Source organism: Rhodococcus sp. 27YEA6 (assembly GCF_044908235.1).
Lineage (GTDB): Bacteria > Actinomycetota > Actinomycetes > Mycobacteriales > Mycobacteriaceae > Rhodococcus_F > Rhodococcus_F qingshengii.
The window spans coordinates 115,344-168,734 of sequence record NZ_JBIYCY010000013.1 but is presented as its reverse complement, the minus strand read 5'-3'; the positions used below and the strand labels follow the sequence as shown (position 1 = coordinate 168,734).

Sequence of the window (53,391 nt, the reverse complement as noted above, 5' to 3'; positions counted from 1 at the left end):
CCCAAGAGGCGGTTGATCATTCGCGGATGTGAAGTACCAAAAAAATTTTGGCACTGACATTCATCGACACACTGTTGAGTTCTCAAAGAACACGCGCACACCATCACTACGACCCTATGGCCGCCGCTCCGGGGCAACTTTCCCAGCCTATCCCAACCTGGCCACCGGCGCAAACCGGAACCCCGTGAAGAAAAACTGGATTGTGTTCGCCAGGCACTTCGTACAACCTCGTGTCACTCGCCGTAAAGGCGGGAGTCGGTGTCCGTGTCGCTCTGACTTGGAATAAGTTACGCGAACCTTCAATCAATTCACAAATCGCCTGGTCACTACAGCGATTGGCCGGCTAAGGCCAGGTCAGACTGTTGCGCCTATCTGCCAATCGCGAATAGACCCGAGTGTGACGCCGAGCACCGAACCTATTCGGAGCCCACCCGCTCGATCACTCCCCCAAGTCCACGGAGATTCTCGACGAATCGCGGGTACCCACGGTCGATGTGGAAGATGTCGTGAACTTCGGTGGTTCCGTCCGCAACCAACCCCGCAAGCACGAGCCCGGCGCCGGCCCGAATGTCCGAAGACCACACCGGTGCACTCGACAACACCGGAACTCCGCGGATCACCGCATGGTGACCGTCAGTACGAGCGTCGGCGCCGAGTCGGATCATTTCCTCGACAAATCGGAAACGCGATTCGAATACGTTCTCGGTGATCATCGACGTGCCTTCGGCAACCGCAGCCAAACCGATTGCCATCGGCTGCAGGTCGGTCGGGAATCCGGGGTACGGCAATGTTGCGAAATTGACCGCTTTAGGCCGTTCACGCTGAATGACGCGGAAACCGTCAACCTCGGGAGTCACCTCCGCGCCGGCCGTCCGAAGCTTGTCGAGGACCAGTCCGAGATGCTTGTGGTTCACCCCACGAACGCGGACGTCACCCCTGGTCATGGATGCCGCGACACCCCACGTTGCAGCGACGATCCGATCGCCGATGACACGGTGCGTAGTCGGTTCCAACTTGCGGACGCCTTGAATGGTGAGCGTCGAACTTCCGCCGCCAGATACCTTGGCGCCCATCTCGTTGAGCATGTTGCACAGATCCACGATCTCGGGCTCACGTGCAGCGTTGTCGATCACTGTCTCACCACGGGCGAGGACCGCTGCCATCAAGATGTTCTCGGTTGCACCCACAGACGGGAAGACCAGGCGGATGTTCGCTCCATGCAGGTCGTCTGCCTCGGCCACTACACATCCGTGTTCGATCTCGCTGCGCGCACCCAACAGGCGGAGCCCGGATTGGTGCATGTCGAGGGGCCTCGAACCGATGGCGTCACCGCCAGGCAAGGCAACAACAGCGCGTCTACAACGCGCGACCAGCGGACCGAGAACACACACTGACGCTCGGAACTGTTTCACCGCATCGAAGTCAGCGTGATACTTCGGCTCGGCCGGCGTCGTGATCCGCACTTCGGAATCTTCGAGTTCGACTTCGCAGCCCAGACCTCGCAGAACGTCCGCCATCAGCGGTACGTCGAGAATGTCCGGGCAGTTGGTCACGACAGTGGTGCCTTCGGCCAACAGCGCCGCGGCCATCAGCTTCAGCACACTGTTCTTGGCCCCTCCCACCAGTACTTCACCTTCGAGGCGGTTACCCCCGGTCACAAGAAAGTGCTCACTCACGGTTCACAGCCTAGAGCCACAACCTCGTCGGCACCGCGCCGGTACCGTAGCCCTATGTCTGTTCACCTGACGAAGATCTACACCCGGACCGGCGACGACGGGACCACGGGCCTCAGCGATTTTTCCCGCGTGTCCAAGAACGATCCGCGTCTGATCGCCTACGCGGATTGCGACGAGACCAATGCAGCGATCGGTGTGGCCGTTGCCCTCGGCACTCCCCCGGAGAATCTCCTCGCAATGCTGCGCCAGATCCAGAACGACCTTTTCGACGCAGGGGCCGACTTGTCCACCCCCGTGGTCGAGAACCCGAAGTACCCGCCGCTACGAGTGACTCAGTCCTACATCGATCGACTCGAAGGATGGTGCGATGAACTCAATGAGCAACTGGCACCGTTGAATTCGTTCATTCTGCCGGGCGGAACCGCCTTGGGAGCCCTGCTTCACGTAGCAAGAACCGTCTCGCGGCGTGCTGAGCGTGCGGCTTGGTCCGCCATCAATGCGAACCCGGAGGACACGAGCGTGCTCCCCGCGAAATACCTCAACAGATTGTCGGATCTGCTCTTCATCATGGGAAGAGTGGCAAATCCTGAAGGCGATGTGCTCTGGAAGCCCGGCGCCGGGGCTTGAGCGGGACCGGTCAGGCGGTGCGTCGCCTACGGGCGCGCCCGTCCGGCCGCGATTCCACCCAGGACAGGAACGCTGTCAATGCTCCACTGTCCAAAGCGATTTCGTAGGCCGACGAGCCGTCATTGACCTTGACCACGACGATGTCGTCGCTCATGATGTCGAATTCGGTACCCGAGGGAGAACGACGGCTCTCGACCTCGATACCTTGACGATCGATCCTGGAGTCCGGGCCCGGCCGCAGACTCGACAGTTTGAAAAAGACAAAGGTGCTTTCGCCGTAGCGAATGATTCCGTGACGCCACCCGCTGTCCCCCGGAGATGGCAGAACACGAAGCAGTGCAGCGGTACCGCCGCGACGCAGAACCAGCAGACGATACAGAAAAGCCGCGACGAGAACCGCGAGCAGCACAACCAGAATGATCAACACAGTCATTCCGAATGTCACTGTTCGTCGGCTCCCGTCGCGGCTTTACTCGAGTAACTTACGCGCGCTCGACGGCCCGGAGCTGACCCTTGGCGACCGCAATCGCTTCGAGGTCGCCCGAGTTCTCGGCCAAGACAGCCTTGGCTGCCTCGACGTCGATGTCCTGTGCCATGTCCGCGGACTCGGCAAGGATCGTCACCGTCGTCGCAGTGACGGAGAGAAATCCTCCGTGTACCGCAGCAACGATACGCTCGCCGTCGACCGAGGTGATCGACACGGTTCCGCCCTCGATCAGCTGGCCGAGGACCGGCTCATGCCCAGGCATGATTCCGATTTCACCCTCGGTGGTCTGAGCGCTGACCAGCGTCGCCGAACCAGACCACAAGCGCTGCTCGACGGCAACGAGTTCTACGGTCATCTCAGCCATCGTGGACTACTTCCCGGCCATCTTCTTGGCTGCAGCCTCGACGTCGTCGAGTCCACCGCAGCTGTTGAATGCCTGCTCGGGCAGGTGATCGAACTCGCCCTTGCAGACGCGGTCGAAGGCTTCGATCGTGTCGCGGAGCGGCACGACGGAGCCGGGCTCACCGGTGAACTTCTCGGCAACGATGAAGTTCTGGCCGAGGAACTTCTGGATACGACGGGCGCGGCCGACGAGGACCTTGTCCTCTTCCTGAAGCTCGTCCATACCGAGGATGGCGATGATGTCCTGCAGTTCCTTGTACTTCTGCAGGATGCGCTTGACCTCGTTGGCAACGCGGAAGTGCTCGGCACCGACGATGCCGGGCTCCAGGATGCGGGAGGTCGAGCTCAGCGGATCCACAGCGGGGTAGATACCCATCTGCGAAATCGGGCGCGAAAGCTCGGTGGTGGCATCGAGGTGCGCGAACGTCGTAGCCGGCGCGGGGTCGGTGTAGTCGTCGGCGGGCACGTAAATAGCCTGCAGCGAGGTGATCGAGCGACCACGGGTCGAGGTGATGCGCTCCTGGAGCTCACCCATCTCGTCCGCCAGCGTGGGCTGGTAGCCCACTGCCGAAGGCATACGGCCGAGGAGGGTGGAAACCTCGGAGCCTGCCTGCGTGAAGCGGAAGATGTTGTCGATGAACAGCAGAACGTCCTGGCCCTGAACGTCGCGGAAGTACTCCGCCATCGTCAGTGCGGACAGGGCGACGCGCATACGCGTTCCGGGCGGCTCGTCCATCTGGCCGAAGACAAGGGCGGTGTCCTGGAGGACGCCCATCTCTTCCATTTCCAGGTGGAGGTCGGTGCCCTCACGGGTACGCTCACCGACGCCTGCGAACACCGAGGTGCCCGAGAACTCGCGAGCGATACGCGTGATCATTTCCTGGATCAGAACGGTCTTGCCGACGCCGGCGCCACCGAACAGGCCGATCTTTCCACCCTTGACGTACGGGGTGAGGAGGTCGATGACCTTGATGCCGGTCTCGAGGATCTCGGTCTTACCTTCGAGCTGATCGAAGGCTGGTGGCTTGCGGTGGATTCCCCACTGCTCGCCGTCGCGGCCGAGGCCCGGGGTGTCGAGGCAATCGCCCAGTGCGTTGAACACGTGGCCCTTGACGACGTCACCGACGGGAACCGAGATCGGCTTGCCCGAGTCGGTCACTGCAGTGCCGCGGACGAGGCCGTCGGTGGGCTGCATGGAGACGGTGCGGACCAGGTTGTCACCGAGGTGCTGTGCAACCTCGAGCGTCAGCGTCTTGGCGACCGAGGGAAGCGTGATCTCGGCGTTCAGGGCGTTGAACAGTTCAGGAACAGCGCCACGCGGGAATTCAACGTCCACGACGGGACCGATGACCCGCACGACGCGGCCGGCTACGGCCGAAGCCGAACCTGCCCCGTTGTTTTCGGTTACTGCTGCGGTCATGTGCTAGTCACTTCCTGCGCTCGAGGCGAGCGCGTTGGCGCCGCCGACGATCTCGCTGATTTCCTGGGTGATCTGGGCCTGGCGAGCCTGGTTGGCCTGACGGCTCAACGTGTTCACCAGTTCGTTTGCGTTGTCCGTCGCGGCCTTCATGGCAGTACGACGGGCTGCCGACTCCGATGCCGCAGCATCGAGAAGCGACGAGAAGATACGAGTGCTGACGTACTTCGGGAGAAGAGCACCGAGAAGCTTCTCGGGCTCGGGCTCGAAGCTGAAGTCCGCGACGGGGCCATTGTCATGGTCGTCGTCGTGGCCGTTGGTCAGCATGTCGTCACCGAGTTCGATGCGCTCTTCCGACACGAAGACCTCGAGAGGAGCCATACGGCGAACCTCGGGAGTCTGCGTCAGCATCGACACGAAGCGGGTGTAGACGATATGGAGTTCGTCGACGCCCTCGATCGTGCCTTCACCGTTCGGAGCGGCAACCTGGTTACCCGAACCAGCCATGAACAGCTCCACCAGGTGGCGGCTGGCCTTCGCTGCATCCGAGTAACCCGGATCCTGCGAGAAGCCCGTCCACGCAGCACCGATGTCGCGGCCGCGGAACGTGTAGTAGCCGAGCCCCTTGGAACCGAGCACGTACACGACCGGCTCCTTGCCCTCGCTGCGGAGGAGAGCCATGAGCTCTTCTGCCTGCTTGAGGACGTTGGAGTTGTAGCCACCACACATGCCGCGGTCACTGGTGACAACGAGGACCGCTGCCCGCTTGGGCTCCGGACGCTCGTTGAGCAACGGGTGATCGAGCGAAGCAGACGCACTCGCCAATTCGGTGAGTACCTTCGTGATCTCCTCGGCATACGGCTTGGACGCGGCGACGCGAATCTGAGCCTTGGTGATACGCGAAGTCGCGATCAGTTCCTGTGCCTTGGTGATCTTCTTGGTCGAGTTGACCGACTTGATACGAGACCGCAATTCGAGAATGCTCGCCATCGATCAATCACTCTCCCTTCGGAATTCGCAGTGTCATGGGCGCGTACGTCACTTGCTGACGGTCTTGCGCTTGACGTTGATCTGCTCGTTCGCGACCTCGTCGGCGCCCAAAGCGTCAGCCTCGGCTTCGTTCACGACCCGGCTTCCGTCGGATGCGATGAAGCCTTCCTTGAACTTGTTCGTCGCGGCGATCAGCTCAGCAGCGTTGTCGGCATCGAGTGCCTTACCGCCGTTGATGCTGGAGTAGACGCCAGCAGCCGAGTGCTTGAGGTCTTCGAGCAGTTCCTTCTCGAAGCGACGGACGTCGCCGATCGGAACGCTGTCGAAGATGCCTTCGCCGGCCAGGTAGATCGAGACGATCTGGTCCTCGACGGGGATCGGGCTGTACTGATCCTGCTTGAGCAGCTCGACCAGACGGGCGCCGCGCTCGAGCTGAGCCTTGGAGGCAGCGTCGAGGTCGGAAGCGAAGGCGGAGAACGCTTCGAGCTCACGGAACTGAGCCAGTTCCAGACGCAGCGAACCGGAAACCTTCTTCATGCCCTTGGTCTGTGCAGCGCCACCGACGCGGGAGACCGAGATACCGACGTTGATCGCGGGGCGAACGCCCTTGTTGAACAGGTCGGACTCGAGGAACACCTGACCGTCGGTGATGGAGATGACGTTGGTCGGGATGTAAGCCGAGACGTCGTTCGCCTTGGTCTCGATGATCGGCAGAGCCGTCAGCGAGCCACCGCCGAGTGCGTCGGACAGCTTCGCCGAACGCTCCAGCAGACGGGAGTGCAAGTAGAAGACGTCACCGGGGTAAGCCTCGCGTCCCGGCGGGCGACGCAGCAGCAGCGAGATGGCGCGGTACGCCTCTGCCTGCTTGGTCAGGTCGTCGAACACGACCAGAACGTGCTTGCCCTGGTACATCCAGTGCTGGCCGATGGCCGAGCCGGTGTACGGTGCGAGCCACTTGAAGCCTGCGGAATCAGATGCCGGAGCAGCAACGATGGTGGTGTATTCCATCGCGCCCTTCTCCTCGAGGGCAGCCTTGACGCCCGCGATGGTGGAACCCTTCTGACCGATGGCAACGTAGATGCAGCGCACCTGCTTGTTGACATCGCCGGAATCCCAGTTGGCCTTCTGGTTCAGGATGGCGTCGATGCAGACCGCGGTCTTGCCGGTCTTGCGGTCGCCGATGATGAGCTGGCGCTGGCCGCGGCCGATCGGGGTCATGGCGTCGATAGCCTTGATACCGGTCTGGAGCGGCTCTTCGACCGGCTGGCGCTCGAGCACCGAAGCGGCCTGGAGCTCGAGTGCACGGTTCTCGGTGCTCTCGATCTCGCCGAGGCCGTCGATGGGCGCACCCAGCGGGTCGATGACGCGGCCGAGGAAAGCATCGCCGACGGGAACCGACAGAACGTCGCCCGTGCGCTTTACTTCCTGGCCTTCTTGAATGTTCTGGTAATCGCCAAGGATGACGGCACCGATTTCGGTGGCATCCAGGTTGAGCGCGACGCCGACGATTCCACCGGGGAACTCCAACAGCTCGTTGGACATAGCCGAAGGCAGGCCAGAGACGTGCGCAATGCCGTCACTGGTGTCGGTCACTGTGCCGACCTCCTCACGGGAGGCCTCCGGGGAGTAGCTCGCGGTGTAGTTGTCGATCGCGCTACGGATCTCGTCGGAGGAGATCGTCAGCTCCGCCATGTTTTTCCTGCTCTCGGTGTCTGGTCTTCGAAAAGATCTGGAGTATGTGTTCGGCTGAAGGACTACTTGAGGTTCTTCCGCAGTGCTGCGAGTCGACCCGCTGCGCTGCCGTCGATAACCTCGTCGCCCACCCGGACGACCAAGCCGCTGAGGAGTTCTGGATCAACCTCGACGTGTACTGCTACCGGCTTCCCGTAGGTGCGGGTAAGAGTGCTGGCCAAGCGATCCGACTGCTCCGAGCTCAACGCCGAGGCGCTGCGAACGTGAGCAACGGTGGTATCGCGCTGCGCTGCGGCAAGATTCGACAGCTGATCGAAAGTGTCTGCGGGTGCAGACTTCAACCGGCCGACGGCCTGTCCGGCGAGTGCCTCGGTGACCGCGGTGACCTTGCCGTAGAGCAAGCGGGAGAGGAACTCACGCTTGCGGGCTGCGGGAACCGACAGATCCGAGAGCGTCTGCTCCAGGCTGGGATCCCCTGCCACGATGCGACCGAGACGGAAGAGCTCGTCCTCAACGGTGTCCAACTGGCTCTGATCGGCTGCGGCGCGGAGCAGAGCTTCGCGTCCGAGCAGTTCGAGCGAGTTGACCAAGTCGCGGGCCGCAGACCAGTCCTGGCCTGCAGCTGCCTTCACGGTGGCGAGCGCCTCGGCGCCGACCTTTCCGGAGAACAACTGCTCTGCCAAAGCCTGGCGACCAGCGGCCGGTGCCGAAGCGTCAGCCAGCGCGCTGCGAAGAGCGCGCTGGCCGTCGAGTACCTCGACCACCGAGAAGAGCTCGGACCCAGCCTGAGCAGAAGCAGCAGTTGCGGCTCCTGCAGAGACGGCGCCCAGGGCACTGCTCAGCGCAGAACGAGTCTGCGCCAAGGCTTCACGGCTCGCTGCGTACATGTTGCTCACTTCCTGGCTGAATCAGCGCTGACGGTGTCGAGCTCGTTGAGGAAACGATCAACCGTTCCGGCGCGCTTCACGTCGTCGGCGAGGGACTCCCCGATGACCTTCTCGGCCAGGTCTACAGCGGTCTTGCCGAGATCCGAGCGGAGCTCAGCGACGATCTGCTGACGCTGGGCGACGAGCTGGCTGTGGCCTGCGGCCACGATACGGTCGCTCTCGTCCTGCGCCTGAACCTTCATGTCAGCGATGATCTGCTGACCCTGGGTACGCGCTTCCTCACGGATCTGCGCTGCCTCGGTACGAGCTTCGGCGAGCTGCGCGCGGTACTGCTCGAGCGCGGCCGCTGCCTCTGCCTGTGCGTCTTCGGCCTTCTTGATGCCGCCCTCGATCTGCTCGGTGCGTTCGGCCAAGACCTTCTGGAACTTCGGAAGAACGAGCTTCCAGAAGACAAAACCGACTACGACGAGCGCAACCGCGGACCACACGATGTCGTATGTCTCGGGCAAGAGAGGATTGTGTGTCTCCTCTGTTGCCGCGAGCACTGCGAAGGTGGCTCCCATGTCTGTCTTAGAAAATGAAACCGGCGACAAGGCCGATCAATGCGAGGGCCTCGGTGAATGCAATACCGAGGAACATGGTGGTACGAACCTGGCCGGCCATCTCGGGCTGGCGGACCATGCCTTCGATTGCCTTGCCCACAACGATGCCCACGCCGATGCCGGGGCCGATTGCTGCGAGGCCGTAGCCGATGGCTCCGTAGCCGCGCGACTTGGTCTCGACAACTTCCTGAGCGAGGTAAGCGATGCTCATGGTGTTCCATTCCCTTTCTGTTGACCTCTGCCGGATTCGGCAAGAGGCTCAGTTCTTGGTGTAGCTGGTGAGGAGGTAAAAGGTCAGTGCTCGTCGGCGTGGAGCGCCAGTTCGATGTACACCGCGGTCAGCAACGCGAACACGTAAGCCTGCAGGAAGATGACCAGCAGCTCGAAGAACGTGAATGCGATACCGGCGATGATCGACGGAACGCCGAAGATCGCCTGGAATCCGCCGGACACGAAGAAGAAGTAGTTCGTCGCGCTGAAGAACAGCACCAGCAGGATGTGGCCGGCCAACATGTTGGCCATGAGACGAACCATCAGCGTGAACGGGCGCAGGATGAAGGTCGAGATGAACTCGATGGGCACCAACAAGAAGTGCAGGGGCAGCGGGACGCCGGGAACGACGATGCTGCTCTTGACGTACTTGAAGAAGCCGTACTTCTTGATTCCGACGTAGTTGAACACGATGTAGGCGAGCGCCGCGAGTACCAGGGGCATACCGATTCGTGCGTTCGGCGAGATGTTCAGGAAAGGAATGATGCTGGCCAGGTTGCTGGCGACCACGATGAAGAAGATCGTCGTGATGACCGGCAGGAAGCGCTTGCCCTGTTCCTTGCCCAGGATCTCCTCGGCGATGTTGATACGAACGAAGTCGAGCGCAAGCTCGGCGGCGTTCTGCATCCCACGGGGAACCAATCGAGGACTGCGCATCGCGATCACGAAGAAGGCTGCGACCAGCACCGACATCAGCAGACGAATCAGCATCAGACGGTCGAGCTCGAAGGGGCCCGCGTGAATCAACACGGAGGGCGGGAAAAAATCGTCTAGTGACGGCGCATGGAATTCATCCGCGGCCAGGGTGGTGACGCTCAGCGTTCTCTCCCGTAGTCGGTCCGCAGCCATCATTGACTGCGGTTCGATCGGACATTGACGATCTACAAGTCGACAAGTTCGACTCGCGCATTCGTCAGCAGCTGGAGAACCCTAGAGGGGCCTGGCGTCTGTCGGTGTCGGCGACTCTCGTCGACTCAGTGGTCAGAATTTCGACCACCTGCGAGCACATGGCATCGTCGGCTGAGTGTTACTCGGCCCACCATTGCTCTCGCTTGAACCGAACCTTATCAAGTCATCTACGACATTGTGTAGATGGGGTACCTGGAAGTCCGATTAGTTACCTCTTGTAGTACTACTCGTCGTCGTCGACGTTGCTGCTGGGAGTGGGATCGACGTACGGAGTTTTGGTTCCCAGGACGCCGTAAGTCTCCGCACCGAGCACCACGACCAGCGACATGATGATGACCAGGACGAGGGCGGTCTTGTTGTAGAAATCCATGTCCGAGAGGACAAAGAGAACCACCATCGCGAGAATCATCTTCAGCAGCCAGGTACCGAGCAGAACGGCACCGGCCGTGAGCGCAGGCAGCTTCGCTGTGAGCAGCACGCCCAACGCCGTGAACAAGATGAACCCGCCGCCGACGGCTGCGCCGATCAAAGCGCCGTAGACGCCTTCCTTACCGGCGAAGAGCCCGCCCAGGAGCGCGCCGACCACGGCCAGCGCGATCAGCCCCATCACACCCCACTTCACGGCCGACTTCATGGCGGCGGTCGAATCAGGGATGGGTTGCGAGGCAGGTACAGGCTGCGGCGTGTTCGTCACGATGCCCAAGGGTAATGGATCGGAAAACTTGGCTAGCGACGCTGCTGCTTGCGATCGATCAGCGAAGGCACCGCAGTGAAGAACAACGCAAGAACCAAACCGGCCGCGACGAGTACAACAACCAGCTGACGATTGAGCAGCGAGGATCCGACGGCACCGAACGCCAGGACGCTGACCCACAGGTAGATGACCAGCACAACTCGTCGGTGCGTGTGTCCGATCTGCAAGAGGCGATGATGCAGGTGCATCTTGTCCGGACTGAACGGACTGACGCCCGCTTTCGTCCGGCGGATCACGGCCAGGAGCATGTCCAGCATCGGGATGAACATCACAGCCCCGACCAGCAACAACGGCGCGAGGAGGCCGACGAGGTCGCGGGTTCCGTAGGCAGTGAGCGGAATACGACCGGATGCACTGGTGGAGATCGCGGCCAGCATGAGACCAATCAACATCGACCCGGAATCGCCCATGAAAATGCGCGCTGGATTGAAGTTGTGTGGAAGAAAACCGAGACAAGCGCCTGCCAAAGCCGCCGCGATCATCGCCGGCGGGTAGACACTCGCGTCGCCGCCCTGATCGTGGAGAAGACCGATCGAGAAGATGAGGATGGCGAGCGCCGCGATCAGACCCAACCCGGCGGCCAATCCGTCGAGACCGTCGACAAAATTCATGGCGTTGATGGTCGCGACGGCAACAGCAACGGTGAACAGTCCGGATTGAATCTGATCGAGGATGATGGTGGACCCACCGTCACCGCCGAACGGGTTGTAGATGATGAACCAGCTGACGCCCATCACCACGAGAACGCCGGCAGCAGTCACCTGACCGACAAATTTGGTGAGGGCGTCGAGGCCCCACCTGTCGTCGATCACACCCACGAGGACGATGACGGCGCCAGCTACGAGCGCAGCGTGTACGTCAGGACTGCCGAAGCCGAAACCTCTTGTGAGCGCGGGTAATTGCTGCGCGAACAGCAGACCGACAGCCATGCCGACATACATTCCGACGCCACCGAGGCGCGGAATCGGCTCGACGTGAACGTCCCGATCACGAGGAATCGCGACAGCGCCGAACCTCAGCGCCAACAACCGGACTGCGCCAGTCGCCAGGTAGGTCACCACCGCCGCCGTACACAGCACGAGCAAAAGTTCACGGATGGGAACACCCGCTCCCCCGCCACCCTGTGCCAGATACGTGGTCGCCTCGTAGGAAGTGATCACTGCTCGAGATCACCCGTCTGGCGGGCATAGGCAGGCTTTGCCCGGACCAGTTCGCGAACGCCGTCGGCAACTGCTGCCAACTCGGCCTCTCCTGACGTGGTGGCGGGGTCCGCGACAACTGCGCGCGCGATCAACTCCCCCACCACGCTCATGTCGGAGCGGTTGAAACCCTGGGTCGTCACGGCCGCGGACCCGACGCGGATTCCGGACGTGACGGCGGGCGACTGCGGATCGAACGGAATCGCGTTCTTGTTGAGCGTGATCGAAGCCAGTCCGCACCTACGCTCGGCGTCGACGCCGGTGACACCGCTTGCGCGCAGGTCGAGAAGCGCCAGATGTGTGTCGGTTCCACCGGACACGGTGCGCAGACCGCGAGCTTCCAACGACAGCGCGAGTGCCGATGCGTTGGCAACCACTTCCTGTGCATACCAACGATATTCCGGCGTCGACGCCTCTTTGAACGCAACCGCTTTCCCGGCGATCGCATGCATCATCGGGCCGCCTTGAATGAAGGGGAACACCGCGCGATCTACAGCCGAGGCATGCTCGCTGCGGCACAGGATCATTCCGCCGCGCGGGCCTCTGAGGACTTTGTGCGTCGTCGCGGAGACGACGTCGGCGTACGGAACGCACGAAGGTATCGCCCGGCCTGCCACGAGTCCGATGAAGTGGGCGGCGTCGACCCACAGGATCGCACCGACCTCGTCTGCGATCGAGCGGAAGGCTGCGAAGTCGATGGTGCGGGAGTACGCGGTCGCGCCGGCGACGATGATTTTCGGCTTGTGCGCCAGAGCCAGGGTGCGAACCTCGTCGTAGTCGATCAATTCGGTGGCCGAATCGACGTGATAGGGAACGGTGGTGAACCACTGCCCAGAAAAGCTGACGCGAGACCCGTGAGTCAGATGCCCACCGTGCGGCAGACTCATCGCCAATACGGTGTCGCCGGGCTTGGCGAATGCGGCGTACACCGCGAGATTCGCAGTGGCCCCCGAATGCGGTTGGACGTTGACGTGCTCGGCGCCGAACAGCGCCTTTGCCCGATCGATCGCCAGATTCTCGGCTACGTCGACGTACTCGCACCCGCCGTAGTAACGCCGACCCGGATAGCCCTCGGCGTACTTGTTGCTCAGGGTCGAACCCAAGGCAGCCAGTACGGCAGGGCTGGTGAAGTTCTCGCTCGCGATGAGTTGAAGTCCGTCGCGCTGACGCTCGAGTTCGGCCAGCGCAACAGCCGCGATCTCGGGGTCTGCCGTGGCAAGCTCACCGAAATCCGGTCCCCAATACGTGGATTCCCCCGCGCGCTCGCCGCCGGCGCCGACCATCGTTACGAAACTCCCTCTACGAGACTTTCCGGACTGGTGCCCAATACCTCGGCGATGGATTCTGCCGAGACGGCACCCACTCGCAAGATACGCGGTGAATTGCCGGTCAGGTCGACGATCGTGGAAGCAACGGCGTGTTCGGCCTTGCCCCCGTCGAGATACACGCTGGCAGATCCGCCGAGCTGATCTCGGGCTTCCTCGACGGTAGTTGCCGGCGGACGCCCCGAAATGTTGGCGCTCGAGACGGCAAGCGGTCCGACATCGCGCAACAGTTCGAGGGCAACCGGATGCAAGGGCATGCGGAGCATGACGGTTCCGCGGGTATCACCGAGGTCCCAGGCAAGTGAAGGCGCCTGCTCGACGACCAGGCTCAGTCCGCCGGGCCAGAATGCGCGGATCAGATCCCGTGCCTGCGGGCGCACGCTGTAGACGAGCCCGTCGATGGTGTTCCACGATCCGACCAGAACCGGGACGGGCATGTCTCGCCCGCGTCCCTTGGCGCGCAAAAGACTCGTGACAGCTTCGCTGTCGAACGCCTCGGCGGCGAGTCCGTAAAGGGTGTCGGTAGGGAGAACTACGAGTCGGCCGGCCTTGAGCGCGTTCTTCGCGGCGGCCAAGCCTGCGGTTCGGGAATCTGTCTGACTGCAGTCGTACACGGTGCTCACTCAGCCATCCTTTCACTCTGCGCTTCGGGCGTTCGATTCCGCTGTGCTTCGACGTCGGTGGCGACACGTCTGGCGACGACGAATCGCGGACGACCGGCAAGATCTGGATGCTGCGCGACCTCGCCGAATACCCGGCGCGCCGAGAACAGCGCAGCGACGCCGTCCCCGTTGGTGTCGTCGTGCTCGATGCCTGCCGCGCCGCCGATTCGAAGCCACCGTGCGATGTTGCTGATCATGGGTTTGATGACGGACAGACCGTCGGTACCGCCGAACAGTGCGGTGTGTGGGTCGTAATCCATGACCTCAGGCTGCAATTGCGCGCCTTCGGGGATGTACGGCGGATTGGACACGACCAGATCGACGCCGCCCTCGAGCCCTGGCAACAGGTTCCGATCGGTGACATCACCCTGATGCAGATGGATCGGTGTATCACCGGCGGCCTCGCGGTCGGCAGCATTACGACGCGCCCACGCCAGGGCGGCGGGCTCCTTCTCCACGGCGTGAACGACGGCGTCCGGACGGGCCTCGGCGATGGACAGCGCGAGTACACCCGATCCCGTACACAGGTCCAGAACTACCGGCGGCTTGCTTCCGCAACCTTCGAGGAACGAGAGTGCCCAACCCATGAGCAGTTCGGTTTCCGGCCGCGGAATGAAGACACCCGGCCCGACAGCGACGTCGATGTTGCCCATCGACGCGACTCCGATGATGTGCTGCAACGGAATCCGCTTCACCCGTTGGGCAACTAACTCGTCGAACGCCGCGATGACCTCGGGATCGACCAACGGAATCAGTCCGAGACGCGTGCGTTCGACCCCGAGCAGGTGGGATGCCAACAACTCGGCGTCGGTGCGTGGGCTGGGCACACCTGCGGCGTCGAGCTGTTTTGCAGCTTCGATCAGCGCCAAACGAAGTGGAAGTCGACTCACGGGTACAGCCTGCCACGCTCGACCGACACGCGGTTCACCGAGTTCCCGGCGGGATGGAGGTCAGTCATGGTCTGCATCTACTCGGCCGCGAGACGCGCCTCTCGGTCCGCCTTGCCCAATGCATCGAGAAGTGCGTCGAGCTCACCGTCGAGCACCGCGTCGAGGTTGTGCGACTTGAATCCGATGCGGTGATCGGTGATGCGGTTCTCGGGGAAGTTGTAGGTGCGGATGCGCTCCGAACGGTCCACCGTCCGAACCTGACTCTGGCGACCTGCCGACGCTTCAGCGTCCGCGGCTTCCTCGGCGACTACCTGCAAACGGGCTGCAAGGACCTGCATGGCGCGCGCCTTGTTCTGGAGCTGCGAACGCTCGTTCTGGCAGGTGACGACGATGCCGGTCGGAAGGTGCGTGATTCGGACAGCAGAGTCGGTCGTGTTGACGCCCTGACCGCCCTTGCCGGACGAACGGTAGACGTCGATACGCAGGTCACTTTCGTCGATCTGGACCTGCTCGACCTCTTCGGGCTCCGGGTAGACCAGAACGCCGGCAGCCGAAGTGTGAACGCGTCCCTGGGATTCGGTGACAGGCACTCGCTGGACGCGGTGAACGCCGCCCTCGAACTTCAGCCGCGCCCACACTCCGTCCGGGGTGTCCGACTTGCTCTTGATCGACAGCGTGGCTTCCTTGTATCCGCCGAGATCGGAGACCGTCGCGTCGAGAATCTCGACGCGCCAGCCATGCCGTTCCGCGTAGCGGACGTACATGCGGGCCAGGTCCGAGGCGAAGAGCGCGGATTCTTCGCCGCCCTCACCGGACTTCACTTCGAGGACGATGTCGTCGCCGTCATGCGGATCACGCGGCGCCAACTGATCGGTAAGCGTCTGCTCGAGCTGCGCGACCTCGGCTTCGAGATCGGGGATCTCGGCGGCGAAGCTGGAATCGTCGGCGGCTAGTTCGCGCGCGGCTTCCAGATCGTCCTGCGCAGCGGTGAGCTTGTTGTACGTCGACATGATCGGCGAGAGCTCGGAGAACCGCTTACCGACGCGCCTGGCAGCGGCAGGGTCGTTGTGCAGCGCCGGATCGGACATCTGTGCTTCGAGACCGGCGTGCTCCGCCAAGATGTCGTCGATGGCCGAGGGCTGGGTTGCGCCTGCCATGGTTCGCTCCGCTCTGAGTTTCGATTCCTACGGTGCGCGCTTGAAGGTATTTCGACGCCGGGACCCGGGAAACGCGCAAACCGAGTGCAGGCACAAAAAAGCCGACGCCCGATCTGCGCATGGCAGATCGGGCGTCGGCGGAACAGCTAGGACTCGGTGGCCGGGACCTTGCTGTCTGCGCGCTTGCCGTAGCGAGCCTCGAAGCGAGCGACGCGTCCACCGGTGTCGAGAATCTTCTGCTTGCCCGTGTAGAACGGGTGGCACTGCGAGCAAACCTCGACGTTGATGCGTCCGGACTCCTTGGTGCTGTGGGTCTCGAACGTGTTACCGCAACCGCAGACGACGGTGGTCGCTACGTAGGTTGGGTGGATTCCTGCCTTCATGGTGTCCCTTTCAATGGTCGCCGGGTCGACGTCGCCAATCGACATCGTGAACCGGAACCGGACTCGGCCGTTCAGTATGCCAGATGCGGTACCTCACCGGATAATCCGCGTCTCGCACGCCTCGGGGTGGCTGTACGAAGTTGTCAACGCACTGTCGCTCGGTTTTGTTCCGCCCACGCAAAAGGCCCACAACCAGCTGGTTGTGGGCCTTTTGACGTCGAATCGATCAGTCGTCGATCGCACCCGGTGCGGTCTTGGAGACCTGCATCAGGAACTCGAGGTTGTTCTTGCTCTTCTTCAGTCGATCGATCAGCAGATCGATGGCCTGATGCGAGTCCAGACCGGACAGGACGCGACGGAGCTTGTGCAGCACCGCAGCTTCGTCCGGGCTCAGGAGCAACTCGTCCTTACGCGTGCTGGACGGGTTGACGTCCACGGCCGGGAACACGCGGCGTTCGGCGATCTTGCGATCGAGCTTGAGCTCGGCGTTGCCGGTGCCCTTGAACTCTTCGAAGATCACGGTGTCGCCGGTGGATCCGGTCTCGACCATTGCGGTAGCGATGATGGTGAGCGATCCACCGTTCTCGATGTTGCGGGCAGCACCGAGGAAACGCTTCGGCGGGTAGAGCGCCGTCGAGTCGACACCACCGGAGAGGATGCGTCCCGACGCCGGCGAGGAGTTGTTGTACGCACGACCCAGACGCGTGATGGAGTCGAGCAGTACGACGACGTCCTTACCCATCTCGACCAGGCGCTTCGCACGCTCGATTGCCAGCTCGGCAACTGCGGTGTGATCTCCCGGCGGGCGGTCGAAGGTGGAGGAAATGACCTCACCCTTCACGCTGCGCTGCATGTCGGTCACTTCCTCGGGACGCTCGTCCACGAGGATGACCATCAGGTAGCACTCAGGATTGTTGGTGGCGACGGCATTCGCGATCGCCTGCAACACGCTGGTCTTACCAGCCTTGGGCGGGCTGACGATGAGGGCACGCTGGCCCTTACCGATGGGCATCACCAGGTCGATGACACGCGTCGTGAGAATGTGCTGCTCGGTCTCGAGGCGCAGACGCTGGTTCGGGTACAGCGGCGTGAGCTTGTTGAACTCGGGGCGCTTCTTCGCGGCCTCGACGTCGCCGCCGTTGACCGTGTCGATGCGAACCAGCGGGTTGAACTTCTGGCGCTGGCTGCCCTGCTCACCGTCACGCGAGACGCGGACGGCACCGGTGATGGCGTCGCCACGGCGAAGGCCGTTCTTGCGGATCAGGTTCATGGAGACGTAGACGTCGTTGGGACCGGCGAGGTACCCGGACGTACGCACGAAGGCGTAATTGTCGAGGACGTCGAGGATGCCGGCGACCGGCTGCAGGACGTCGTCCTCACGAATCTCGGTCTCGCGTGAATCGTTGGGTGCGCCACCCTCACCGCGATCGCGACCACGGCCACGGCGCTCGCGGAAACGGCGTCCGCGGCGTCCGCGTCCACCCTCTTCGTCGTCGTCCGGCCCGTTGTTGCGGTTGTCCGTGCGAGGACCGGCGTTGTTCTGGCCGGCGTTGTTCTGATTGCCGCGGTCCTGGCGGTCCTGGCGATCCCGGTTGCCCTGGTTCTCCCGCTGGCCCTGGTTCTCCCGCTGGCCCTGGTTGTCCCGCTGGCCCTGGTTGTCCCGCTGGCCCTGGTTGTCGCGCTGGCCCTGGTTGTCGCGGTTGCGCTCGCGGCGGGGACGCTCGTTGCCCTGCTCGGCGGGAGCCTGATCAGCGTCGGACTTGCCCTCGGTGCGCGCAGGACGCTCGGCCGGAGCCTCGGCCTTGGCGGTCTCGGCGACCTTCGAAGAATCGGCGGCCTTCGCGGTGTCCGCGTCGGACTTCGCCGAAGGCATTTCCTGCTCGATGCTCAGTTCGCCCTGGTCGGGTGAACCTGCACGACGAGCGGCGCCACGACGCTGAAGTCCGCGACGGGGTGCGCTCTGATCGGAATCCTCGGCGGATTCCGTACGCGCAGGCGCGGCCTCGGCAGGAGCCGACTCGGCTGCCGGAGCTGTTTCGGCTGCGGGGGTTTCGGTGCGTGCGGCGCGAGTGCTCTTGGCACGAGTGCGCGCAACGGGTGCGTCGTCGAGAGTGAGTTCACTCTGTGCGGGTGCAGCCTTCGCGCTGCCGCCCTGGCGCTCCTTGATGGCTGCGATCAGGTCACCCTTGCGCATGCCGGAAGTGCCTTTGATGCCCAGTTCACCCGCAAGAGTGCGGAGTTCGGTGAGCACCATGCCGGAGAGTCCGGCACCACGGCGCGTTTCGGCACGCTTCGTGGAGGTCGCCACCGCACCGTTCGATGCTGAAGATGACGCCTGAGAATTGTCGCCTGATTCCGACCCGGCGGGTGCAGAAGTGGCGATGAGGTCCGTATCGGTCACGGAGGTCCTTTCCTTCCCTCACTCGCACTGCGCAAAGTCGAGGGTTCGTCCCGCAGTTCGATTGAATACCGAACTCGGTGGTGCCGTACGTGGTTGCTGTCCAGAACTGCCGGCTTGTCCGCCGTCACATGATTGTCGGAAACTCTCGCCTCAAACTTTTCATGCGCTCGCAAACCTGCCCAACGCGCCTTCGTCGACGATTCACTCCCCCGTGTGTTGAACCCCAGAGTGATGGAACCTCTGAGTGTTCGATCCGCGGAGGATTCAAACCTTCGGAGAAGGTACAAGCGTGAGGATCATGCCTGCGAGAATCATGCCAAGGACTGTGGACCCCGATTGGGAAGGAGTTTTGCCCCCTGGTGATGCACCGGCGACTGACGCGCACGATGTACGGACATAGCCCAGGATAGCGCCCAAACCTGAGTCCGGCAAGAATTTGGACGACTGGGTGTGTCAGTTCACTACCGATCGGTAGTGGGCGATCACCTGGACCAAGGCAGGGATCAGACCGTCGTCGTGGATACTTCGACGCCGTCGGCGATGTCCAATTCGAGCACACGTAGTCCGTCTGCCCGCGCCGCTTCCGCGAGTTCGACGGGGAAAGGTTCTGTGCTGAGCGCCAACACGGTGGGGCCGGCTCCCGAAACGGTCGCAGCGATACCCGCCTCGCGCAGGATCCCGATCCATCGCGTCGTGAGCGGAAGCGCGGGCGCGCGCTGCGCCTGATGCAGGCGATCCTCGGTGGCCGCCATCAACAGATCGGGCCGAGCAGTGAGCGCAACGACGGCGAGCGCACTGCGGCTCGCGTTGAACGAGGCATCCTGGTGCGGAACCAATTCGGGCAGGAGCCCGCGAGTGTGTGCGGTGGACGACCGCTCCTCGGGAACCAGTGCCACAGCACGGATGTCGGGATGGACGTCGAGTTTGGCCGCGGAGTAGATCGGCTCGTCACCTTCGACGGCCGGTGGGCAACTCCACGAGACGACTGCGCCACCGAGAACACTGGCAGACGCGTTGTCCGGGTGACCTTCGAACTCGGACGAGAGTTGAACCAACTGCTCTTCCGTCAAGCCGATCTCGGCATCGAGAGCGCGCGCCAGACCGTTGGCTGCTGCCAATCCACCGACAGCCGCGGAAGCCGAGGATCCCAACCCGCGCGAATGTGGAATCGCGTTGCGGCACAACACGTCCAGGCCACTGGCCCACACTCCGGCCGCCTCGAGACCACGCTCGATGGCGCGGACCACGAGATGCGAAGGACCCCAGGGCACGTCGGCAGCGCCTTCACCTTCGACGCGAATCTGAAGGCCTGAATCCGTTGTGGTGACCACGATTTCGTCGTACAACCCCAACGCCAGACCGAGGGTGTCGAACCCCGGCCCCAAGTTTGCACTCGAGGCCGGGACGCGAGCAGTCACCGAAAGGCCGATAGGCAGGGTTATAGTCATGTCAGACACCGGATTCCGCGGAGTGGTCGATGAATCCACGGACACTATGCAAGCTCGAGGGCAGCCGCGACGGCAACGGGATCGACACCGATCGGCTCGACGTTCGGCATACCCTTCAAAGCCGTGTCAGGATCCTTGAGACCGTTACCGGTCACCGTGCACACGACGGTCAGGCCCGGCTCGAGCCAGCCCTCTGCACGTGCGGCGAGCAGGCCGGCGACACTGGCTGCCGACGCCGGTTCGACGAAGACGCCCTCGGTGGCGGCGATCAGACGGTAAGCCTCGAGGATCTTCTCGTCGGTGGCGGCACGGAATGCACCGTTCGACTCTTCCTTCGCGGCGACAGCGCCGTTCCAGGACGCGGGAGAACCGATTCGGATTGCGGTGGCGATGGTTTCGGGATCCTTGACGGGTGCACCGTTGACCAGCGGAGCCGCTCCGGCTGCCTGGACACCGAGCATGCGGGGCTTGACCGTGGTCAGACCGTCCGCGTAGTACTCGGAGTATCCGCGCCAGTACGCGGTGATGTTACCGGCGTTTCCGACCGGGAGTGCGTGCACGTCGGGAGCCTTGCCGAGCACGTCCATGATCTCGAATGCCGCGGTCTTCTGGCCTTCGATGCGCACCGGGTTGACCGAGTTGACGAGGCCGATGGTGGGGAACTCGGCCGTGGTCTTGCGTGCCAGCTCGAGGCAGTCGTCGAAGTTGCCCTGGACCTGAATGATCTTGGCACCGTGCATGACTGCCTGCGCAAGCTTGCCCATGGCGATCTTGCCCTGCGGGATGAGCACGGCGCAGGTCATGCCTGCCTTGGCTGCATACGCAGCGGCCGAGGCGGAGGTGTTGCCGGTGGACGCGCACAGAACTGCACGCTGGCCACGGGCCAAGGCGTCGGTGACGGCCATCGTCATGCCGCGGTCCTTGAAGGAACCGGTGGGGTTGAGACCCTCGACCTTGAGGTAGACGTCGCAGCCGGTGATCTCGGAGAGGTGGCCGGCCGGCAGGAGCGGGGTGCCGCCTTCGCGCAGGGTGACGGTCTTCCAGTTGTCACCGATCGCGAGACGGTCCCGGTATGCCTCGATGAGACCCGGCCATGCCTTGTGGACGGGGTTGACGATGCCGGTCATTGTTCAGTGCCTTCCAGTCGCAGCACGCTGGTCACAGCGGTGACGAATTCGAGTTCGTTGAGAGCCGCCACGGTCTCGGAGAGAGCCGCGTCGGTTGCTACATGAGTGACGACCACCAGACGCGCGCCGGCGCCGGCGCCCTCCTGGCGGACGACGGAGATGCTCACGCCGTGCTTGGCGAACTCGGCGGCGACTGCGGACAGCACACCTTCCTTGTCCGCGACCTCCATGTTCACGTAGTAGCGCGTGAGGATGTCGCCCATCGGGGCGACCTTCAGCTTGGCGTACTTGGACTCGCGGGGGCCGCGGCCGCCGTGAACCTTGTTGCGCGCAGCCATCACCAGGTCACCCATCACCGCGGAAGCGGTGGGGGCGCCGCCTGCGCCCTGGCCGTAGAACATGAGCCGGCCGGCGTTCTCTGCTTCCACGACAACGGCGTTGAACGCGCCGTTGACCGAGGCCAGCGGATGGCTGAGCGGAACCAGCGCCGGGTACACGCGAGCGGAAATCCGCTCCTTGCCCTTGGGCGTGACGATGCGCTCGCAGATCGAGAGCAACTTGATCGTGCAGTCGAGTGCCTTCGCCGAAGCCAGGTCGGCGGAGGTGATCGTGGAGATTCCTTCGCGGTACACGTCCGCGGCAGTGACGCGGGTGTGGAACGCGATCGACGCGAGGATCGCTGCCTTCGCCGCGGCGTCGTAGCCTTCGACGTCCGCGGTCGGGTCGGCTTCCGCGTATCCGAGGCGTCCGGCTTCGGCCAAGGTCTCTTCGTAGTCGGCGCCGGTCTCGTCCATCGCCGAAAGGATGAAATTGGTGGTGCCGTTCACGATTCCGGCGACCTTGTTGACACGGTCTCCGGCCAACGACTGTGTGAGCGGGCGGATCACGGGGATCGCGCCGGCAACAGCGGCCTCGAAGTACAGGTCGACAGAGTTGGCCTCTGCAGCCTCCGCCAATTCACCGGTGTGGTCCGCGAGCAGCGCCTTGTTGGCGGTCACGACCGACTTACCGGAGTTGAGGGAAGAGAGAATCAGCTTGCGAGGGAGCTCGATTCCGCCGATCACCTCGACCACGATGTCGACGTCGTCACGACCGACCAGGGACTCGGCGTCCGTCGTCTGCAGTTCCTCGGGAATTCCGCGGTCCGAGCCGATACGGCGGACGGCAACCCCCCGCAGTTCCAACGGGGCGCCGACGCGAGCTTCGAGTTCCTCGGCCTGCTCACGAATGATCCGGACGACCTCGCTCCCGACGTTGCCGAGGCCGAGAACGGCCACACCGATAGCGCGATGCGCCGATTCGCTCGTCACTGCGATACCTCCAAGCTGAGCAGATCTTCCACTGTTTCCCTCCGCAGAATCACGCGTGAGACTCCGTCACGCACCGCCACCACGGCTGGGCGGGTGAGCAGGTTGTACCTGCTCGACATCGAATAGCAGTATGCACCGGTCGCTGCTACCGCTAGTAAATCACCGGGCCCGACGTCCTCGGGCATCCAGGTGTCCCGAATGACCACGTCACCGGACTCGCAGTGCTTACCGACGATACGTGCAACGACGGGATCAGCCTCGGAAGTTCGCGAAACCAACTTGGCTTCGTACTCCGCACCGTAGAGGGACGTGCGGATGTTGTCGCTCATCCCGCCGTCGACGCTGATGTAGCGGCGTGTCAGCGAGCTACCCACCGTGACGTCCTTGATGGTGCCGACCTCGTAGAGCGTCACCGTGCCAGGTCCGGCGATGGCGCGGCCGGGTTCGACGGCAAGCGTCGGCTCCGGCAATCCGGCCAGTGCGGACTCGTTGCGCACGATGTGGCCGAGCTTTGCTGCCAGTTCGTCGACGGGCGGCGGGTCGTCGGACGGAATGTACGAGATCCCCATTCCGCCGCCGAGGTCGATGATCGAAATCTGCTTGGTCTTCTCGACGCCGAACTCGGTGACGACGTCGCGGAGCAAACCGATCACGCGGTGCGCTGCCACCTCGAAACCGTCGACGTCGAAGATCTGCGAACCGATGTGGCTGTGCAGGCCGACCAGGCGCAAGTTGTCGGCAGCGAAGACGCGACGGACCGCGTCGATCGCCGCTCCCCCGGCCAGCGAGAAACCGAACTTCTGGTCCTCGTGTGCGGTGGAGATGAATTCATGGGTATGTGCTTCGACGCCGACGGTCAGTCGGATCAACACGTCCTGAACGACACCGGCCTCACCGGCGACACGATCGAGTCGGTCGATCTCGATCGCCGAGTCGAGCACGACGTGTCCGACGCCCGCGGCGACACCAGCGGCCAGTTCGGCGACTGACTTGTTGTTGCCGTGCATGGCAATTCGCTCGGCCGGGAAGTCCGCGTGCAACGCGATCGCCAGTTCGCCGCCGGAGCAGACGTCGAGCGAGAGGCCTTCGTCGGCGACCCAGCGTGCGATCTCGCCACAGAGGAATGCCTTGGATGCGTAGTGCACCTTGGCATCCGGGCCGAAGGCGCGGGCCATGTCACGGCAGCGCGAGCGGAAGTCGTCCTCGTCGATGACGAACAGCGGGGTGCCGTACTTCTCGGCAAGTTCACCGACCTTGACACCCGCGAGGGTCACTTCACCGTCGTCGCCACGAGAAGCGTTGCGCGGCCACACCTGCGGTGAGAGTTCGCCGAAGGCTTCGGGGCTGGTCGGACGGTCGGGCAAGCCGGGGGCCTGCAACTGCTCGGCGTGCTTGGGGCCGGCGGGGTGCGCGTTCACATTTGCTCCGGTGCGGTGACGCCGAGCAGTTCGAGACCGTTGGCCAGGACCTGTCGGGTGGCGGCGCAGAGAGCCAGACGCGCGCGGTGCACGTCGGTGGCGTCTTCGTCGCCTTGCGGAAGGATGCGGCACGCGCCGTAGAAGCGGTGGTACGCACCCGCGAGTTCTTCGAGGTAGCGGGCAATACGGTGCGGCTCACGCAGATTCGCAGCGCTCGACACGACGCGTGGATACTCGCCGATCGTGCGGATGAGGTCACCCTCCTGCTCGACGGTGAGCAGGGCGAGGTTGCTCGCGTCGGCGGACAGACCGAGGTCTGCGGCGTTGCGGGCGATCGCCGAGAGGCGTGCGTGCGCGTACTGCACGTAGTAGACGGGGTTCTCGCTGCTGGTCTTGGTCCACAGGTCGAGGTCGATGTCGATGCTCGAGTCGACCGACGAGCGGATCATGACGTAACGCGAGGCGTCGACGCCGATTGCCTCGACCAGGTCGTCGAGGGTGATGACGGTGCCTGCACGCTTGCTCATCTTGACGGCAGTGCCGTCCTTGACGAGGTTGACCATCTGGCCGATCAGCACCTCGACGGTGTCCGGATCGTCGCCGAATGCGGCAGCGGCAGCCTTGAGACGGCCGATGTAACCGTGATGGTCGGCGCCGAGCATGTAGATACAGAGGTCGAACCCACGGGCGCGCTTGTTCTGGAAGTAGGCGATGTCACCGGCGATGTAGGCGGCGTTGCCATCGCTCTTGATGACGACGCGGTCCTTGTCGTCGCCGTAGTCGGTGCTCTTGAGCCACCACGCACCGTCTTCGTGGAAGAGGTTGCCCGAACCCTTGAGGGATTCGACGGCCTTCTCGACCGCACCGGATTCGAAGAGCGAGTTCTCGTGGAAGTAGACGTCGAAGTCGACGCCGAAGTCGTGCAGGGTCTGCTTGATGTGCGTGAACATCAATTCGACGCCGATGGCGCGGAAGGTTTCCTGCTGCTCGTCGGCAGGCAGATCCATGACGTCGGGACGCTGCTTCAGAACCGAGGCGGCGATGTCGGCGATGTATGCACCGGCGTAACCGTCTTCGGGAGCAGGTTCACCCTTCGCTGCAGCGATCAGCGAACGCGAGAAGCGGTCGATCTGGGCACCGTGATCGTTGAAGTAGTACTCACGTGTTACCAAACCACCCTGCGCGGACAGAATGCGTCCGAGCGCGTCTCCGACTGCGGCCCAACGGGTTCCACCGAGGTGAATCGGTCCGGTGGGGTTGGCGGAGACGAATTCGAGGTTGATCTTCTTGCCGGCGAGGGAGTCACCCGAGCCGTACGACGCACCGGCTTCGAGAACCGACACGACGATCGCGCCCTGGGCGTCCTTGTCCAACCGAATGTTGAGGAAGCCGGGCCCGGCGATCTCGGCGGATTCGATTCCGTCGGCAGCGGTGAGGGCTTCGGCGATCCAGCCCGCCAGCTCGCGGGGATTCGTGCCGACCTTCTTGGCTACCTGCATGGCAATGTTGGTGGCGTAATCGCCGTGCTCGGGGTTGCGTGGTCGCTCGACGGTGAGGGTTTCGGGTAGCACGGATACGTCGAGGCCACGATCGGCAAGGACGCTCGCTGCGGTTCCGCGGAGCAGTTCGGCAAGGTCAGCTGGAGTCACAGGTATTCATCCTATTGCCTGCACACCGGAAGTGGAGACTCGCCTCACGCCTCGCTCTCCGTGAACGTGCGCGGGGCCGCTGTGGCGTGTCGCACGCCACTCTCAAAGTTTGCCCTCAGACTCGGAAAGTACAGTGGTAATGCCCGAGCTACCACCGCGTACCTTCATGCGCGGGCGCGCCACACCTCAAGCCCACACACCGAAAGAGCCCAATCGATGCCAAGCGGTTCCGATAGTCGCGGTCCCAACAAGAACTCCGGGGCCAAATCAGCCAAGGCCATCAAGGCCGCCAACAAGAACAGTCGGCCGGCCAAGAAGGGCAAGGGCGGCGTCCCCGCTCCCCGCCAGATCCCCTGGCTGTCGATCGGCGCCGGTGTGGCTGTGCTCGCACTCATCGCCGTGCTCGGTATCAATCTGTGGCCCAAGGTCGAGGAGCGGCAGGCCCTCGAGCCGTACAAGTACAGCTCGGAGAACAAGGATCCGTCGGACAAGATCGACGGCGTCCTCAAGATCGAGTACCCGGCCGGCCAGCACGTCGATTCCACTCAGCGCGTGGCGTACGACCAGACCCCGCCGTTCGGTGGCCCGCACGACGCCACCTGGGCTAACTGCACCGGAACCGTGTACGCCGACCCGATTCGCACCGAGAACGCCGTCCACTCGCTCGAGCACGGCGCCATCTGGATCACGTACAACCCCGACCTCGTCGACCAGGACCAGATCGACAGTCTCGCCGGACGCGTGAACGGCAAGTCCTACATGCTGATGTCGCCGTACCCCGGTCAGAGCAGCCCCATTTCTCTGCAGTCGTGGGGCCATCGCCTCGAGATCGACAAGGCCGACGACGATCGCATCGATCAGTTCATCACTGCGCTGAACCAGAACCCGAACGTCTACCCCGAGGTCGGCGCGAGCTGCACCAACCCGCTGTTCACTCCGTCGACGTCGCCGTTCGATCCGACACCTCCGGGCGCCGACGCCATCCAGATGGACGGCACGGGCGCTACCCCGGCCACCGACGAACAGATTCCCGCCGGTGGATAGTTCGACGAACACCGATCAGTCTTCGAAGCCGAGTCAGCGCACCGCACTGCTGATCATCGGTCTGATCGGCGCGATCGCCGTCGGTTTTGCGCTCGGCGCACTGACCAACCTCCTCGGACCCGATGCGAAGTCGTCACTGACCGTTCCGGCTTCGGATTCGGTGGACGTGGGCTTCGCGCAGGACATGAGCGTGCATCACAGCCAGGCCGTCGACATGGCGTCCATCGCCCTGACGAAGTCCACCGACAACGACGTACGCACGCTCGCGTTCGACATCTTGACCACGCAGCAGAACCAGCTCGGTCAGATGCAGGCGTGGCTGACCATGTGGGATCAGCCGCTGTCCAAGGTGGGCCCGTACATGGAGTGGATGTCGTCCGATTCGGGCTCCGGCCATGGATCGCACGGGACTTCGGCCACGATGGACATGAGTCATTCCGGGCCGGTCGACACCATGCCCGGCATGGCGTCCCCCGAGGACCTTGCGGCTCTCCGCGCAGCGGAAGGTCTGCAACTCGACACCTTGTTCCTGCAGCTGATGCTTCGTCACCACGAAGGTGGGCTTCCGATGATGGAGTACGCAGCAGCCGACGCCACCGAGGGACCGGTGCGCAGCCTGGCGCAGACGATGGTCAACACGCAGCAGAGCGAGTCCAAGCTGATGACCGACATGTTGGCAGCTCGCGGCGCAATGCCACTGCCCATGAACTGAGCAGAACTGAACTGAGCCGAAATTGTTCAGACCCAACTGGGCCTGGTCCTGAATTTCAGGACCAGGTCCAGTTTTCTACTTCCGGCATGTCTTCGAGGTGCTCGACGATGTAACGCGAGTGCTTTTCGAGCTGTGTGCGGCAGAACTCCGCCAACTCGGACGCCCCGGCCGGCCGACGCTTGGAGCGTCGTAGCGCCTCGATCACCAGGTGGTAGCGGCTCATCTTGTTGAGGACAACCATGTCGAACGGTGTTGTGGTTGTTCCCTGTTCACTGAATCCGCGAACGTGGAAGCGCTCGGGACTCGGACGCCCGTGAATCAGTTCGTGCACGGCACGCGAGTATCCGTGGAATGCGAACACGACGTCGGTCTGCGCGGAGAACAGATCGAGGAAGACCCGCTCCCCGAATCCGTGGGGATGCTCGGTTGGCGTCAGCAAGGCCATCAGATCGACGACGTTGACGACGCGGGTGATCAGTTCGGGTGTGTGATCGCGCAGCAACTGTGCAGCAGCCAGGATCTCCTGCGTCGGCACATCTCCCGCGGCGGCCAGGACCACGTCCGGTTCCTGTCCGCGTGCTTCGGTTCCGGCCCATTCCCAGACCGAAGCGCCCGCCGCGCAGTGCTCGTGCGCTTGCTCGAGCGTGAGGTACTGCAGGTGCGGTTGCTTGTCCACGACTATCAGGTTGACGTGGTCGGTACTACGCAGGCAGTGGTCCGAGATCGAGAGCAAGGTGTTGGAATCCGGCGGCAGCCACACGCGGATCACACTGGGTGCCAAGGGAATAACGGCGTCGATCATGCCGGGGCCCTGATGACTGAATCCGTTGTGATCGTTGCGCCAGCACGTACTGGTCAACAGCACGTTGAGCGAAGCGACGGACGCCCGCCACGGCAGGTCGACGGCATGTTGGAGCCACTTGGCGTGCTGGATGAGCATCGAGACACTCACCATGGCAAATGCTTCGTAGCTCGCGAACATCCCGTGTCGGCCCGACAGCAGATAGCCCTCGAGCCATCCCTCGCAGAGGTGCTCGCTGAGGACCTCCATGACACGACCGTCCGCGGACAGCCCGTCGTCGTAGTCGGTGATCGGCAGTTGCCAGCAGCGATCGGTTGTCTCGAATACGGCGCCGAGGCGATTGCTCGACGTCTCGTCCGGACAGAAGAGTCGGAAGATCCCGCCGCTGTCCTCGGTTTCCGTGGCGGCGTAGATGTCGCGCAGAAGCTCGCCGAGCACTCGCGTCGTCTCGTGGAAGGTCGAACCCGGGGATTGGATGGGAAGCGCGTACTTTTCGAGCGGCGGCATCGGGAGATCGACGCGAAGTCGTCCACCGTTCGCGTAGGGAGTGCTCCCCATGCGCTTGTCCCCCGTCGGCGACAGCGCCGCCAGTTCCGCGACGAGTGATCCGTTGGCGTCGAACAACTCGTCCGGACGGTACGACCGCATCCACTCTTCGAGTTGCCGCAGATGTGATTCGTTGCTTCGCACGCCGGACAACGGCACCTGGTGCGCACGATGTGTGCCCTCGACCAAGATTCCGTCGACGGTGTGTGGACCGGTCCATCCTTTCGGCGTCCGCAACACGATTGCCGGCCACGAACCCGTCCACTCCTCTCCGCGGCGTGCGGCACCCTGCATCTCGCGGATCTTCTCGTGCGCCTGCGAGATCGCTTGATACAGCTGAGGAAACACCGCGTCGGGGTCGTCACCGGAGACGACGATCGGCGCCCACCCCTGTCCACCAAGATAGGCCTGGATGTCTTCGTCGCTGCTGCGTCCGTAGACCGTCGGCCCGGCGATCTTGGCACCGTTCACGTGCAGGATCGGCAGCACCGCGCCGTCGCGTCGTGGATTCAGGAACGCCGGGAGCTTCCACGAGCCGGACAACGGCCCGGTCTCCGCTTCGCCGTCGCCGATCACACAGGCCACCACGAGGTTCGGATGATCGAAGGCAGCGCCGGCCGCATGGGCAAGGGCGTAGCCGAGCTCGCCGCCTTCGTGGATGCTTCCGGGTGTCTGCACACTCACATGGCTGGGCACTCCGCCGGGAGCGGAGAATCGCCGACACATCCGGTGGATGCCCTCGGCGTCGTCCGAGACTTCCGGATAGATCTCCGAGTACGTTCCCTCGAGATACGTCGACGCGACCAGCGCCGGACCGCCGTGCCCGGGACCGGTCACGTAAAGCCAGTCTGCGCCGGTGGCGACGATGTGCCGATTGAGGAGCGTGTAGATCATCGACAAGCCGGGGCTGGTCCCCCAGTGCCCGAGCAGTCGGGGCTTGATGTGCTCGGCACGCAACGGTTCCCGCAGAAGCGTGTTGTCCTTCAGATAGATCTGCGCGACGGTCAGGTAGTTGGCCGCTGCCCACCACTTCAGGTCGAGCGCGAGCTGGTCTTCGGAATAGTGGTGATCGGTCATCAACGACTCCCGTACCTCACGAGGGTGCCCGAGCAGTCCGCCCGAGCCTGTGCTCAGAGCCGAGCCTAGGCGTAAAAAGCATCCGAGTCAGTCGGTACAGATGATTCGACGACCATGGTCCCCGGCCGCATCCTCGACTACCTCACGCGAGGACGCCATGCCGAGACGGGTGCCGGTTTGGTCTTGTCCCCCCGTGATGCGCTACGCTAACGCAGCCCAATCGGCACACCGAAAGTTCGGTGCGCCCCCGTAGCTCAGGGGATAGAGCGTTCGCCTCCGGAGCGAAAGGTCGCAGGTTCGAATCCTGCCGGGGGCACCACGAAGACGCAGGTCAGCGATTGATCGTCGACCTCTTCACGGTGCCACACCAAAATAGTCAGGACAATCTACCCGACTACTGTCGATCTCATGCCTCGCATCGACCCTGCTCCCACGTACACGATGCGTCAGCTTGCTGCGTTTGTCGCGGTAGCCGAGACCGGGACGATCAGCGGCGCGGCCGAGCGCTTGCATCTCTCCCCCTCCGCCCTGTCCGCGGCGCTCACCGAACTCGAACGCGCGCTCAAAGTTCAACTGTGCGTTCGCCGTCGCTCATTCGGCATTCAACTGACCCGCACCGGTGAATCCGTTCTGGTGCGCGCCCGGGCGCTACTTCAGCAAGCCGGGGAACTCGAATCCGATGCGCTCGGAACCGGCGGAAGCGTGTCGGGGCCCATCGCGATCGGCTGTTATCCCGCTCTGGGGCCGACGGTGTTGCCGTCGATGATCGCCGGGTTCACCCGTGAGAATCCTGACGCGCAGGTGGAGTTCCGCGAGGACACTCAGAATCGGCTCCAGACACATCTCGAGAACGGCGAGTTGGACCTCGCAATCGCTTACGACCTGGACCTGTCTCCACAATTGCGCACAGTTCCGTTGGCCATCCGCGAACCCTTGATCGTCCTGGGTGCAGAACACCCACTCGCGCGGTCCGAGCGACCGATCCATCTTCCGGACCTCGCGGAACACCCGATGGTTCTCCTCGACGCGCCGCCGAGCACCAAACACGCGCTCGACGTCTGTCGCGCAGGCGGATTCGCCCCGAAGGTTGCCTACAGAACTGCGAACTTCGAGACGGCGCGGGCATTTGTCGGCCGTGGCCTCGGCTGGACGCTGCTACTCCAGCGGCCCAAGATCGACGTCACGTACGAGGGGCTCGAGGTGGTCGTCAAGACCATCGCTTCCCCCGCCGTGCCGTCGGTGCACGTAGTTCTCGCTTGGCACCAGAACACTCGCCTCAGCCGCGCCGCACGCGCTTTCATAGAATTCGTTTCACCCTCAGAACCTGCCCAATAGTCCCGCTACCAGGCAGCGGATCTGGTTCCACGTATTTTCCGTGCAAGAACCTCCAATTCTTTCGCTTTTCAATTGTTGTGGCGCACGTCATTGTTTCTTCAAGCCACATTCATCTCGAAAGGCACTTCATGACCTCCATCGCCTCACCGACCGCAACGCGCGCCGCCGCGACGGTCAAGGCGCGTAAGGCCGCCCTCGGCAGCTTTGTCGGCACCGCCATCGAGTGGTACGACTTCTTCATCTACGGCACCGCCGCCGCACTCGTGCTCGGCAAGCAGTACTTCCCCGGCACGTCCGATCTGGCCGGCACCCTCGCCGCCTTCGCCACCCTCGCCGTCGGATTCGTCGCGCGTCCCATCGGCGGAATCGTGATGGGCCACTTCGGCGACCGCATCGGACGCAAATCCATGTTGGTCACCTCGTTGATGCTGATGGGCTGCGCCACCGTTGCCATCGGGCTGCTACCCAACTACGCCGCTATCGGCGTCTTTGCCCCCATACTCCTGGTGACCTTGCGATTCGTTCAGGGACTCGGTGTCGGCGGCGAGTGGGGCGGCGCAGTTCTGGTCGCCACCGAAAACGCACCGGAGGGCAGGAAGGGGCTGTACGGCAGCGCACCACAAATCGGTGTTCCCGCAGGCGTACTGGTGGCCAATCTCGTCTATCTCCCCCTCGCCGCCTTCATGGACGACGATGCATTCAACTCCTGGGGATGGCGAATCCCGTTCCTGCTCAGCGCAGTTCTGGTGGGCGTTGCGATGTGGATCCGACTCGGCCTCGAGGAAAGTGACGAGTTCACCGCGTCGAAGTCCGAAGCACCGGCGGAGTCCATGCCGATTCTCGAGGTTCTCACCAGACACTGGAAGACAGTGCTCCTCGCCGGTGGAACCTTCATCGCCACCAACGGAATTGCCTACGCGTACATGGTCTACGTCCTCAAGTACGGCGAGACCGAACTCGGCTTCAGCAAGACCACGATGCTCTTCCTTCTCATCGCATCCTGCCCGTTCTGGATGGCGGGAATGGCTTTCAGCGCTCACAAGTCGGACACTCTCGGACGCCGGACCGTCTACATCCGCAGTTCGATCACCCTGGTAGTGGCGGCAGCGGTGTTCTTTCCGCTGATCGACACAGCGATCGTTCCGGTGATGCTCGTATCGATGATCGCCCTCGGCTTCACGCTCGGCTGCTGCGCCGGCCCACAAGCGGCACTGTTCGCCGAATTGTTTCCCGCACACATCCGCTACAGCGGAGCGTCACTCGGCTACCAGATCGGCGCAATCCTCGGCGGCGGTCTGGCCCCGATGATCGCCACCGCGCTCTACGCCGCCTTCGACACCTCGTTCGCCATCACCGTGTACTTCGTGATCATTGCCGTGATCAGCCTGGTTTCCATCCTGCTGCTCCCGGAACCTCAATTGATCCCGAAAAACACTGCCGCACAGAAAGCCTCGTGACCATGTCGACCTACTTTCATCCGAAGAAGTACGCACCCGAGGACTTCGCTTCCCTGGCGCCTTCGGCCGACGCACTTCCCGTCGTGATCGTCGGAGCCGGCCCCGTCGGCATGGGCGTAGCCATGGGCTTGGCGCAGCGCGGCATTGCCGTCACGATTCTCGAAGCAGCCGATCAGGTCTCGTTCGGCAGTCGCGCGATCTGCGTGTCACGCCACAGCCTCGAAGTTGCCGAACGCCTCGGCTTCGGTGCCGAGCTCGAAGACATCGTTCTGCCGTGGGTGGGTGGCCGGAGTTACTACCGCGATCAGGAAGTACTGCAGTTCCGGATGGCATCCGCCGAGCACGACGCGCGTGGACCCATGGTCAACGTCTCGCAATCCGAGTTCGAGCAGATCATGACCGACAAGCTGCTCGCTTACCCACTGGTGAACTTCCACTGGTCGTCGTCGATCGCCGGCATCTCCGTCGGTGACGACGAAGTGACCCTGACCGTCGACACCGCGTTCGGAACCCGCGAACTGCGCGCGGCGTGGGTCGTTGCCGCCGATGGTGGACGCAGCAAGATGCGCGAACTCAGCGGAATCCGCATGCAGGGCAACAGCTACGAGGGCAACTACGTCATTGCCGACATTCATTGGGAATCGGAACTCCCGGCCGAGCGTCTGGTGTGGTTCGACGCACCCAGCAACCCGGGGTCCACGATCATCATGCATCGCCAACCACGGGACATCTGGCGCATCGACTACCAGCTCGACGCCTCGGACGATCCGGAAGCGGAGACGCAAGAAGATCGCATCCGTGACCGCATCACGCGTCACCTCGAATGGCTCCAGAGCGACATCCCCTGGACCCTGGAATGGTTCGGCTTCTACCGCGCCCACGCACTCGCTCTGGAAGATTTCACTCACGGCCGTGTGCTTTTTGCCGGCGACGCCGCGCATCTCGTTCCGATCTTCGGTGTTCGCGGCCTGAACTCGGGCATGGAAGACGCCGAGACCTTGGTGTGGCAACTAGCCGCCGTCATCAACGGAGCTGCCGATTCCACCATCCTCGACGCGTATTCGAAGGAACGTCGCAGCGCGTGGCAGCAGAACGTCGACAACGCAGGCAAGTCGACGCTCATCATGTCGCCGGGAAGTCACGGCTACCGGACCACCCGCGATGCCGTACTCGAAATCGCCACCAAGCGAAGCGAATTCGCGCACCTCATCAACCCGCGCCAGTCGAGTGCGACGCACGCCCGGCTCTCCCCGCTGACGTGGCCCACAGCTGCGGGCGCCGAGGGCGTACTACCCGGCGATCCGTTGGAAGACAGGGTCGTCCAGGTCTCGGCGGACGGTTCATCTACCTCCTTGAACAGTCTGCGCGGTACTGGATTCGGCCTGCTGGCTTTCGGACTGTCAGCTGAGCTGGTATCCGAACTCGACACGCAAGCCGAAATCCTTGCTCAGGCCCTTGCACCGGAAACCGTACGCGTGATCACCGTGGGAACTACCGACTCCACGGTTCCCGATGCCGAAGGCAATCTCGCATCTGCCCTCGGCGCACGTGTCGGCGAGATCTTCGTGATTCGGCCCGACGGACTGGCGCTGTGCCGCATCAGCGATCCCACGCAATTGAACGACGTGGCCAAACACCTCACCGCCGGCACTGCGCCGACGCACTTCGATACGGCACAGTCGGCGACAACTGCGGTGGTCGACGACGAGGGCCATCGCGAGCACGTCTGGTTGGCACTGTCGAACGCACTCGATCAGGCTGATCCGTCCGACCGCGAAGCCATGTTGGTGCGCCTTGCCTTGATTCTCGGTTCGCAAGCTACGTCGACGAGCTTCGACGTAGCACTGAAAGACGCTGCCCTGAAATCTGCCACCCGGTAGTTCAGACACAGCAACTCGGCCGCGCAGGATTGTCTCCTACGCGGCCGAGCGCATTCGCGGATGAAGCAAGTATTCAGTTGACCTCGGCCAATTCCTTTTCTTCCTCAGCGCGCCTTTCACGCACGGATCTTCCCCGCTGCGACCTTCCACGTAACAGCGGCGAGACGGTGATCGCCAAGCCCACCAGCGCGACTCCGGTAACCAGGATCAGTCCGGGATGGAACTGCTCGAATCCGGCGGTACCGGCGCCGGACGCGGTGTGCGATCCAGCGGTCACGAGGGCAGTGGTCAGAGCGAGCACGAGCGCCGCACCGACCTGAGCGGAGGTGTTCACCAGCCCGGACGCCAAACCCTGCTCCGAGTCGTCGACACCCGAGGTGGCCTGGGCCATGATCGAGGTGTACCCCAGCGCGAATCCGAGTCCGAGCAGGATGACGCTCGGCAGAATCGCCACGACGTACGACGGTGAATCGCTGCCCGCGAAGAGGAACCAGAGGTACCCGACGCTGAGCGAGGTCAGTGCCGCGATGATGAGCTTGGCACTGCCGTACAGGTCGACCAGCCGTCCGACGAACGGCGATCCGAATGCGACGATGATGCCCGCGGGCAGCAGTGCCATCGCCATCTTCAGGGGCGACCAGCCGAGGGCCGACTGCAGGAAGATCGTCATCATGAACTGGAAGCTCAGGTAGGAACCGAAGAGCGCGATGATGGCCAGATTTGCACGAACGATGGTGCCGACGCGCAGAAGCCCAAGTCGCACAAGCGGATGCGCCACCTTCTTCTCCACGAAGAAGAACGTCGCCAGAAGCACGGCTGCGACAGCGAACGAACCCAGCGTCATCGGGTGTGCCCATCCACGGGTCGGAGCCGAAACCATCGTGTACACCGTGAGAAGCATTCCCGTCACCAGGGTGACGGCGCCGACGAGGTCGTGTCCCCCGGTATCTGCGGGACGGTCCCGCGGAATGAGGAAGTACCCACCGATCAGCGCGATGACGGCAAACGGAACCGGCATCAGGAACGTGAATCGCCAACCGGCACTGGTCAACAGCCCACCGAGGATCAGACCGGACGAGTAACCACTGGCGCCGAACACGGAGAACACCGACAGCGCACGGTTACGGGCCGGACCTTCCTTGAACGTCGTGGTGAGAATGGACATTGCGGTCGGAGCGGTGAAGGCCGCAGCCAATCCCTTCACGAATCGTGATGCGATCAGCAGTGTTCCGTTGTCGACAAGGCCACCGACCAGCGAGGCGATTGCGAACACGGTCAGTGCGATCAGGAAGACCTTCCTGCGCCCGAGAAGATCGGCGGTACGTCCACCGAGTAGCAACAGGCCGCCGAATCCGAGGACGTAGCCGTTGATGATCCACTGCAGCGAGGTAGTGGACAGGCCCAGTTCATTGCCGATGGACGGAAGCGCGACGCCCACCATCGACACATCGAGACCGTCGAGGAACAACACGAGGCAGAGCACCGCGAGGATGCCCCACAGCTTGAGGGACCAGCCCTCCCCTGTGGCCGGATCCGAGGATTCCGTAGAAACCGGGGCGTCCGGCGAATCGAATGGTTTGAGTGTCGAGTCTGTGCAAGTCACGTCAGCGAGAATAGATGCACATGCACATAATGCACAAGCATTTAATGCAATTGCACGTAATCGAGTCTTCAACTAGAATGCGGTCGTGACGTCGGAATCCGAATTGCGCAACACCTGGCGCTCGCTGTCGACCAGCTACAACGACATCGCGTGCGAACTCGATCGCCAGATGCAGTCGGCGCATGGGCTGAGCATGAGCGACTTCGAGGCTCTCGACCGACTCATGGACGCCACGTGCGAACGTCCACGCATGCAGGAGCTTGCCTCGGAGATGTACCTGAGTCCCAGCGCGCTCTCCCGTAGCGTGGCCCGTCTCGAGAAGGCCGGACTGGTTCAGCGAGCACTGTGCGAGGCCGACCGGCGCGGAGTCTTCGTCGACGTCACCGACAAAGGACGTCAGGTACACGCGGACGCCAGCAAAATCCAACTGGCCGTACTGGATTCACGCCTGCGCGAGCAGTAGCCACACGTCAGCGGAGCACGACACAGCGCCCGGCCACCGGGCGAGGGCCGTTCCGGACTAGACTGAGCACATACCGACGCGCCTTTCTGTTGCCGTCGGCGATCGACAGCAGCGCAGCCAGCACGCTTTCACGCGGTCCTGGCCGAGGCAATCTGCCAGCGTTCCTGCGGCTTCTGCTAGTCCCTCAGGCTCCTGCCTGACATCTCTACCTGCTCCTATCGAGAGATACACAATTGAACAACGCACGCACCCTTGGAGTCATCGGACAGTCGAGCAAACCGGCAGAACGCCGGTTGCCGATCCATCCTGCGCATTTCGATCGCATCGATGCCGAACTACGTTCTCGGATCTACCTCGAAGAAGGCTACGGCCACCCCTTCGGCTACTCCGACGACTACCTCTCGCGCCTCGTTGCCGGAATCCGCACGCGCAAGCAGATTTTGGCGGAAACCGATGTGGTTCTGCTACCGAAGCCGTTGGTGCGTGACCTCGCCGAACTACGGTCAGGTCAGGTTCTCTGGGGCTGGCCGCACTGTGTCCAGGACACCGAACTGACACAGATCGCGATCGACAAGAAACTGACTCTCATCGCCTTCGAGGCCATGAACTTCTGGCACAGCGACGGATCGTTCAATCTGCATGTGTTCCACAAGAACAACGAGCTCGCCGGTTATTGCTCGGTACTGCACGCCCTGCAGTTGATCGGTTCCACCGGTGACTACGGCCGGCGTCTCACCGCTGCCGTGATCGGTTTCGGAGCCACTGCACGCGGCGCGGTCACAGCACTCAAGGCGCACGGTATCCACGAAGTGGACGTCCTCACCCAGCGTGGAGTCACCGCGGTCAGCTCCCCCATCCACTCGGCGCGCATGGTCTCGTTCGACAACAACAACGGTGACGTCCGTGGCAGCCACGTCATGCTCGACAACCACAGCGTGCCGGTGCCCGGTTTCTTGGCCGAGCACGACATCGTCGTCAACTGCGTACTGCAGAACACGGACGCCCCACTGACGTTCCTGACCGAGGAAGATCTCATGGACTTCCAACCGGGAAGCCTCATCGTCGACGTCTCGTGCGACGAAGGCATGGGGTTCAGCTGGGCTCGTCCCACCTCGTTCGCGGATCCGACCTTCATCGTCGGCGACAACATCACTTACTACGGCGTCGATCACAGCCCGTCGTACCTGTGGAACTCCGCGTCGTGGGAGATCAGCGAATCACTTCTTCCCTACCTGCCCACTGTGATGGCAGGAGAGACGGCCTGGAAGGCAGACGAGACCGTCGATCGGGCCATCGAAATCCGGGACGGCGTCATCGTGAATCCCGCCATCACACGTTTCCAGCACCGCTCGTCGGACTACCCGCACGCTGTCATCGCGGAGTAGGCGCCCCGATCAGGCCTGGCCGGCTACCGCATTGATCGGCGCCATGTCGAAATAGTCGCGCCAGGCTTTGATCTTTCCGTCCTCGACTTCGAACACCCCCATGACCGGGAGCGCTACCTCGGCGCCGTTGATGGTGAAAACGTCGACGCGCTCGTTCATGACGGTGTTGCCGTCCGCGACCTGACGCTTGATCTGAAAGTCGATGTTGCCGAAGGCACCGACAAACTGCTCGATGAACGCCCGGACGGCCTCGCGACCGACCACGGGCTCCATCGGGATGTTGTGATAAACGACGTCATCGGTGAAGTAGTCGACGATCTTTGCAACATCGGCGTCTGCCCACAGCGCACAGAAATCGGTGATCAGTTTGTCCGATGTCATTGTGTTCCAGCCTCTTTCGAATCGTCTTCGTGGGGTTCGATGATTGCCAGGATGCTTTCGATCTCGCCTGCCGGTATCCCGAAGTACTCGGTGACGAAAACTGTGACGGCCGGTGCCTGGCCAGGTGTTCCGAGGTCGAGCAGATACCGGGCTACGACGCTCTCGCCCCACTCACGCAGCGCGAGTTCACGTATCGCCACGATTCCGCGATATTGCTGGCCTTGTTCGAGCTCGTTGCTGATGAAGGCTCCGCTGTCACCGGTTCGCTGACCGTTCTCGACCCGCCAGGCGTCGGCGGCGAAGCGGACCTTCGTTGCGTCATGAGTGAGCAATGCGTTCACGTATTCACGCGCCATGGCGACGCGTCCGCTTACCGCAGACTCCGTGGAGTGCTTGGCAATTGCGCCCAGGATCGACTCCGACAACTCCGGTCGGCAGATCACGAGATCCGGCAGGTACGGATGCGATTCGTTGTAGAGCAGCGGCGAACCGTCGATGCGGCTGCAATGCAGTCCCGCCGCCTGTGCGACGCCGACGGGTGCAGCCGAATCCCATTCCCACTGCCCACCGGCGTGCAGGTACGCGTCGACCTCGCCGCGCACCACCGCCATCGCCTTGGCGCCGGCCGATCCCATGTGCACCACGTCGGCGCCGAGTTCGGCTGCCACCGCTTCGGTGAATGCGGGTGGTCGCGATCCGCTGACTACTACGCGGAGCGGCGAGTTGGCGGCAACCGAAGCTGCCTCGTCGCCACTGGAGTACACCGCTCCGAGCGCCGGCTGAGCAACCGCGGCTGCGGTAATTCCGCTACCGCGCTCCCAAAGCGCCACGTGCACTGCCCAATCCGCATGATTCGGCAAGCCGTATTCCTTGGAGCCGTCCAGCGGATCGATGATCCAGACCCGAGCTGCATCCAGACGACTGCGATCGTCGGCAGATTCCTCAGAGAGCACGGCATCGCCCGGCCGCTCGGCAGCCAACCGGTCGAGGATGTAGGAATCGGCGGCCTTGTCGCCCCGGCGACCCAGTTCACGACCGTCGTCGACACCCAGACCCTCGGCTCGGATCCCCAGGAGGATCGCACCGGCGGCCTGCGCCAATTCCGCCGCGAGTGCCTCGTCGGCGATTCTGCTGTGTGTGGATTCGCTCACCGGTCCAACACTTCCATAATTCGCAGCGCAAGTTCGGTAGGCGTTCCGTCTTCGGGTCTGATCACCAGCTCGGGACTTGTCGGAGCTTCGTAGGGATCGTCGACTCCGGTGAATCCCGTGATTTCCCCGGCCCTGGCCTTGGCGTACATGCCCTTGGGGTCTCGGGCTTCACATTGCTCGATCGGGGTGTCGACGTAGACCTCGACGAACTTCAGCCCGGCGGCCTCGTGCGCCGCCCGCACTCGATCACGATCTGCGCGGTACGGGCTGATCAGGCAGGCCACTGCCACTGCACCTGAATCAGCGAACAACTGCGCCACCGAGCCGACTCGGCGGACGTTCTCGGCGCGGTCATCGGCACTGAATCCCAGATCCGCGTTCAATCCGTGCCGGAGGTTGTCGCCGTCGAGGCGGTACGCCGGGATACCCGCGGCCACCAACCGCCGCTCGAGTTCCACCGCGATCGTCGACTTACCCGAGGCCGAGAGACCGGTGAGCCAGACGGTGGCGCCGGCAGTCGCACGTTCCTCGCGAGAAACCTCCGAACTGTGCCAGACGACGCGCGATTCCTTGAGTGTCGGACCATTGATCATTCCGGCGGCGACGGTATTGCCCGTGGTCTCGTCCACGAGAATGAAGCTGCCCGTCACGCGGTTGCGGCGGTAGGGATCGAACATCAACGGCTGCTGCGTCTTGATCGAGATGCGGCCGATCTCGTTGAGGGACAGAGATTCTGCCTTCTCGTCACGGTGCAGAGAATTGACGTCCAGCCGGTAGTCGAGCTTGACGATCTGCGCTTTCGTGGAGCGCGTGGTGTGCAGCAACGAGTAGCGATTGTTCTCCGACAGAGTTGTCTGTTCGGTCAACCAACAGACCATCGCATCGATTTCCTGCCCGACCTGCGGCCGGTTGTTGAGCCGACACAATTGGTCCCCGCGGCTGACGTCGAGGTCGTCGGTCAGCTCGATGCATACGGCCGAGGGCGCAAACGCTTCGTCGATCACGTCACCACCCGGCCCGTGGACTGCCTTCACCGTCGAGGTGAATCCTGAAGGCAAAGCCACGATTTCGTCGCCGGGCTTGAAGACGCCACTGGCCACCGTTCCGGCGTATCCACGGAAATCGTGGAGGTCGGCGTCGGTCTGCTTCTGCGGACGGATCACGTACTGCACCGGAAAACGCGCGTCGATCAAATTGCGATCCGACGCGATGTGCACCTGCTCGAGATGGTGCAGCAGAGAAGGCCCGTCGTACCAGGACATGTTCTCGGTCCGGGCAACGATGTTGTCCCCCAACAGCGCCGAGACCGGAATGAACGTCAGGTCGTGGACGTCCAACTTGATCGCGAACTGTCGGAATTCTTCCTTGATCTCCTCGAACCGTTCCTGAGACCAGCCCACGAGGTCCATTTTGTTCACACACAGCACGAGGTGCGGTATCCCCAGGAGAGTGGACAAGAAGGCGTGCCGCCGCGTCTGTTCGAGCACCCCTTTGCGAGCATCCACCAGGATCAGGGCAAGATCGGCCGTCGACGCGCCGGTCACCATGTTGCGGGTGTACTGCTCGTGCCCGGGAGTGTCCGCAATGATGAACTTCCGATGAGGGGTCGCGAAATACCGGTGGGCCACGTCGATCGTGATGCCCTGTTCACGCTCGGCGCGCAATCCGTCGGTCAGTAGCGCGAGGTTGGCGTACTCGTCGCCGCGTTCTCGACTGCTCCGTTCCACGGCCTCGAGTTGGTCCTCGAAGATCGACTTGGAGTCGTAGAGCAACCGGCCGATGAGTGTCGATTTTCCGTCGTCGACACTGCCCGCTGTAGCGACTCTCAGCAGTTGCGGCATCAGAAGTACCCCTCTTTCTTACGATCTTCCATGCCAGCTTCGGAAATCCGGTCATCAGCCCTGGTTGCGCCACGCTCCGTGATACGGCTCGCCGCAACTTCTTCCACGACAGCGCCCGGTGTTTCGGCCGACGATTCGACACATCCGGTACACGTTGCGTCGCCGACCGTACGGAAGCGCACCAACGCCTCGTAGGACTCTTCGCCGGCGCGCAGCTCGAGGAAACGGGTGCGTGCCAACAACATTCCGTCGCGTGGAACCACCTCGCGACGATGGGCGTAGTAGATGCCGGGAAGGTCGATCTGCTCGCTCTCGATGTACTGCCAGATGTCGAGCTCTGTCCAGTTCGAGAGCGGGAAGATCCGAATATGTTCGCCCTTACGGTGTTTGCCGTTGTACAGGTTCCACAGTTCAGGTCGCTGCACCTTCGGATCCCATTGCCCGAACTCGTCCCGGAAGCTGAACACCCTCTCTTTGGCGCGCGCCTTCTCCTCGTCTCGGCGAGCACCACCGAACACGGCGTCGAACTTGTTGTCGCGAATTCCGCGCAGCAACGCGTGCGTCTGGAGGCGATTGCGACTGGAACCGACTCCGGTGTCCTCGATGACGCGACCGGCGTCGATGTCGTCCTGCACGCTGGAGACGACAAGACGCAGGTTGAAGCGATCGACCGTCTGATCGCGGAATTCGATCACCTCGTCGAAATTGTGACCGGTGTCGACGTGCATCACAGCGAACGGCAGTGGGGCAGGCCAGAATGCCTTGGCCGCTACGTGCAGCATCACGACGGAATCCTTACCTCCGGAGAACAGGAGGACCGGCTTTTCGAAAGTCGCTGCGACTTCGCGGAAAATATGGACCGCCTCCGCTTCGAGTGCTCGCAGATGCGACAACTCGTAGGCGGGCGGGGTCTGGAGTGTTGCCATGTCTTTCGCTCCTGAGCATCACGTACTCCGTGCGGAACACCATTTCCGCATCGGTACATTTATGTACCGGACTGGTTCTAAATTGAACGCAATCACAGAATAGAACTCGTTCTACCCAAAGGTCAATGACCGGCAATAAGACGTCACAGACCGCGAACCGGACTCCTGCCACCAACTTCCGCCGTCACCGCATCCGCCGCCGCAACCAGCACCGCGGCGCGGCGCTCGATCTCGGCGCCCGTGATCGCCCCACCCACATAAAGTGTCAGCACAAGGGCCTGATGCCCCTCGGCGTCGTAGGTCGGGGCCGCGATGAGACTGACGGGATGCTCGTCGTCAGAGCTGATGTCGCGTCCGAGATACACCCTCTCGCCCAGGCTCGACACCATCTCACCGAGCAGTTCACGCACCTCCGGCGGAAGATCGTGCGTCGCAACGCCCGCCATCAGCGTGTGCAGTCGCTGCCCGACGGGATCCAGACTCTCGACCAGATATCCCGCAGCCCGACACTCGCGGACCACGTTCCACAGACGCTCGCGATCCAAGCGCACCGGCAGGCTCGGCTCTTTGCTCAGCCAACTGTCCATGTCGTGATCCGAACCCCAGAGGACGTACATCAGCCCGACCGGCGGAGCGAACGGGTACACCTGACCGACCTTGGCAGCGCGACGCGCGCCGATCGGTCCGGTCACTTCGAGAACGCTGATCTGATCACCGATCACACCGGACGCCGTGCACGTCGTCCCGAACTCCGTGCTCACTTTCTCCAGATGGGTACGGGCAATGGGTCCGACGGCAAATCCTCGCTGAGCTGCACGTCCGGCCGCGATCAAGGCCGGACCGAGCCCATAGGTCTTCGACACCTCGTCCCGAGTCAGGTATCCACGATCAGCCAGCGCCGTGAGGATTCCCAAGCAGGTGGGCTTGCTGATCTCGAGCGCGCGGGCCAGTTCCGACAGCCCGAACCGCTGATCAGGGCGGCCGACGAGGTAGTCGAGCACCTGAACCACCCGTTCGGTGGGAGGCGATTGTCTCCCCCTCGGGCGTCCCTCTTCAGGCGTCTTCTCCGGTCCACCCATTGACCACTCCCTAGAACGCGTTCTATTGTCGAAATACCCAACATCTACCAAATAGGTACATATTTGTACCACGACGCTCTGGACCGGCGACATAGTCGGAACTGTGAGGAGCCAGCGTGCTGACGGACCCGTTTGCCGAGGCGATCGCCGAAGCCGAGAAATTGATCGAGACTGCGCCGCACATCAGATCCGAACAGGATCTACTGGAGGGATACCAATATCTGGCCGGCGGAATCATCGCGACGACGCATGCCGCCTGGGCCGGCGAAAAGACCCATCCGAGTTTCATCCAGGGCACCGGACCATTCACCAAGATGGGCCTCGACAACCCCGACACTCTGTACTTCGGCGCCCGAATCAACGACGACAAGGAATACAAGGTCACCGGAAAGCGCGGCACCACAGCCGATCTCAGCTTCCAAGTGTTGAGTGGGAACTACACCAACTCGAACGTTCCCGGAAGCGAAATCGCCTTCGACGACCGCGAGCTGGAGATAGACGACGACGGCAACTTCGTCGCTTGGTTCGGCCCCGGCCCCGCCGACGGACGAGCCAACTACTACACCCTGGCGCCCGGATCCTCGCAGCTGGTTGTTCGCGAGGTCTACAGCGACTGGAGTCAGCAGCGCGGCGTGATCCGCATCGAGCGCACCGATTCGATCGGGATCGCGCCGCCACCTCTCACCGCCGAAGAGACCGAGAAGCGTTACGCCCGGGCTGGGAAGGCACTGGTCACGCGGGTCAAGACGTGGCTCCAGTTCCCGGAGTGGTTCTACCTCAAGCTCGCGGTCAACACCATGACCGAACCACGCCTGACACCGGGCGGGCTGGCAACGCAGTACTCGTCGGTGGGACATTACGAACTCACCGACAAGCAGGCGATGATCATCACCGTTCCTGCCTCCGACGCACCGTATCTCGGCTTCCAACTGGGGAGCCTCTGGTACATCTCACTGGACTACGTCAATCATCAGACCTCCCTCAACAACGGCCAGGCACAGGTCGATCCGGACGGGATGGTTCGAATGGTGGTCAGCGAGAAGAACCCCGGTGTCACCAACTGGATCGAAACCGTCGGACATCCGCGCGGCATTCTGCAGTTCCGTTGGCAGCGCGTGTCCCGCGAGCTGACGCCGCAGGACGGTCCCACCGTCGAAATCGTCGCCGTCGCAGATATTGCGAAGCACCTGCCGCATTTCGACACCAACGCCATCACCGCCGAGGACTGGGCAGCACGCATTGCCCAGCGCCAGGCCGCCATCGACAACCGAATGCTGGGGTAATCATGACCGCCTTGCTCGAAGACCGTGTAGTAGTCATCTCCGGAGTCGGCCCGGCACTCGGCCGCGCTCTGGCCCTTCGATGTGCGTCGGCCGGCGCGAGTCTTGTTCTCGCAGCACGTACGCAATCGCGACTCGACGACGTTGCGAAAGAAATAGTCGATGCCGGTGGGCGCGCCGTCACCGTTGCCACCGACATCACCGACCAGGCTTCCGCCGAGAATCTGGTGGCCGAGTCCATTGCCGCCTACGGCAAAGTGGACACTCTGATCAACAATGCATTCTCGATTCCGTCGATGAAACCGTTGGCTCGCACCGATTACCAGCACATCCGCGACAGCATCGAACTGACCGTTCTCGGGGCGTTGCGCCTGACTCAGCTGTTCACGCCGGCACTTGCCGAGTCGGACGGCTCCGTGGTGAACATCAATTCGATGGTGTTGCGGCATTCGCAAGAGCGTTACGGCAGCTACAAGATGGCGAAGTCGGCCCTGCTCGCCATGTCGCAGTCCCTGGCCACCGAACTCGGCCCGCAGGGAATTCGTGTCAATTCGATTGCACCCGGCTATATCTGGGGTGACACCCTCAAGGGATACTTCGCGCACCAGGCGGAGAAGTTCGGCATGACTGTCGAGCAGATCTACGAGCACACTGCGTCGAACACCGACCTCAAGCGCCTGCCGACGACGGATGAAGTATCCGATGCGGCGATCTTCCTGGCGTCCCCGATGGCCAGCGCGATCACCGGCCAATGCATCGACGTCAACTGCGGCGAATTCCATCACTAGGAGCACCATGACTGAACGCACTCACGTCGGCACCGTCGAGGATCTCCATGCCTCGGCGACGCGGATGACCGGCCTGACGGACTTCGGCGTCGACGATTACACCGAGGCTCTGTCGGTCCTCCTCGAGTCTTACGACCGCGACGAGGATCTGACGCCCTTCGGCAGCAAGATCTCTCGGGTATTCCTTCGCGGCGCCCTGGTGGCCCGTCTCCTCAGCGAATCGGCGTGGAAGGAGCATCCGGAACACGCCGACGTCAAGATCGAGCGGCCGATCTTCGTCACCGGATTGCCACGCACGGGCACCACTGCCTTGCACCGCCTCCTCACGGTCGACCCGGCTCACCAGGGCCTCGAGATGTGGCTGACCGAGTTCCCTCAGCCTCGCCCGCCTCGCGATACGTGGGAATCGAACCCGGTCTTCGCCAAGATCGAGGAGACATTCGGTCAACACCACGTCGAGCATCCCGAATTCATGGGCGTGCACTACATGTCGGCCAGCGAAGTCGAAGAATGTTGGCAACTCTTGCGTCAGACGTTCAAGTCCGTGTCGTACGAGTGTCTGGCCAATCTACCCACGTACTCCGCATGGCTGAAGGACCAGGAGTGGTCGAACGCCTATGCACGACACAAGAAGAACCTGCAGCTGATCGGTCTGCCCGATCAGGATCGACGGTGGGTCCTCAAGAACCCGAGCCACCTGTTCGCGCTCGACGAATTGATGGAGGCGTACCCCGACGCGCTCGTCATCCAGACTCACCGCTCCCCTACGACGATCATTCCGTCGGTGTGCAGCCTGGCCGCCCAGGCTACAGAGGGTTGGTCGAACACGTTCACCGACAAGGTGATCGGCGAAAGTCAGCTCGAATTGTGGGCCAGGGGGCTCGAGCAGTTCGACAGTGCACGCGCACACCACAATCCCGCACAGTTCATCGACGTCGACTATCAGGACTTCGTCACCGATCCGCTGGGAACCGTCGAGAACATCTACACGCACTTCGACATCCCGTTGACAGCTGCCGCGCAGCAGTCGATGGAGGCCATGCACGAGGAAAGCCGCTCGGGTGCTCGCAAACCGTCGCACAAGTACACGCTCGAGGAGTTCGGTCTGACGAAGGAGCAGGTGGAAGAGCGATTCGGAGCTCGCTGACCACGGTTGGTCGACGACCTTGCTGACGACCTTGCTGACGACTGAAGCCCCCGCCGAACGGCGGGGGCTTCAGTGATCAAAACGCGGTCAGCTGCTGAGATGCTCACCCAGCAGTCGGTCCAACTCGACCGGCGCCTCGTCCGGAATCCAGTGGCTCACGCCGCTGAGAACCTCGAACCGGTACGGGCCGTCGACAAACGCGGGGGTGAGCGCAGACCCTTTGGGGCCGATGGCGGCGTCGCCGTCACTCCAGACGTGCAGGGTCGGCACGGTGACCCTGGCAGTTGCGGGGTTCGGCTTGGTCATCCACATCGCGCGGTACCAGTTCAGACCGCCGCGTAGCCGACCGGGAGCCAGCATGGCATTCAGATCGCGCCGTGCGTTCTCCGGCGTCTGCCCGCTCGAGATCAGGAACTTCTCACCCGCCGAGGTGGAGGACAGAACCTTCTCGGGAACGAACGGCAATTGGAACGCCCCCATGTACCACGATTTCAGTCCCTGCGTGCTGGTCACCATCGCCTTGACGAACGCCAGTGGATGCGGAACCGACACCGCGGTAACGGTGTTGAGCAAATCGGGCCGCTCGGCAGCGACCTGCCATGCGACTGCGGCACCCCAGTCGTGGCCGACCAGGTGCACTTTGCCCACCGCGAGCGCGTCGATCAGTGCGACAGTGTCAGCGGCGAGTTCGGACCCGCGGTATGCCCAGCGCGCTTTCGGCCTGGCGCCGGGTGAGTACCCTCGCTGATCCGGCGCCACCGTGCGGAAGCCGCGGGTGTGCAGCAGCGGTGCGAGCTGATCCCACGAGCTCGAATCCTGCGGAAACCCGTGCAGGAGAACCACGACCGGACCGTCGGCGGGTCCTTCGTCGCGTACGTCGAAGGTCAGCCCGGACCGGGAGTACGAGGTGAGGCGATCCGCCGGTGTAGTCATAGAGCCACGCTAGTCTTCGCGGCCCTGGTAACCGGAGCCTTTTCACCGGCACGCAGGAACTGACCTGTCTTTTCGATTCCGAATCCGGGGGCGAATTCGCCGTCGCGGTAGACGAGTCGGCCGTTGATCACCGTAGCGACCGCTGCGTCGTCGCTGCGGTTGACCATCCGGCTGATCCCGCCGTACTCGGGAACCTTTGCCTCGAACAACCCGTCCACCGACCCGTCGAGCCCGGCCGGGTCGATGACAACGAAGTCCGCGCGGTCACCCTGGCGTAGATGCCCGGCGTCGATGCCGTACCAGTCCGCCAGTTCGCCCGTCAGGCGGTGGATTGCGCGCTCGATGGTGAGGAACGGCTTGCGGTCACTCTGAGCGTCCTTGACGCGCTTGAGGAGTCGCACCGGGTAGTTGTAGAACGCCATGTTGCGCAGATGCGCGCCGGCATCGCCGAAGCCCATCTGCACACCGGAACTCGCGGCGAGTTTCTTCGCGAACTTGGGCCGGTGATTGGCAATGGTGGTGCGCCAGCGAAGATCTCGCCCGTACTTCACCACCAGGTCGAGGTACGCGTCCACCGGGTGCACTCCGCGGATGTCACCGACCTGACCGAAGTTCTTGCCGATCAACGTCTCGTCCGGGCATCCCACGATGCCCGCATCGTAGAAATTGCGATGCCAGATGCGGGGTGAGAACTTGTTGTCGTAGTCCTTACGGAATGCGCGACGGTACGACTCGTCCTGGAGCAGTTCGTTGCGCTCCACCTGGTCCTTGAGGTGCAAAGCGGCGGCGCCGGCACCGAACTCCTCGAACACGACCAGGTCGATTCCATCCGCGTAGACGGTGAAGGGAACCGGAAGGTGCTGCCACTTGAAATCGGTCTTCGCGAAGCGATTGAGCAGTGGGGCCGCAGCGAGCATGAAGTACACGATCACCGGGTAGGCCTTCGAATCCGCACCGGAGAGCAGCGACGTCTTGAGCGGTTTCTTGCGTCCGATCGCCGAGCTTTCGGCGAAGAACGCCGCGACGTTCGGATGCAGGTTGATGGTCGGAGCGCTCTGCAAGATCTTTCCGCGATCACGAAGGATGCGATTGAGGAATCGGAACTCTTTCCACCGTGCATACGTCGACGGCAAAGAGCGAGAACGATATTCGTCGCCGTCGATCTTGTCGAGGGCATTGGTCATCGACGACAGGCCCAGCATCCCAGCGTCGATGGCGTCCTCGAGCATCGAGCCCATCCGGCCGAGTTCCGAGCGAGTCGGCTTGACCTTCTTGTCGGTGCCGCGCCCCAGTCCGAGTACGTGCGTGCGGATATCGGAATGACCGATGAAGGCCGCGACATTGGGTCCGAGGGGAAGGGCTTCGAGGGCGGCGGTGTACGCCGCGGGACCGGTCCAGGTCTTGTTCGCTTCGAGGATGCGCAGCACCGCGTCGTGGGGAACTGCTTCGACCCGGCTGAACAGATCCGCGATCTCGCGCGGCGTCGAATACACCGTCGACAGCGAGCAATTGCCGAGCACGACCGTCGTGACGCCGTGGCGAACCGATTCCGGAAGCCCTGGACTGACCAAGGCTTCGGCGTCGTAGTGCGTGTGGACGTCGACAAAGCCGGGGAGAACCCATTTGCCGGCCGCGTCGATCACTTCTGTGTCCGGCCCGATCTCGAGGCGCGTCGTGGACACCTCCGCGACCACGCCGTCTCGAATTCCGAGATTACGACGCAGACCTGGAGCCCCCGTCCCGTCGAACCACAACCCGTCGTTGACCACGATGTCGAAAGCAGACACTGTCGGACTCCTCGCCTCACGTATGTGTTACCTCACGTTATAGACAGCGTTGAGTAAAAGTCAATGAACCTTCCGAACCAATACATAAGATGACGGAATGGCTGCAGTCCCCCGCTCCCCCGAAGACCGTCAGAGGCAAATCCTCGAGGTGGCAGTACAGATGCTGCGGACCGAGCCTTTCGACCAACTGTCGATGGATCGCGTCGCAGCCGAGGCCGGTGTCTCGCCGCCACTGCTGTTCCACTACTTCAAGAACAAGAAGGGTTTCCAGAACGCCATCCTCGAGGCCGCCTCGGCCGATCTCGAAGATCGAATGCGACCGGATCCCGAGCTACCCATCACGTCCCAGCTGCGCTCAGGTATCGAGACATTCGTCGACGCCGTTATCGAGCACCCCACCATTTACCTCGCCGTGATGCGTATGGCCGGCAGTGGCGACGTTCGAATGCGCACGATCTACCGAGGCATGCGCCGCACTTTCACCACGTGGATCGTCGCTGCGCTGACGAATCTAGGCATCGAATCGAACGCGACCGTGGAGGCGACAATCGCCGGGTGGCAGGCATTCATGGAGGAAATCGTCGTCAACTGGATCGACGAGCCGACGCTCGAGCGAGGCGAAATGGTCGACCTTTGCGAACGAATCTTCTACCACTGCCTACCGGCAGCGGGCATCAGCGTGGAGCAAATAGTTGCAGCCACCGTTGCCGCGACGGCCAGTGAGTCCGGCGCAACACAACTGTGATCTTCGTGCCGGGGTTTCACAGGTGGTCACGATTGGGTATCTTGCTTGCAGTGGCACTGGACCACGACCCCAACACATGAAGGATCCAACATGGAGTCTGTCGAAAACGTATTGCCCGAGGGTGTCAAGCTCGAAGACGTCTTGAGTGTCCTCAAGGTCGCAGTTGCGGGCATCGGCCTCATCAGCGCACTTTCGGCATTCAGCTGATCGCAAAGCGTCATCGACAGGCCGGACTTCGGGGAGTCCGGCCTGTTTTTTGTTTACGTTCCTGAACAATCCGTGAACTTTTCAGCAACTTCAGCGCAAAGCGGTCATTTCGACCCAAACAAGCGTCCAGTTTGCTAACTTGTGTCTGCGACACAAGGTCGTACAGAAACACCACGCAGACACAACCTTGTACATACACACCTGTACATACGACACGGAGGACCGAAACATGGGTTCCATCAACACCCTCAGCGCCGTCATCGACATCATCAAGGTCGTCCAGCCGTTGATCGCCAAGCTCAACCTCAGCTGATTCGCTTGCACCACACCCCTGCCAGGGCGTAACTCGAAATGGGGCCGACATCGTCGGCCCCATTTTCCGTAGGTGCTCTATCTCAGCCGAGTGCCTTCTTGATCTCTCCTGCCAGTACCGACGCCAGCTGCGGCGGCACCGCATTGCCGATCATCGTGCGCACCGCTCCCCACTTGCCCTCGAAGACGTAGTCGTCGGGAAAGGTCTGGAGGCGAGCAGCTTCTCGAACGGTCAACGATCGCGTGTGTTTCGGATGCACGTTGCGTGAAGCCGAGATCATCCCGAAAGTGGTTCCGACCGTGGACGCCGGCTCGTCCCACCGGAGGCGCTTGTACGTCGTGTTGTACCCGGAGGACGGTCGCATGGCCGGATCTTCGTTGTCGTGCGCCGACATTCCTTCCGGTACATCACGCAGCCACCGCAAGACGTGCTCGGGATGCTCGACGGCCCAGTGCAGCGGGTCCGTCTCGCAAGCCTGCCCGGATTCCAGCGGGGCCAGGTCGACGGTGGCATCGCGAAAAGTCCTAAGCGGCGCAACACCATTCACGCCGTGAGTCTTCGGCGGAAAACGCAGCGGCCCGATACCACTGTCGCGGCGGGTCGCCACGATGAACACTCGTTCCCGGAACTGCGGGACGCCGTAATCCTGCGCATTGACCGTGTTGACCGACGCGTCGTAACCGCATGCAGCCATCTCGCCGAGAATCCGGTCGACGACCATCCCACCGTCCGGGTCTTTCATGCTCAGCAGCAGCCGAACATTTTCCATCACCACGACCTTCGGCCTCACCAGATCGGCGAGCTCGAGTAGGTTCCGGAAGAGATGGTTACGCGGATCGTCGCGGTCTCGCCGGCCGGCGAGACTGAAACCCTGACACGGCGGCCCCCCGGCCAACACATCGATATTCACCTGTGCCAGAAGATCTTTCACCCGGGCTTCGTCGATCGCCCGGATGTCCTCACCGAGGCACTTCGCGCCGGGGAAGTTCCGATCGAAGGTCGCGCGCGCCTCCGGCACGACTTCGATGTATCCCTCCACCGAAAACCCCGCCATCCGAAAGCCTTCGGCCATACCGCCACAACCGGAGAACGCCGTCAATACGGTGGGGCCACCGTTTCCTGCCCCCGCGACCGCACGCCTGGCCACCGAGGCGGGGTCGTTGACCGGTGTCGCTCGACGCGCACGGGTACTACCGCTCGATCGCTTCCGGGGGGCCGCGTACGTGCCCTCACGCTTGGCTGCTTCCAACGCGGAGAGGGCCGTGAGGACTGCTCGCTCAACCGGTGGCTTCGGATATGCCTTGTCGAGTTCCCACGCGGAGACGACTGCTGACGAGACTCCCGCGAGGCGGGCGAACTGGAATTGACTGATCCCCACGTGCAAGCGCCGCGATCGCAGGTCCTGTCCCGAAATCAATTCAGTGCCTCACTCATGTGGTCCGCTCGCTCCGGCAGCCCAGACTATCGCAGCCGACGACGCGAACCAGGACTACACAAGAGAGACCGGCAGGCGGTATGCCTGCCGGTCTCCGACACGAGCGGATGACGGGATTCGAACCCGTGTGAACGGCTTTGCAGGCCGGTGCCTAGCCACTCGGCAACTAATCAAATGCCAACATTAGTGCTGGCCAGGGCGTTGCGGTGGTCGGCTCGTCGCCCTCGGACACATTCGGTACCTCATTGGTACCTCGCGCAGCGCGGCGCGCTCCGCACTTGTCGGTCCGCTCTGCAATGATTGGTCAATGCCTGAAACCCCACGCACTGTCGTCCGATTTGCAGTGGTTGCCCCCGATGGTCGCCGATCCAGCGAATGGCGCGTGTGGACAGGTGGCGAAGGCCGACCGCCGAAGAACGATGTCTACCTAGCTCCGGCTAAGAGCATCAAAGAGTTCAAAATCAGCCTGCACCGGGACAACATGGCGCAATACGGACTCTCAGACAGTATGCGCGCGCGGATCCGTCCGGGCGATCGGCACGCACCATTGCGGTGGGAGATGGATACAACGGAAATCACCCCTGGCTGGCGTTGCGGCTATCTACTGCGGTTTCCGGAACAAGAACATGAACAACTCGCGCCCTGCTCTGACGACGCAATAAAGGTACCCGCCGCGCCGCTTGGCGGTGAGGTCAGCATTGCCATCCTCATTGGAACTCCCAACGCAACCTTGAAGAGCGACTCGTTAGGCGAAATCATCGCGCTGCTCGACCGGGAAGATGGGGGCAAGGTCGCTGTTGTGGCGTTCCGAGGAACTTTTGACCCCGCTCTAGTCGCTGAACTTGAATTACAGGAATCGCAGTTCGGTTGGGCACTGCCGAGCCTGGTGACCGACAGGGAGCCGTTTGGTTGGGTGGTCCATAACCACGGAGGAACCCGCAGCAGTACCGAATTCAGCTCGTTAAAGCATGCGGTGCAACAAAAAGTTGTTTCGCTGGCTGGGTTCAACGGGGATGTAGGGTCGATTGAAGAGTGCCCGTCGGCAATCGACCATCGACACGCAGCGTGCGCCGTGTTGGTCTGCGGTTCCGGTGGTCACAGACTCTATGTGGATCCGCGCGGTCGCTGCTCTCATGAGCATTTAGCGAATGACGCAAGCACATTGGCTGACTCGTACGACCGTGGCGAGTTGGACGAGCATTGGGGGACGATGCCCGACGGCAGTTTGCACACCATGATTTCAACCCAGCGGGTCGTAGAGGAAATGGGAATTTCCCGGTGGGGCAGGTGACCGCGCGCGTTCAAACTGCGACTCGCCACTTAAGGTCTGAATCCTCCTTCTAGCGGCGGCCATTAAACACATAAGTTCGCGCCGCATGCACGAGAGTGAAG

General features: G+C 62.7%; 47 protein-coding genes and 1 tRNA gene. 15 read left to right on the top strand and 33 right to left on the bottom strand.

Features of this window, described 5'->3' with window-relative positions; all coding sequences use genetic code 11:
- Positions 1-416 precede the first annotated feature (416 nt).
- Complete coding sequence (murA, locus tag ABH939_RS26000) at positions 417-1,676, bottom strand: UDP-N-acetylglucosamine 1-carboxyvinyltransferase (protein WP_003941314.1); 1,260 nt, start codon at positions 1,674-1,676, stop codon at positions 417-419.
- Positions 1,677-1,730: 54 nt separating this feature from the next.
- Here murA and ABH939_RS25995 point away from each other — a divergent pair, with 54 nt between their 5' ends.
- Entirely contained in the window at positions 1,731-2,303 is a 573-nt protein-coding gene (locus ABH939_RS25995) for a cob(I)yrinic acid a,c-diamide adenosyltransferase (protein ID WP_030537338.1), read from the top strand.
- Between the two features lie 10 nt (positions 2,304-2,313).
- On the opposite strand, the gene ABH939_RS25990 is transcribed toward ABH939_RS25995, so the two are convergent.
- The 22 genes from ABH939_RS25990 to argS all read right to left on the bottom strand — a co-directional run bounded on the left by ABH939_RS25990 (position 2,314) and on the right by argS (position 25,682).
- Positions 2,314-2,736 carry a DUF2550 domain-containing protein gene (locus tag ABH939_RS25990; RefSeq protein ID WP_029255703.1) on the bottom strand — a complete coding sequence of 141 codons (423 nt, stop codon included), beginning with the start codon at positions 2,734-2,736 and terminating at the stop codon, positions 2,314-2,316.
- Positions 2,737-2,785: 49 nt separating this feature from the next.
- Positions 2,786-3,154 (bottom strand): F0F1 ATP synthase subunit epsilon, encoded by a 369-nt coding sequence (locus tag ABH939_RS25985; protein ID WP_003941287.1) that lies wholly within the window; start codon positions 3,152-3,154, stop codon positions 2,786-2,788.
- Positions 3,155-3,160: 6 nt separating this feature from the next.
- Positions 3,161-4,612 (bottom strand): F0F1 ATP synthase subunit beta, encoded by a 1,452-nt coding sequence (gene atpD, locus ABH939_RS25980; RefSeq protein ID WP_003941349.1) that lies wholly within the window; start codon positions 4,610-4,612, stop codon positions 3,161-3,163.
- 3 nt (positions 4,613-4,615) lie between these two features.
- Complete coding sequence (locus ABH939_RS25975) at positions 4,616-5,599, bottom strand: F0F1 ATP synthase subunit gamma (RefSeq protein ID WP_003941320.1); 984 nt, start codon at positions 5,597-5,599, stop codon at positions 4,616-4,618.
- Between the two features lie 48 nt (positions 5,600-5,647).
- Positions 5,648-7,291: a F0F1 ATP synthase subunit alpha gene (gene atpA, locus ABH939_RS25970; protein WP_007726218.1), complete on the bottom strand. Its 1,644-nt coding sequence runs from the start codon at positions 7,289-7,291 to the stop codon at positions 5,648-5,650.
- Positions 7,292-7,353: 62 nt separating this feature from the next.
- Entirely contained in the window at positions 7,354-8,178 is an 825-nt protein-coding gene (locus ABH939_RS25965; protein ID WP_003941304.1) for a F0F1 ATP synthase subunit delta, read from the bottom strand.
- Positions 8,179-8,183: 5 nt separating this feature from the next.
- Positions 8,184-8,741, bottom strand: coding sequence for a F0F1 ATP synthase subunit B (locus tag ABH939_RS25960; RefSeq protein WP_019749173.1), 558 nt, complete (start codon positions 8,739-8,741; stop codon positions 8,184-8,186).
- 7 nt (positions 8,742-8,748) lie between these two features.
- Positions 8,749-8,991, bottom strand: a complete 243-nt coding sequence (locus tag ABH939_RS25955; protein WP_003941327.1) for an ATP synthase F0 subunit C — start codon at positions 8,989-8,991, stop codon at positions 8,749-8,751.
- 83 nt (positions 8,992-9,074) lie between these two features.
- Positions 9,075-9,902, bottom strand: coding sequence for a F0F1 ATP synthase subunit A (atpB, locus tag ABH939_RS25950; RefSeq protein WP_030537337.1), 828 nt, complete (start codon positions 9,900-9,902; stop codon positions 9,075-9,077).
- A 280-nt stretch (positions 9,903-10,182) separates the two neighbouring features.
- Positions 10,183-10,653, bottom strand: a complete 471-nt coding sequence (locus ABH939_RS25945) for a glycine zipper family protein (protein WP_019749175.1) — start codon at positions 10,651-10,653, stop codon at positions 10,183-10,185.
- A gap of 32 nt (positions 10,654-10,685) precedes the next feature.
- Positions 10,686-11,873, bottom strand: coding sequence for a glycosyltransferase family 4 protein (locus ABH939_RS25940; protein WP_003941359.1), 1,188 nt, complete (start codon positions 11,871-11,873; stop codon positions 10,686-10,688).
- Positions 11,870-13,195 carry a serine hydroxymethyltransferase gene (gene glyA / locus ABH939_RS25935; protein WP_042923189.1) on the bottom strand — a complete coding sequence of 442 codons (1,326 nt, stop codon included), beginning with the start codon at positions 13,193-13,195 and terminating at the stop codon, positions 11,870-11,872. Before glyA ends, ABH939_RS25940 begins: the two co-directional genes overlap by 4 nt.
- Before the next feature lie 2 nt (positions 13,196-13,197).
- Positions 13,198-13,860, bottom strand: a complete 663-nt coding sequence (locus tag ABH939_RS25930; RefSeq protein WP_404650359.1) for an L-threonylcarbamoyladenylate synthase — start codon at positions 13,858-13,860, stop codon at positions 13,198-13,200.
- Positions 13,857-14,789 (bottom strand): peptide chain release factor N(5)-glutamine methyltransferase, encoded by a 933-nt coding sequence (prmC, locus tag ABH939_RS25925; RefSeq protein ID WP_030537333.1) that lies wholly within the window; start codon positions 14,787-14,789, stop codon positions 13,857-13,859. Before prmC ends, ABH939_RS25930 begins: the two co-directional genes overlap by 4 nt.
- Positions 14,790-14,866: 77 nt before the next feature.
- On the bottom strand, positions 14,867-15,946 hold the full coding sequence (prfA, locus tag ABH939_RS25920) for a peptide chain release factor 1 (protein ID WP_003941341.1): 1,080 nt from the start codon (positions 15,944-15,946) through the stop codon (positions 14,867-14,869).
- Positions 15,947-16,092: 146 nt separating this feature from the next.
- Positions 16,093-16,329, bottom strand: coding sequence for a 50S ribosomal protein L31 (gene rpmE / locus ABH939_RS25915; RefSeq protein ID WP_003941310.1), 237 nt, complete (start codon positions 16,327-16,329; stop codon positions 16,093-16,095).
- Positions 16,330-16,555: 226 nt separating this feature from the next.
- Positions 16,556-18,730, bottom strand: coding sequence for a transcription termination factor Rho (gene rho / locus ABH939_RS25910; protein WP_404650358.1), 2,175 nt, complete (start codon positions 18,728-18,730; stop codon positions 16,556-16,558).
- A gap of 503 nt (positions 18,731-19,233) precedes the next feature.
- Complete coding sequence (gene thrB, locus ABH939_RS25905; protein WP_007726194.1) at positions 19,234-20,178, bottom strand: homoserine kinase; 945 nt, start codon at positions 20,176-20,178, stop codon at positions 19,234-19,236.
- 44 nt (positions 20,179-20,222) lie between these two features.
- Positions 20,223-21,305, bottom strand: a complete 1,083-nt coding sequence (gene thrC, locus ABH939_RS25900; protein WP_003941280.1) for a threonine synthase — start codon at positions 21,303-21,305, stop codon at positions 20,223-20,225.
- Entirely contained in the window at positions 21,302-22,615 is a 1,314-nt protein-coding gene (locus tag ABH939_RS25895) for a homoserine dehydrogenase (RefSeq protein ID WP_007726192.1), read from the bottom strand. The genes thrC and ABH939_RS25895 overlap by 4 nt, the downstream gene beginning before the upstream one ends.
- Entirely contained in the window at positions 22,612-24,033 is a 1,422-nt protein-coding gene (gene lysA / locus ABH939_RS25890) for a diaminopimelate decarboxylase (RefSeq protein ID WP_234552380.1), read from the bottom strand. Before lysA ends, ABH939_RS25895 begins: the two co-directional genes overlap by 4 nt.
- A complete protein-coding gene (gene argS, locus ABH939_RS25885) occupies positions 24,030-25,682 on the bottom strand; it encodes an arginine--tRNA ligase (protein WP_003941360.1) in 1,653 nt (550 codons plus the stop codon). The genes lysA and argS overlap by 4 nt, the downstream gene beginning before the upstream one ends.
- A 216-nt stretch (positions 25,683-25,898) precedes the next feature.
- On the opposite strand from argS, the gene ABH939_RS25880 reads away from it, so the two are divergent.
- Together ABH939_RS25880 and ABH939_RS25875 are read left to right on the top strand one after the other, a co-directional pair.
- The gene (locus ABH939_RS25880; RefSeq protein WP_003941378.1) at positions 25,899-26,726 is read left to right on the top strand and encodes a DUF3105 domain-containing protein; all 828 of its coding nucleotides are present in this window, start codon (positions 25,899-25,901) and stop codon (positions 26,724-26,726) included.
- Positions 26,719-27,438: a DUF305 domain-containing protein gene (locus ABH939_RS25875; RefSeq protein ID WP_047270160.1), complete on the top strand. Its 720-nt coding sequence runs from the start codon at positions 26,719-26,721 to the stop codon at positions 27,436-27,438. The genes ABH939_RS25880 and ABH939_RS25875 overlap by 8 nt, the downstream gene beginning before the upstream one ends.
- A 55-nt stretch (positions 27,439-27,493) precedes the next feature.
- On the opposite strand, the gene ABH939_RS25870 is transcribed toward ABH939_RS25875, so the two are convergent.
- Positions 27,494-29,863 carry a phosphoketolase gene (locus ABH939_RS25870; protein WP_003941371.1) on the bottom strand — a complete coding sequence of 790 codons (2,370 nt, stop codon included), beginning with the start codon at positions 29,861-29,863 and terminating at the stop codon, positions 27,494-27,496.
- Between the two features lie 243 nt (positions 29,864-30,106).
- On the opposite strand from ABH939_RS25870, the gene ABH939_RS25865 reads away from it, so the two are divergent.
- The 4 genes from ABH939_RS25865 to ABH939_RS25850 all read left to right on the top strand — a co-directional run bounded on the left by ABH939_RS25865 (position 30,107) and on the right by ABH939_RS25850 (position 34,535).
- Positions 30,107-30,182: transfer RNA gene (locus tag ABH939_RS25865), tRNA-Arg, on the top strand.
- A gap of 89 nt (positions 30,183-30,271) precedes the next feature.
- Complete coding sequence (locus tag ABH939_RS25860) at positions 30,272-31,198, top strand: LysR substrate-binding domain-containing protein (protein WP_234552382.1); 927 nt, start codon at positions 30,272-30,274, stop codon at positions 31,196-31,198.
- A 128-nt stretch (positions 31,199-31,326) separates the two neighbouring features.
- Positions 31,327-32,655 carry an MFS transporter gene (locus tag ABH939_RS25855; protein WP_234552383.1) on the top strand — a complete coding sequence of 443 codons (1,329 nt, stop codon included), beginning with the start codon at positions 31,327-31,329 and terminating at the stop codon, positions 32,653-32,655.
- 2 nt (positions 32,656-32,657) lie between these two features.
- Positions 32,658-34,535 (top strand): FAD-dependent monooxygenase, encoded by a 1,878-nt coding sequence (locus ABH939_RS25850; RefSeq protein WP_234552449.1) that lies wholly within the window; start codon positions 32,658-32,660, stop codon positions 34,533-34,535.
- A gap of 73 nt (positions 34,536-34,608) precedes the next feature.
- Here the strand turns inward: ABH939_RS25850 and ABH939_RS25845 are convergent, their stop codons facing one another.
- Entirely contained in the window at positions 34,609-36,138 is a 1,530-nt protein-coding gene (locus ABH939_RS25845; protein WP_054781940.1) for an MFS transporter, read from the bottom strand.
- An 85-nt stretch (positions 36,139-36,223) separates the two neighbouring features.
- On the opposite strand from ABH939_RS25845, the gene ABH939_RS25840 reads away from it, so the two are divergent.
- The gene (locus tag ABH939_RS25840) at positions 36,224-36,601 is read left to right on the top strand and encodes a MarR family winged helix-turn-helix transcriptional regulator (RefSeq protein WP_003941367.1); all 378 of its coding nucleotides are present in this window, start codon (positions 36,224-36,226) and stop codon (positions 36,599-36,601) included.
- A 233-nt stretch (positions 36,602-36,834) separates the two neighbouring features.
- On the top strand, positions 36,835-37,986 hold the full coding sequence (locus ABH939_RS25835) for a N(5)-(carboxyethyl)ornithine synthase (RefSeq protein ID WP_007726175.1): 1,152 nt from the start codon (positions 36,835-36,837) through the stop codon (positions 37,984-37,986).
- A 9-nt stretch (positions 37,987-37,995) separates the two neighbouring features.
- Here ABH939_RS25835 and ABH939_RS25830 read toward each other — a convergent pair whose 3' ends face one another.
- The 5 genes from ABH939_RS25830 to ABH939_RS25810 all read right to left on the bottom strand — a co-directional run bounded on the left by ABH939_RS25830 (position 37,996) and on the right by ABH939_RS25810 (position 43,364).
- Positions 37,996-38,367 (bottom strand): limonene-1,2-epoxide hydrolase family protein, encoded by a 372-nt coding sequence (locus ABH939_RS25830; protein WP_234552387.1) that lies wholly within the window; start codon positions 38,365-38,367, stop codon positions 37,996-37,998.
- Positions 38,364-39,518, bottom strand: a complete 1,155-nt coding sequence (locus tag ABH939_RS25825) for a 3'(2'),5'-bisphosphate nucleotidase CysQ (protein ID WP_047270166.1) — start codon at positions 39,516-39,518, stop codon at positions 38,364-38,366. Before ABH939_RS25825 ends, ABH939_RS25830 begins: the two co-directional genes overlap by 4 nt.
- Positions 39,515-41,359, bottom strand: coding sequence for an adenylyl-sulfate kinase (cysC, locus tag ABH939_RS25820; RefSeq protein ID WP_042923180.1), 1,845 nt, complete (start codon positions 41,357-41,359; stop codon positions 39,515-39,517). Before cysC ends, ABH939_RS25825 begins: the two co-directional genes overlap by 4 nt.
- The gene (cysD, locus tag ABH939_RS25815; RefSeq protein WP_003941285.1) at positions 41,359-42,285 is read right to left on the bottom strand and encodes a sulfate adenylyltransferase subunit CysD; all 927 of its coding nucleotides are present in this window, start codon (positions 42,283-42,285) and stop codon (positions 41,359-41,361) included. The genes cysC and cysD overlap by 1 nt, the downstream gene beginning before the upstream one ends.
- A 143-nt stretch (positions 42,286-42,428) precedes the next feature.
- On the bottom strand, positions 42,429-43,364 hold the full coding sequence (locus tag ABH939_RS25810; protein ID WP_047270168.1) for a helix-turn-helix domain-containing protein: 936 nt from the start codon (positions 43,362-43,364) through the stop codon (positions 42,429-42,431).
- A gap of 116 nt (positions 43,365-43,480) precedes the next feature.
- On the opposite strand from ABH939_RS25810, the gene ABH939_RS25805 reads away from it, so the two are divergent.
- Genes ABH939_RS25805 through ABH939_RS25795 form a run of 3 tightly spaced genes read left to right on the top strand, consistent with a single transcriptional unit; the run spans position 43,481 to position 46,579 of the window.
- A complete protein-coding gene (locus ABH939_RS25805; protein ID WP_391591135.1) occupies positions 43,481-44,647 on the top strand; it encodes a hypothetical protein in 1,167 nt (388 codons plus the stop codon).
- A 2-nt stretch (positions 44,648-44,649) separates the two neighbouring features.
- Positions 44,650-45,432, top strand: coding sequence for an SDR family oxidoreductase (locus ABH939_RS25800; RefSeq protein ID WP_007726165.1), 783 nt, complete (start codon positions 44,650-44,652; stop codon positions 45,430-45,432).
- A gap of 7 nt (positions 45,433-45,439) precedes the next feature.
- Entirely contained in the window at positions 45,440-46,579 is a 1,140-nt protein-coding gene (locus tag ABH939_RS25795) for a sulfotransferase (RefSeq protein ID WP_075833736.1), read from the top strand.
- Between the two features lie 87 nt (positions 46,580-46,666).
- On the opposite strand, the gene ABH939_RS25790 is transcribed toward ABH939_RS25795, so the two are convergent.
- The gene (locus tag ABH939_RS25790; RefSeq protein WP_064113028.1) at positions 46,667-47,512 is read right to left on the bottom strand and encodes an alpha/beta fold hydrolase; all 846 of its coding nucleotides are present in this window, start codon (positions 47,510-47,512) and stop codon (positions 46,667-46,669) included.
- Positions 47,509-49,299, bottom strand: coding sequence for an amidohydrolase family protein (locus ABH939_RS25785; RefSeq protein WP_404650356.1), 1,791 nt, complete (start codon positions 49,297-49,299; stop codon positions 47,509-47,511). The genes ABH939_RS25790 and ABH939_RS25785 overlap by 4 nt, the downstream gene beginning before the upstream one ends.
- A 97-nt stretch (positions 49,300-49,396) precedes the next feature.
- Here ABH939_RS25785 and ABH939_RS25780 point away from each other — a divergent pair, with 97 nt between their 5' ends.
- Positions 49,397-50,044: a TetR/AcrR family transcriptional regulator gene (locus ABH939_RS25780; RefSeq protein ID WP_054186755.1), complete on the top strand. Its 648-nt coding sequence runs from the start codon at positions 49,397-49,399 to the stop codon at positions 50,042-50,044.
- 394 nt (positions 50,045-50,438) lie between these two features.
- Positions 50,439-50,564: a hypothetical protein gene (locus tag ABH939_RS25775; protein WP_003941303.1), complete on the top strand. Its 126-nt coding sequence runs from the start codon at positions 50,439-50,441 to the stop codon at positions 50,562-50,564.
- An 82-nt stretch (positions 50,565-50,646) separates the two neighbouring features.
- Here the strand turns inward: ABH939_RS25775 and dcm are convergent, their stop codons facing one another.
- Positions 50,647-51,942, bottom strand: coding sequence for a DNA (cytosine-5-)-methyltransferase (gene dcm, locus ABH939_RS25770; RefSeq protein WP_404650355.1), 1,296 nt, complete (start codon positions 51,940-51,942; stop codon positions 50,647-50,649).
- 364 nt (positions 51,943-52,306) lie between these two features.
- On the opposite strand from dcm, the gene ABH939_RS25765 reads away from it, so the two are divergent.
- A complete protein-coding gene (locus tag ABH939_RS25765) occupies positions 52,307-53,290 on the top strand; it encodes a hypothetical protein (RefSeq protein WP_404650354.1) in 984 nt (327 codons plus the stop codon).
- Positions 53,291-53,391 lie beyond the last annotated feature (101 nt).

Coding starts and splice junctions, on each gene's coding strand:
- ABH939_RS25870 (WP_003941371.1), bottom strand. CDS start 29,863: ATGACCGATCACCACTATTCCGAAGACCAGCTCGCGCTCGACCTGAAG.
- ABH939_RS25810 (WP_047270168.1), bottom strand. CDS start 43,364: ATGGGTGGACCGGAGAAGACGCCTGAAGAGGGACGCCCGAGGGGGAGA.
- atpA (WP_007726218.1), bottom strand. CDS start 7,291: ATGGCGGAGCTGACGATCTCCTCCGACGAGATCCGTAGCGCGATCGAC.
- ABH939_RS25880 (WP_003941378.1), top strand. CDS start 25,899: ATGCCAAGCGGTTCCGATAGTCGCGGTCCCAACAAGAACTCCGGGGCC.
- ABH939_RS25855 (WP_234552383.1), top strand. CDS start 31,327: ATGACCTCCATCGCCTCACCGACCGCAACGCGCGCCGCCGCGACGGTC.
- cysC (WP_042923180.1), bottom strand. CDS start 41,359: ATGCCGCAACTGCTGAGAGTCGCTACAGCGGGCAGTGTCGACGACGGA.
- glyA (WP_042923189.1), bottom strand. CDS start 13,195: ATGGTCGGCGCCGGCGGCGAGCGCGCGGGGGAATCCACGTATTGGGGA.
- thrB (WP_007726194.1), bottom strand. CDS start 20,178: ATGACTATAACCCTGCCTATCGGCCTTTCGGTGACTGCTCGCGTCCCG.
- ABH939_RS25800 (WP_007726165.1), top strand. CDS start 44,650: ATGACCGCCTTGCTCGAAGACCGTGTAGTAGTCATCTCCGGAGTCGGC.
- ABH939_RS25960 (WP_019749173.1), bottom strand. CDS start 8,741: ATGGGAGCCACCTTCGCAGTGCTCGCGGCAACAGAGGAGACACACAAT.
- atpB (WP_030537337.1), bottom strand. CDS start 9,902: ATGATGGCTGCGGACCGACTACGGGAGAGAACGCTGAGCGTCACCACC.
- thrC (WP_003941280.1), bottom strand. CDS start 21,305: ATGACCGGCATCGTCAACCCCGTCCACAAGGCATGGCCGGGTCTCATC.
- ABH939_RS25955 (WP_003941327.1), bottom strand. CDS start 8,991: ATGAGCATCGCTTACCTCGCTCAGGAAGTTGTCGAGACCAAGTCGCGC.
- ABH939_RS25780 (WP_054186755.1), top strand. CDS start 49,397: ATGGCTGCAGTCCCCCGCTCCCCCGAAGACCGTCAGAGGCAAATCCTC.
- ABH939_RS25860 (WP_234552382.1), top strand. CDS start 30,272: ATGCCTCGCATCGACCCTGCTCCCACGTACACGATGCGTCAGCTTGCT.
- ABH939_RS25795 (WP_075833736.1), top strand. CDS start 45,440: ATGACTGAACGCACTCACGTCGGCACCGTCGAGGATCTCCATGCCTCG.
- ABH939_RS25850 (WP_234552449.1), top strand. CDS start 32,658: ATGTCGACCTACTTTCATCCGAAGAAGTACGCACCCGAGGACTTCGCT.
- atpD (WP_003941349.1), bottom strand. CDS start 4,612: ATGACCGCAGCAGTAACCGAAAACAACGGGGCAGGTTCGGCTTCGGCC.
- cysD (WP_003941285.1), bottom strand. CDS start 42,285: ATGGCAACACTCCAGACCCCGCCCGCCTACGAGTTGTCGCATCTGCGA.
- ABH939_RS25990 (WP_029255703.1), bottom strand. CDS start 2,736: ATGACTGTGTTGATCATTCTGGTTGTGCTGCTCGCGGTTCTCGTCGCG.
- ABH939_RS25790 (WP_064113028.1), bottom strand. CDS start 47,512: ATGACTACACCGGCGGATCGCCTCACCTCGTACTCCCGGTCCGGGCTG.
- ABH939_RS25830 (WP_234552387.1), bottom strand. CDS start 38,367: ATGACATCGGACAAACTGATCACCGATTTCTGTGCGCTGTGGGCAGAC.
- ABH939_RS25975 (WP_003941320.1), bottom strand. CDS start 5,599: ATGGCGAGCATTCTCGAATTGCGGTCTCGTATCAAGTCGGTCAACTCG.
- ABH939_RS25765 (WP_404650354.1), top strand. CDS start 52,307: ATGCCTGAAACCCCACGCACTGTCGTCCGATTTGCAGTGGTTGCCCCC.
- ABH939_RS25965 (WP_003941304.1), bottom strand. CDS start 8,178: ATGTACGCAGCGAGCCGTGAAGCCTTGGCGCAGACTCGTTCTGCGCTG.
- ABH939_RS25995 (WP_030537338.1), top strand. CDS start 1,731: ATGTCTGTTCACCTGACGAAGATCTACACCCGGACCGGCGACGACGGG.
- prfA (WP_003941341.1), bottom strand. CDS start 15,946: ATGGCAGGCGCAACCCAGCCCTCGGCCATCGACGACATCTTGGCGGAG.
- ABH939_RS25985 (WP_003941287.1), bottom strand. CDS start 3,154: ATGGCTGAGATGACCGTAGAACTCGTTGCCGTCGAGCAGCGCTTGTGG.
- rpmE (WP_003941310.1), bottom strand. CDS start 16,329: ATGAAGGCAGGAATCCACCCAACCTACGTAGCGACCACCGTCGTCTGC.